The organism is Caballeronia sp. SL1002, from assembly GCF_057814995.1.
Genome location: NZ_JBYMUW010000003.1, coordinates 1 through 57,671 on the forward strand (window position 1 = coordinate 1; position 57,671 = coordinate 57,671).

Consider the following 57,671-nt stretch of genomic DNA (forward strand, 5'->3'; position numbering starts at 1 on the left):
ATGGAAGTGCTTAATCCGTCCAGTTCCCGGCGTGTGCCGTGGAACAAGGGCAAGCTCACTGGCCAGAAGCCGCCGCTGAAACTTCGAGAGATTTGGGCGATTCGGACGAGGCTGCAGATGTCCTCGAACGTTCGAGAGCTGGCGATGTTCAACTTAGCGATCGATAGCAAGCTCCGAGCGTGCGATTTGACGCGACTGCAAGTACAGGACATTTGCCTTGGAGGTCACGTGGTGTCTCGCGCAACGTGCATGCAGCAGAAGACGCAGCGGCCCGTTCAGTTCGAGGTAACCGAACAAACTCGGCAAAGCGTCGCAGCGTGGATCAAGGCGCGTGAGTTAAAGCCGGCCGACTACCTGTTTCCAACTCGATTGCACGCCTCACCCCATCTTTCGACTCGGCAATACGCGCGGATCGTTCACCGTTGGGTCGCGTCGATAGGCCTCGATGACGCTGCGTACGGGACACATACGATGCGCCGTACAAAAGCATCCCTCATTTATCGGCGCACGAAAAATTTGCGTGCAGTACAACTCCTGCTAGGTCACACGAAGCTTGAAAGCACCGTCCGATATCTTGGAATCGAGGTTGACGACGTGCTCGAAATGGCGGAGCAGACCGAAGTTTGAAATGGACCTGGCCGGCGAGCGGTCGCTTGCCGGCCATGAAGCGTCGTTCGCTCGTGCCATCGTCCGGACGTTTAGACGTCGGTTCCGCCTCTGCAAGCGGCCATTCGACTCGAAACAGGAGCGTTTCTCCATCGTCCCCGAACGTGCCGGGATTCCGGAAGGCGGATTTTGATTCGGCCGTCAGCGCCGAAATACGCGAGACTCGATCAACATCCAGGTCGTGCGGCTGCAGCAATCAAAATCGGGTGGCCAAGTCGAACACATTTTCATTGTCCAGCAAATCCAGCTCATCGCAATCGGTTTGGTGCTTGCATATTGCAACCGTAGGCTACGAGTTTCCTACGCGGTGCCTTAGGGCAAACCTGATACGCGGCCTTTTCCACGTCGGACGGTTGCTGGCTGACGGTTGCCGGCTATGGGAGCGTGCCGTTCTGCTTCGGAGTTGAGATGATAGAACGGGCGTTGACGTACCAAGCCAGCGAGCGTGGCATATCCATCCGTGCGGTTTTCCTTTCGACTGCACATGCCTGCCGGTGCCGGACTGCAGACACGGGGAGTGTCTCTACCCTTTCGCGCTTTGCTTGCGCCGCTTCGACATGCTCATCCCAAATCGCGTGCCAAACCAACGGGAAAACGCGCTTAACGATGAAAAACCCATCAGCGTCGCGACTTCAGATAGCGGCCGCTCGCTGCTATCAAGATATCGCGCCACGAATTCAACGCGCACCGCATCGACTATCGATAGGTAGCTATCGCCGTGATCAGCCAGATGACGTTGCACAGTCCTCGCGTCCACGCCTAGGTGCTCTGATACGCGAACGATCGAACACAGTCCTGAGGGTAGCAGTGCGACAACCAGCTTCCTGACTTTGTCGGACATCGTTGCGTTGGATTGGAGCAGCATCGAGTCAAGGTACCGGCGTACCTGCTGCGCCAAGACCGGATCATAAGTGGGAATCGTGGCGTCCAGGTCCGATGCGAGACACACAATGCCGTCGAAATCCTGGTTGAACGCTACAGTGCCAAACATGCGGGCGTGCGCGACAAGGTTAGCGGGACCACTATGCGTGAAGCAGACGGTGCGGGGCTTCCAAGCCGGTCCAAGTATCACGCCCAGCATCCGGTAGGTGACGCCCAGCACCAACTCCGTGGCCTGGCGAACCGCCCCCGGGACGCCGGCCATCATGTCCTCCCGGATGATGGCGAGCCCTTCCGTCTCTTCGACACGCATGACAAGCGCTTCGTTGTACAGCCTCAGGTAGTGGACCATGGCTTCGAGCGCCTTGCGCAGTGTCGGCTGCTCTCTTAGTGCAAAACCAAGCGGACCGAGGTTCGATAGCTGCCGGGTCTCAGCCATGCGCAGCCCGAAATCTTCAATTTCAGCGAGCCGAGCCGACTTCTCCAACAGCCGTGTGACCGCGTCAACCGGAATCATGGTGTCTGGCTCGAGTAACACGGCGCGGTGAATTCCGGCGTCCCGCAATTGCCGATAAGGCTCCAGGCCCACAGACCGAGCCGTTTCGACGTAATTGGTCAGCACTGCACTGCGTATCAAATAGGACATATCGATTTCTCCTATTGTCGCAGAATATAAAGTGAGTGTCGTTAAATGTCAAATCATCGGTTGGCGTTGGGCGATACTCATCTCCACTGACGCACGACGCTTTCATGTGGTTGCGCGACCTAAAGGATTTTAGGGGACGAACGATCGTAACGAGTCAAGCCGAGGCGCACCACCATTCTGTGATCAATTGCGAGCCGCCGGGAACTGGAACCCCGACTGGGGCGCGCTTTCGGAGCTAGACCCCGTTTGGGCAGAGAAATTCGTCGCCCTGGGTATGCACACCATCAAGTCTGGCGTGCTGGAACCCAAGGTACTGGAGTTTATCGCCATAGCGGTCGATGCCGCGTGCACGCACATGTATGCACCGGGAACGCGCCGACATATTCGCAAGGCGCTCGCACAGGGTGCCACTAAAGAAGAAATTACGCCCGTGCCGCAAGTCGTCAGCGTCTTGGGGATTCATGCCAGCAGTATCGGCGCACCGATACTGCTGGAAGACATGGCCGCGCTCAAGTAGGCCGTGTGCGCCATGGCAACGACCAATCCATGGCCGACATCGATCTCATGTGTTCAACCATCAACCAGGAAGGAAATATCATGAATTTACTCGACGGGCATCTCCTGCCAGAAAATCAGCAAAAGCTGGTCATCACCGTAGCTCCTTATGGTCCTCAGTGGCTGCTCAGCGACTTCCCGGAAGACCTTCCGCGGACCATGCAAGAACAGATCGACAAGGCTGCGGAATGCTATGAAGCCGGCGCCACCGTACTGCATCTGCACGTGCGTGAACTCGACGGCAAGGGTTCCAAGCGCCTGTCCAAGTTCAATGAGCTGATCGCCGGTGTACGCAAGGCCGTGCCCGACATGGTCATCCAGGTCGGCGGCTCGATTTCCTTTGCTCCGGAAAGCGAAGGGGAGGCCGCCAAATGGCTGAGTGATGACACCCGTCACATGCTGGCCGAACTTGACCCTAAGCCGGATCAAGTGACATTGGCCGTCAATTCCAACCAGTTCAACATTGTTGAGATCATGTCCTCGGCGGACATCGCAGGCACTTCGTTCGAACAACCTGCCGTATTCCATGCCTACCGGGAAATGACCTTTCCTGCAGGGCCGGAATGGGTGGAAGAGCATATCAAGCGGCTCTCCGCCAACGGTATTGGTATCCAATTCCAGATCGGCAATATGGCTTCGTTTATGACGGTTGAGCGCATGATGCGCCGCGGCGTTTGCAACGTTCCGTTAAACCTGACCTGGATTCCGATTGCCGGCGGCGCGGACACGCCGGACCTCTATCACATGGCCCAGTTCGTTCGCGCCGTTCCGGACGGCGCTCTGCTGACGTTCGAAAGCCTGATGCGCAACACTTTGCCGATTAATATGATGGCGATCGCACAAGGTTTGCATGTTCGTTGTGGCAACGAGGACAACCTTTGGGCGCAAGACGGCAAGACAAAATTCGGCTCGGTCGAGCAAATTAAACAGTTAGTTCGGGTATCGAAGGAATTCGGTCGGCCAGTCGCCAATGGCCGAGAAGCCAAAGAGCTTTTGAAGATCGGCACGTTCTACAAGAACGCCGATGAGACCCTCGCAGCAAATGGATTTGCACCGAATCGCAGAGCGGCCTAGCGCTGAGATGGATTGATGACCTGATAAATCGGTTCAAGCAGGCGAGATTCCTATCCGGACCTCGTCTGTTCATTCGTTTGCGCACCGACAATCTGTAGCTTGCAGCATCAGACATCAGGCGTTCAAGCCGAGGATGATCCTCGTCTTATTGTTTCGTCAGTTTTTTTCAAGTGAGACGTCAATCATGTTCAAGCAAAGCAAAGTCATTATTAGCTGTGCCGTGACTGGGGGTATTCATACACCCTCAATGTCCCCGCATCTACCTGTGACGCCTCAAGAAATCGCTGAAGCTTCTATCGCGGCAGCGGAAGCTGGCGCGGCTATCATTCACTTGCATGCACGAGATCCAAAAACGGGCAAGCCTGACCAGACACCCGAGGCGTTTGGAAAGTTTTTGCCGCAAATCAAGAAGCATTCGGATGCGGTGCTCAACCTGACAACGGGTGGCTCGCCCTACATGACTGTGCAGGAGCGGATGCTGCCTGCCAAGGTATTCAAGCCTGAAGTGGCCTCGATGAACCTTGGAACCATGAACTTCGGCTTGTTTCCGATGCTCAAGCGTTTCAAAGAATTCAGGCATGACTGGGAGCGCCCCTTCCTGGAAGGGACTAAAGAGCAAATATTCCGCAATACATTTGCTGATCTGCAAGCTGTTTTATCCGAGCTTTCAGTCAACGAGACTCGCTTCGAATTCGAGTGCTATGACACGGCTCATATCTATACGTTGGCGCACTTCGTTGAACAGGGACTGGTTAAGCCTCCGTTCTTCATTCAGACCGTCTTCGGAATTCTAGGTGGCATAGGCACGCACCCTGAAGATGTGATGCACTTGCAGCGTACTGCCAACCGACTTTTCGGCGATGACTTCCGATGGTCTGTATTAGGTGCTGGCGTTAGCCAAATGAAGATTTCCGCCATGGCGGCAAGCATGGGCGGCAACGTCCGGGTCGGACTGGAGGATAGCCTTTGGATCGGCAAGGGGCAGTTAGCTAAGTCCAACGCTGACCAGGTGCGAAAGGTTCGGTCAATTCTGGAAGGGTTGGGACTTGAAGTAGCATCGCCGGACGAAGCGCGCGAGATACTTAAACTCAAAGGCAAGGATAAAGTTTCCTTCTGAGAGTTTTTCACGAAGAAGACCTAATCGTTCGAGTACCCACCCAAAATCTACGGTTCATCCTCCATGAACTAGAGTGCCATACCGGGCAAATCTCTTACAGCATTGAACGAGGAGTAGGTAGCTCTCATGTCACGGCCCGCACTACGACGCCTTGTTAGCTAGCGGCCAAACGGAATGACACGTCCCTGCGCTGTCCGCCATCCCCGGATCCGCTTAGATTTGCGGGATGACATGGTGTGGAAGATATCGGGCCGGTGGCCGAAGAAGTTGCCCGATCGATAGCTCGATGCGAAGTTCGTGATGCCTCCTTTGTCTACGACTTGAAGCGCGCTCGAATCATCCGAAAGCACTAATTAAATCGATTCCCCTACGGGATGGTGAGACACACATGCAAGAGAATCTGGTAGCCGCGACGCCGTCGGCTTACTCCTATCCGCTTTTGATCAAGCAGTTACTGCTCAACGCACGCAGCCTCAATGGCGACCAGGAAATCACGTATCGAGGGGAATTGCGCTACCGCTTCCGCGATTTCGATCATCGTATTTGCCGGCTCGCGTCGGCATTGACGTCACTCCACGTCCAGCACGGATCGACCGTTGCGGTGATGGATTGGGATAGTCATCGCTATCTCGAAAGCTATTTCGCCATTCCGATGATGGGGGCGACGCTGTTCACGGTGAACGTCCGCTTGTCACCGCAACAACTTCTCTACACGTTGAACGACTCGCAGGCCGAGGTCGTTCTGGTTCACGCGGATTTCGTCGAAACCCTCACGCGGATCTGGGATGAACTGCGGTTCGTACGGCGAGTGGTGGTGCTGGCCGACGGTCAGCCCATGCCGAAGACCGACCTGCCGGTTGCCGGCGAGTATGAGGCATTGCTTGACCAGGCGTCGGCGGCGTTCGCGTTCGACGATTTCGACGAGAACACAAAGGCCGCGGTTTTCTATACGACGGGCACGACCGGTGATCCCAAAGGGGTCAGCTATAGCCATCGGAACATTGTCATGCATGCGATGGCGACGGCGATGAGTCTATGTTCACCTCGCGATGGTCAGAGGCTGCATCGTGAAGATGTCTACATGCCGATCACGCCGATGTTTCATGTACTCGCGTGGGGTATGCCATATATCGCCATCATGCTTGGACTCAAAACCGTTCTGCCTGGCCGCTATGAGCCGGAAATGCTGCTTCGGTTGCGTGAGGCGGAGAACGTAACGTTTTCTCACTGCGTACCGACGATTCTGCAGAAACTGCTGAACGCCATTCCGGACGGAGGGAGCATGATGTCGGGATGGAAACTCATCATCGGCGGATCGGCGCTGTCGCCTGCGCTTTGTGATGCGGCGATGGGGCGCGGCATCGACTTGTTCACGGGCTACGGCATGTCGGAGACCGGCCCGATCGTCGCGCTTGCGCAGTTGCTCCCAGGATTCGCATCGAGCAACCGCAACGACACCGCGGAGAATTATCAGAAGGAAGTGCAGATGCGATGCTCTACGGGGCGCCCTGTCCCGATGGTCGACTTTCGCGTCGTGGATGAGAACATGAACGACGTGCCGCGCGACGGCAAGAGTCCCGGAGAGATTGTTCTGCGTGGGCCATTCCTGATGCTCGGCTACAACAACGAACCCGAGGCGTCAGAGGAATTGTGGGCCGGCGGCTACCTCCATACGCACGACATCGCGGTGATGCATCCGGACGGCTTCGTTCAGATCGTGGACCGTGTGTAATCAACACGGGCGGGGAGTGGGTGTCGTCGATCCAAGTGGAGAGTTTGATCCGGCTGGTGTCATGCGTTGTCGAGCGCGCGGGGTCCGCGTGCCGGACAAAAAAGGAGCGAACGCCCGATGACGTTTGTTGTGGGCCGGGCAGGGGAAGGCTTCTGCCGTCCGTGAAAACCCAGATGACGCTTGTCAACATACCCCGCATTAGTCGCTACGGCAGCGTTGATTCGACCGTGCAGTTCGCCATGCTCGCGGCGTCATCCCAAAGCGCGACGTGAACCAGCGCGTGAACGAAGTTTGCCGTGTATAGCCGAGCAACGTAGCAACACGTCCGATCGGATAGCGCGTGTTCGCCATGTAGCGTAAGGCGAGGTTGTGGCGCACCTCATCGACCTGAGCCGAGAAACTCGTGCCCGCGAATTCGAGTTGCCGTTGCATGGACCGGGTACTCAGATGTAAATGTTGCGCAACCTGCTCAATGGTTGCCAGTTCGAGCGGCAGCAGCAGGTAGACGGCCCTGCGCACCTCCAATGCAATGGAATGCTCTTCAGCCGAGCTGAGCGGCTTAAGCAGACTTTCGGCATATCGCACCAGTTCGGGGTCGGCCGCCGGATTCGGGTAGTCCAGATCGACTGCCGAACACACGATGCCATTGAAATCGCTGCCGAACACCACAGGACAACCGAAGAACTGCCGGTAATACCGGAGATCATCGGGTGCCGGGTGGGTAAAGTTGGCAGCAACCGGATGCCAGCTCGCGCCCAGCAGTGCGCTGCAGGTACGGGCAAGCACGCCGACCGCAAGCTCCGTTGCCTGTCGCATGGGTACGGGCGAGTCCACGATGATTTCCTCGCGAATCACCACCTTGTCCCCGACACTTTCTATGTAGAGCCCCAGCGCTTCGTTAAGCAAGTGTCGATATTGAATGGCGGCTAGCAGCACTTCGCGCAACGTGCGCTTGTGCGCGAAAAGCAGGCCGATGACGCCGAAATCGAGTTCCTGCCGCACTTCGCCCAGTTGTAGTCCGAAGGTTGGGCATGCCGCCATCTGTGCTGTCGCTTCGAGCAGTTCGCAGGTCGCGTCTATCGGGATGCGCTGCTCCGGATTGGCCAGCATGGCGGCGTCCAGCCCCGCCTGTTGCAACAGTGCCTGTGGATTGACGCCAAGCTTCCTGGTCAACTGAAAATACCCGTTCAGAGTGACGGCCCGCACCATCGTGACCATTGCCCGTTCTCCATATCGGCCCAGTGCGGTGGCCTTGCGAGCCAAGTCCAGGCAAACCGGTGTTTACTCCTATTGGCGCCAGATGCGACATTTATGGCGTGAAAAGAGAGATTCTACTTCATGACCTCGCTATATTGGGGGTGTCCGTTAGGCAGTCGTGCATCACCCATAAGTACGTCAAAAGCCTTACGCAGAGGAGACAACCTTGCACACACCTTTTATCGAATCCGCCCAGGGGGCCGTTCCGGCCAGGCAGCCAGCCGTTCCCGCGTATGCGTGGGTGGTGTTCGCCCTGACCGTGGGTCTGCTGCTGTCCGACTACATGTCCCGGCAGGTTCTGAATGCCGTCTTTCCGTTGTTAAAGTCAGCATGGGGCCTGTCGGATACCCGGCTGGGTTCCCTGAGTAGCGTCGTCGCGCTGATGGTAGGACTGCTGACGTTTCCGCTGTCCGTGCTCGCGGACCGCTGGGGACGCATCAGAAGCATCGTCCTCATGGCAACCCTGTGGAGCGTGGCAACCCTGGGATGCGCCATCGCCCAAAGCTATAGCGAAATGCTCGTGGCGCGCGCGCTGGTTGGCTTCGGCGAAGCCGCCTATGGCAGTGTAGGGATCGCGGTCGTGCTGAGTATTTTTCCCTCGCGCCTTCGCAGCACGCTCGCCGGTATCTTCACGGCAGGTGCGGCGTTTGGCTCGGTGCTCGGATTGGCCCTTGGCGGAATCTTTTCAGCGCACTTTGGATGGCGATGGTCGTTCGCCGCCATGGGGTGCTTCGGCATTGTCCTGGTCATCACCTACAGAATTGTCGTAACCGGGAAACGACTGACCCCGTTACTGCCCCCGGGCTTACGCGACATGTCCGGAAAGCCCAACGTCCGGATGAGCTTTCACATGCTGCTGGTCGGGCTCTTCTCGTCCACGTCGGTACGGTGTGCCTATGTTGGCAGCGGTTTTCAATTGTTGGTTCCCGCCGCGCTGTGGGCCTGGATGCCCAGCTTTCTAAACCGCTATTACGCCATGGCTCCCGGCAAGGCCGCCTTGTGCGCCGCAGGATTTGTCCTGATCACCGGGCTCGGCATGGGTGTGTGCGGGATGGTGACGGATCGGGCCAGTGTGTCGAAGCCTACGAGAAAGTGGGCGACTGCGGTCATCTATTGCCTGGTTTCGTTCACGCTGCTGGCTATCGCATTCGGATTGCCCAACGGCCCGTTGCAGCTCACGCTGATCGGCGCAGGAATGTTTTTCGGCGCGGGCTCGTCCGGCCCCGCTGGCGCCATGGTGGCTAACCTGACGCCGCCTCCGATCCACGGCTCCGCATTTGCTACGTTGACGCTGGCGAACAATCTGCTCGGACTTGCGCCTGCCGCCATCATCACGGGCGCGATTGCAGACAGGATCGGGCTGCTCGGCGCGTTGCACATCATCCTCGCTGCACCACTGTTCGCTGCAGTCGTTTTCGTATTCGGCTGGCTCAACTACACCAAAGACTTGGGCAGGCTGACTACCCTGCGTGAACAAGCCCTGCAATGACTACTTAAGCGACTGCGAGAGCGGGCACTGACCGCGACACTGTAGAACGTTCGGATGGTTAATCATTATCTAAGGAGTCGAAGCATGGCAAAGGCTATACGCTTCTATCAAACTGGCGGACCCGAGGTCTTGCGTTACGAGGATGCCGAAGTCGGCGAACCAGGTCTGGGACAGGTCAGGATCCGCCACGCGGCCGTCGGCTTGAACTTCGCCGACATTTATTTTCGTACCGGGCTGTATCCGGCGCCGCTGCCCTCGGGTATTGGAACCGAAGCGGCCGGCACCGTGATCAGCGTAGGGCCGGGCGTCACCAGCGTCTCGGTAGGCAACCGCGTGACCTATACGGGCGCGTTCAACACGCTTGGCGCTTACTGCACGGAGCGCGTGATCGACGCAGCGCCGCTAGTCAAGCTGCCTGACGGCATCTCATGTGAGACCGCTGCCGCCATGACGATGCGAGGGCTCACCGCGTCCTACCTGATGCGTCGCATCTACGCCTTCAAAGAGGGCGATACCGTCCTGCTGCATGCGGCGGCCGGCGGCGTCGGCCTGATCGTGTCGCAATGGGCAAAGCTGCTCGGGCTGACGGTCATCGGTACTGTCTCGAGCGACGCCAAGGCGGAAGTCGCGCGGGCGCATGGCTGCGACCACACCATCGATTACAGCCGGGAAGAGGTGGCCAAGCGCGTGCGCGAGTTGACCAACGGCGTCGGCGTGAATGTCGTCTTCGACAGCGTCGGCAAGGACACGTTCGAGGCCTCGCTGGATTCTCTCAAGCGCCGGGGCCTGATGGTATGCGTGGGCACCGCTTCGGGCCCGATCCCGCCGTTCAACCCGCAACTGCTCGCGCATAAGGGATCGCTCTACGTGACCCGTCCGGCGCTTGCCGACTACATCGCGGACCCCGCCGAGAAAGCTGAACTCGCTGCCGAACTGTTCGGCCACGTGGAGGCCGGCCGCATCAAGATCGAGATCAATCAGAAGTACGCCCTCGAAGACGCCGTCCAGGCACATCGCGACCTGGAATCGCGCAAGACGACCGGCTCGTCAGTCTTCGTGGTGGAACAGTAAGACCAGGAATATCGACTTTATGCATATCGAACAACTCACTCATGCCTTAGGTGCAGAACTGACCGGTGTCAAACTGGCCGACGCCCTCCACGATGCGGGCCTATTTGCGGAGATCCGCGTAGCTCTGCTCCGATATCGCGTGGTATTCCTGCGCGACCAGGAAATGACCCGTGCCGAGCACGTCGCCTTTGCCCGTCGCTTCGGCGAGCTCGAAGGGCATCCTGTCGTGGGTAGCGATCCCGAGAATCCAGGGCTGGCGCGGATCTACCGCACGCCGGACCAGCCGAACGACCGCTACGAGAACGCGTGGCACTCGGATGCCACGTGGCGCGAAGCACCACCGTTTGGCGCGGTGCTTCGTTGCGTGGAATGCCCGCCGGTCGGCGGCGACACGATGTGGGCGAACATGGTGCTGGCGTACGAGAAGCTGCCCGAGCACATCAAGAGCGAGATTGCCGACCTGCGCGCGCGCCACAGCATCGAGGCGACCTTCGGGGCCATCATGCCCATCGAGAAGCGCCTTGCGCTCAAGGCGCAGTTTCCCGATGCGGAGCATCCAGTGGTCCGGACGCACGCAGAAACGGGCGAAAAGATCCTGTATGCGAATGTCTTTACCACGCACTTCACCAATTTCCATACGCCGGCGCGCGTGCGTTTTGGCCAGGACGCCAATCCCGGCGCGGCTGACTTGCTGCGCTACCTGGTCAGCCAAGCGGCGATTCCCGAATATCAGGTCCGCTGGCGCTGGAAACCCAACAGCGTGGCGATCTGGGACAACAGCGCCACCCAGCATTACGCAGTGATGGACTACCCCCCGAGCCATCGCAAGATGGAGCGCGCCGGCATCGTGGGCAGCACACCATTCTAAGCTGTCCCGCAGCACAAGGAGCACAAGTCAGCAACGCGCAACGGCGCCCACCCGCTCTCAGGCAGGCAGGCGGCAGGCGCAGGCCGCTTTGCTGGCCGGTCGGCTGCGCGCGCTACCGTTTAAGGTTTTTATGTCACGCCAGATACCCGTCGCAATGGTCGACGATCTTGCCCCCGGACAGCGCAAGCTGCTGTTTGTCGAGGGCCGCAGCCTCGTCCTGTTCAACATCGGCGGAGAGCTTGTCGCAATCGACAACTCCTGCCCGCACAACGGCGCTGCATTGTCGAACGGCCAGCTCGAAGGAAGCGTCTTAAGTTGTCCTGCACATGGACTGCGTTTCGACCTTCTGGCAGGCGAGCGGCCTGACGGCGGAAAGCTTTGCGTGCACAGCTTTCCCCTGCGTACATCAGGCGGCAAGGTGATGCTCGTGCTTGAAACGCCCTGAGCCGGTGCCTGCCGGGAACATTTGTTCCGCGGAGCACCCCGAAAACGAATGCCGCGCAGTAGCGTGATTGCGCCGCTGCCGCCGAACCCTACGTCCTTCTGGAGATGCCAAAAATGGGACTCATGATGCAGCAGCCTCTGCTGATTTCTTCGCTGGTTCGCCATGCAGAGCGCCATCACGGCGAGCAACTAGTGGTATCGCGTCGCGTCGAAGGCGACATCCATCGCTATACCTACCGCGATATGGCATCGCGCAGCCGCCGGATGGCAAAGGCCCTTTGCGCGCTGGGTATGGAGCCCGGAGTGCGAGTGGGCACCCTGGCCTGGAACGGATACCGCCATCTGGAGCTGTACTATGCCGTCTCCGGTTGCGGTGCTGTCCTGCACACACTCAACCCGCGTCTGCATCCCGATCAGTTGGTCTGGATCGCCGAGAACGCACAGGACAAGGTGCTTTGCTTCGACCTGAATTTTCTGCCGCTGATCGAAGCGGTTGCATCCCGCCTGCCGAGTGTCGGCGCCTTCGTGTTGATGTCCGACGGCGCGCACATGCCAGCACAGACCGGCATTCCCAACCTGCTCTGCTATGAAGACCTGATGGCGGCGCAGGACGATGCGTTCCATTGGCCCGAGTTTGACGAATGCACCGCGTCTTCACTTTGCTACACGAGCGGCACGACAGGGGATCCGAAGGGCGTTCTCTACAGTCACCGTTCGACCCTCTTGCACACCTACGCGTCGGCGCTGCCGGACGCCCTCAATCTGTCTGCGCGCGACACCATCCTTCCGGTGGTGCCCATGTTCCACGTCAACGCGTGGGGCTTGCCATACTCCGCGTGCATGGTCGGCGCAAAGCTTGTCTTGCCCGGTCCCGCCCTGGACGGCGCCTCCTTGTACGAACTGATCGAGGCGGAAGGCGTAACCCTCTCCGCGGGCGTCCCGACTGTCTGGCAGGGTCTGCTCGCGCACACGCAGCGCAACGGCCTGCGTTTCTCCCGCATGACCCGCACGATCGTTGGTGGCTCGGCCTGCCCGCCCGCCATGATGGAGACATTCGAGGAGCAGTATGGCGTGCAAGTCCTTCACGCGTGGGGCATGACCGAACTCAGCCCGCTGGGCACCGTCGGCGCGCTTAAGACTGGGCAACTCGACTGGACCCCGGCCCAGCAGCGCGCTGTGCGATCCAAGCAGGGCCGTGCGTTGTTCGGCATCGATATGAAGATCGTCGACGGACAAGGCAACGAACTGCCGTGGGACGGAGAGACCTCCGGAGACCTGCTGGTGCGTGGTTCATGGGTACTTTCGTCGTATGTCAATTGCGATGGCAACAGCCCGCTCGTCATGAGCGAAGGCAAGGACTGGTTCCCGACCGGCGACGTGGCCACTATCGATCCTGCCGGATTTATGAACATCACCGACCGCAGGAAGGACGTCATCAAGTCTGGGGGCGAGTGGATTGGTTCGATCGATCTCGAGAGCATCGCCGTGGGACACCCGGACGTCGCCATGGCCGCATGTATCGCAGCGCGGCACCGGAAATGGGATGAGCGGCCACTGCTCGTCGTGGTCCGTAAGCCGGGCACCGAACTCTCCCGCGAGCAGTTGCTCGGTTTCTACGAGGGAAAGATCGCAAAATGGTGGACGCCCGATGACGTGGTCTTCATCGACGCGCTTCCGATGGGTGCGACCGGGAAAATCCTGAAGCACCAATTGCGCGAGCGCTTCCGCGACTTCCTGATGCAGCCGGAAGAATGCCCGGCGCGTGGTTGACCCGCCCAATCTGCGCGACTGGATACTGGCCTGATTTCAACTAGGCGAACATGGCCGCCGGCATCCGGCTTCCTCCAGCAGAAAAGTAGGCAGACGTCAATTTTATCAACCGTAGCGAGGATTCCCATATTGCGTAGGTGCAGGTGGGGAAATTAAAATGAGGAAACCTATATGAAGCTCAGGCTTGCCGGTGTTGGTGCTCTAGTGGCGTTTGCAAGTTCGGCACACGCTCAATCGTCAGTGACCCTTTACGGAGTAATCGATACGGGTGTGCTCTGGCAGACCGCGAACGCGGGAGGGGCGGCCCCGTTCTTGCCGATTCGATCGAAAAATCCAAACCTGGGATCCATGGTCGCCCTCAAGGATGGCGGCATCTACTCGAGCATCCTGGGCTTTAAGGGCGTTGAAGACATCGGTGGCGGGTACAACATCAACTTCAAGCTTCAGGGGACATTTACCAGCAACAACGGCAAGTCCGGGCTGGCCGATGTGCCGGCCTCAGTGGGATCCTCGATCTTTACTCAGGTCTCGACAGTCGGCGCATCGGGGCCGTTCGGCAGGATCGACTTCGGTCGCCAGTTTGCACCGATGGCCTACGCAATGGCCGACACCGACGTGCGCAATGCGCAGTACTTCGGCAGCGTCCTGACCGCGTGGCTGACGATGAACACGATGTCAGGCTGGTCGGGTAGCACCACAAACGGCCAGATTGGTGCACTGTATGACGACAATGCGATCGTCTACAACTCGCCTTCGTTCTACGGCCTTTCGGCCGCGCTCGAGTATGCGCCTGGCGGTAGCCCCGGGCACTTTCAGGGCGGCACGCGCGAATCGGCCGTGCTCAAGTATTCGAACTTCGGCCTGAATGCCGCCGCCGTCTACTACAACGCACATGATGCCAACGCGTTTCCCTATACGAGTCCGGGCGCTGCCGTTGCGCCGACGGGCGTTGAGAACAACCGCTTCGTCTACTTTGGCGCCAAGTACACTTGGCGTGGCCTCTCGGTGTCCGGCTCGTTCAGTAACGGCCGCGTCCCCTCGAACGAGAACACGGGGGCAGGGGCGCCGTATGCCGTATCGGGCGACTTCGACATGTGGACGGGGGGCATCGGATACAGATTCAACCCGGTATTCGATATTTCGTCGGGCGTCTATTACGTGAAGGACAACAAGCACAGCAACAACCAGTCAACTTCCTATACTCTCGGCGCCAATTACAGGCTGTCCAAAACCACCACGACTTACGCTCAGATTGGCTACGTCTCGAACCGAGGGGTCATGAATCAGGAACTCGAATACGCGGCGCCCGTGCCCCCGGGACATAACGCCACCGCCGGAATGGTTGGCATCCGCCATTCGTTCTGATGCTGTTTCCCACGTTAGCGAAAGGATAAGCCAATGAAGAAAATCAAGGGACTCAGGATTGTTGTCGGCGCATTCGTCGTTACAGCTTCCTTGAACGTATGGGCCCAGAATGGCGCGGCATCCAGTGCGCCGGCCAGCATTTCAGGCGCGTCCGCGACGGTTGCCTCAAGCGCGGCGGCGCAAACGGGCAGACAGGCCAATCGGGCGTTGCGACGCAAGGTGTACGCTGCCATCTCCAAACACAAGGAGATCAGCGCGGGCAGCATCAGTGTCCTCGCTAAGGACGGGGCAGTGACGCTGTACGGCACGGTCACGGATGCGGCACAGATCGACAAGGTTGCGGAGATCACGAAAGTGGTTCCGGGAGTGACGTCCGTGACCAACGAGTTGGCCGTTGAAAAGCCTTTCGGGGGGCAGTGAGGGGTCACGCCAACGCCTGAACATTGGTATGGTGGCGCGCCGATAATCGCGCGCGTTCAATCCAGACCGAAGGCTCGCACGCGACTTAATCCGACCGGCAGCCCCATCGGTGGATGGAGGCTGCCGGCACGAGCCTACTGCGAACGTGTCTGTTGAATGATAAAGCCGATGCGACTGGATCGTGAGGGAACGGAAAATTGCCGTCGTCGTGACATGGACAGTAGGTATGTATTACCCAGTGCCAGGCGGTCGGCATGACGGCACGGAAGGCCGCTGTGCCGCTGATAGCGGCCGTCGCACTAACCGAGCAACGGATGACGGAAGGGGGTCGGGTTTCGACGGTGGTGACAAACAGGAAGCGGCCATCATCCGTCTTTGCACCACGCTGGACGCTTACGTTCGAAGGTCTGATCCACTTAGGCGTAGCTGTTCGGCATGCTCCCGGGACGGTGGAGACGCTCCATTCGGAATTAATCGTCGGCATCGCCGTCTGAATTCGCACGTGGATAATGACAGGCGTAAAACGGCCCAGGTTATGGTCAGCGATCTGACTATCGTCAGAGTCGAACGAGTGCTTGAGGGTGGGTGCCCGATCGAATGCTGACGCGCTGTCAATTGAAACATGCCTTCGACGGACCAGTGAATTCCGGTCAGAACCTACGGTCGGGTAAGCTATAGGGTACGTAACTTCCCAACCTCCGGAGATCCGTGCCGTGCAGCGCCTGAAGGACCCGAATGAGACCGCAGCCGTTTCTGAGCAGCCGATTCCCGGCAGCACCACGCTCAACCAGGAAGCGTACCGGCGGCTAGAGGAAATGATCGTGACGCTTGAGCTTGCGCCCGGCTCGCTGGTGTCCGAATCGATCCTGAGCCGGCAGCTTGGCATCGGCACGACGCCGATCCGCGAAGCGCTGCAGCGGCTCGCGCGGGAATATCTCGTCGAGATCATTCCGCGGCGCGGTGTCGTGGTGACGACCATCGACGTACGACGCCAGTTCGAAGTGCTCGAAACCCGACGTGAACTAGACCGGCTGCTAAGTTCCGCAGCCGCAAGTCGCTCAACAGCTGCGGAGCGGGAAGCTTTTGCGGGCAATCTCGCGATGACGCGCAAGGCAATCGCCGACCACGACACCCGCGAGTTCTTGCGCCTCGATGCCGAACTGAACCTGTTGCTAGCCAAGGCCGCGCGCAACAGCACGGCGGCAGCGCTCGCATCGACACTGCATACCGTGTCGCGTCGTTTCTGGTTTTATCACCACGATGAACGCAAGGCCCTTGCGGAGATCGGCCCGATCCACGCCGATCTCGTCGAAGCAATCGCATCGGGCGATCCTGCGCTGGCAGGCCAGTCTTCCAACGCGCTGATTGACCATCTCGTCGCGTTCGCTCAGGCCACGCTGCCGCATCCCCACCAGCCCGACTGAGGCGCTTCGGCTCGGATTCCATCTAAGGGTTATCTCGCAGTTGCCGCACGCAAACATCACCCTTACTATCGTCTCCGTACTGGCATGCCAGTGGCATGCCAGAATTTAAAGCGACCATTTTGGAGGGGACGATGGAGCAAGCAGCAACCAGTCAGTACATGATTTCGCCCTTGGGAGACGCGTTGGGCGCGGAAGTGACGGGCCTCGATCTCTCGACGCCTGTAAGCGGCGAAATCATCGCGGAACTCAAGCACGCGATCGGTCAATACGGCGTGCTGTGTTTTCGCAGCCAGTCGCTGAGCGAGGGGCAACAGATCGCGTTCTCGAAACAGTGGGGACCGCTGGAAGACTTTCCGGAGGAGGACAAGACGGTATCGGCGGCGACTGTCTATCACGTGGCAAACGTTTCTGCGGACGGTCAGAGCCTGCCGGAGACGGACTTCCGCGTGATCTTCCAGAAGGTCAACGCACGCTGGCATACCGACAGTTCTTATCGGTACGTCCCGGCCTATGTGTCGCTGCTGTACGGGATCGAGGTGATGCCAAAGGGCGCACCAGGTGGACGCACGGGATTCTCGAACATGATTACGGCGTACGCCGCGTTGCCCGATGCTCTGAAGGACCAGATCGAACCGCTGCACATGGTCCACACATATGAATTCGGTCGGCGCCTTTTCCCCGAACTACCGCCGGTGACGAAGCATGAGAAGGAGTCGGTGCCCCCGGTGAGCCAGCCGCTCGTGCGCGTGCATCCGGACCGTAACTATGAGCGCTCGCTGTACTTCACGGCGAATGCCGGCAACGAAGTCAGCGGACTGCCGCTCGAAGAAGGCCAGGCGTTGCACAGAACGCTAGTTGAACACATCGCGCAGCCGCAGTTCACTTACTTCCACGAATGGGAGAAGGGTGACCTGGTTGTCTGGGACAACCGCACGATGCTTCACAAGGCCGAAGCCTACGACATGAGCAAGTACCGCCGCGTGTTTCGTCGCACGACAGTCGCAGGCGATGGCCCCGTGCTCGGCCCGTATTCGCGGGCCTCGATCGGCAAGGTCAAGGCGCTGTAACGAGCCGCGCTAACGAGCCGCGACCTTCGCGACAGTTGCAAGGTCGCACTCGCCATTAATCACAAGGAGACAACGCATGGCCGGATCGAACCCTTCCGCGAACGCAATGACGCCCTATCAATTGCCGTTTCCGAAAGAAGCAGCGAAGGAGATCGTCGTGCCGTCGGCGATACCCGAAGACGAGCGCCTGTGGGTGCCGCAAGCCGAGAACGTTTGGTTTAGGCCGCTGTGCCTGAACGTATCGACCGGCTACTGGATGAACCTGCTGCGCGTGCGAAAGTCCGGCGTGCTGAGCCGCCACCGCCATCCGCAGGCGGTGCATGGCATGGTGCTCAAGGGCCGCTGGCGCTATCTGGAGCACGACTGGGAAGCGACCGAAGGCAGCTACGTATTCGAGCCGCCCGGTGAAACCCACACGCTCTACGTACCCGAAGACGTGGAAGAGATGATCACTTACTTTCAGGTCAACGGCGTGATGTTCTATTGCGATCCGTATGGCAACTACACCGGCTATGAGGACGTCTTTACGAAAGTCGACATGTGCCGCAAGCACTTCGCGAGCGTCGGACTCGGCGAGGAATACGTCGATCAGTTCATCCGGTAATTCAGTAGGCCGCGTTCCCCCAGCTTACAAGAGCATTGTAGGAGACACCATGCATGTGAAGTCACCGCGCCTGAAGCGTATTCAGGTGATCGCCATCGCAATGCTGACGATTGCGGGCATCGTCAATTATCTGGATCGAAGTACGCTGTCGATCGCAAATCATTCCGTGAGCCAGGAACTCGGCCTTTCCGCATCGCAGATGGGCTTGCTGCTTTCCGCCTTCTCATTCGCCTACGCGTTCTCGCAGTTGCCCATCGGTATGCTGCTCGATCGCTTCGGCGCTCGCGTGATGCTTGGCCTTGGCATGTTCGTCTGGTCCGCCGCGCAATTGTGCGGCGGCCTCGTGACGAGCCTTCCGCAGTTTCTCGTCGCGCGCGTCGCGCTCGGTCTCGGGGAATCGCCGAATTTTCCGGCCGGCGCGAAAGTCGTCAGCGAATGGTTCGGCGTACATGAGCGCGGACGGCCGACCGGCATCTTCATCACTTCGTCGACAATCGGACCGGCGCTTGCCCCGCCTGTATTAACCGTGCTCCTGTTGACGTTCGGCTGGCGCACGATGTTTATCATCATGGGCGCGTTTGGGATTGCAGTGTCGATCGGATGGTATCTCGTCTATCGAGACCGCCGGAAGGTCCCGCTCGAACGTAGCGAGATTGCTTTTCTCAGCGAGGGTGAAGGCGAGCAACGCGCCGAGCGCCGCATGACGATGCGCGAATGGCGCAACCTATTCAGCAAGTCGACGACGTGGGGCATGATCTTTGGCAACATGGGCGTGATCTACATGGTGTGGCTCTATCTCACATGGCTGCCCGCATACCTTGAGCACGAGCGGCATCTTTCGATTGCGAGCACCGGGTGGCTCGTCTCCATCCCGTACCTGTTCGGTACGATCGGCATGCTCTCGAGCGGCTTCGTCGCCGATGGCCTGATGGCGCGCGGCATGGCGCCGATGCGCAGCCGCAAGTGGCCAATCTGCGTCGGGCTCCTCGGCGCTGCGCTCTTCACCGTGCCTGCCGCATTCACCCCAAACCTGACACTCGCAATGATTTACCTTTGTGCCGCGATGTACTTCGTCAACATGGCGAGCGGCGCGTGCTGGGCGCTCGCGACAGTGGCCGCGCCACGGCACATGGTGGCGTCGCTTGCGAGCATTCAGAACTTCGGCGGATACTTCGGCGGATCGTTTGCTCCATTCGTGACGGGGATCGTCGTAGACCGGACTCACTCGTTTGTGAACGCGTTTCTCATCAGTGCGGCCGTCGCGTTCGGAGCGGCTCTCGTCTACATGTTCGTCGTGCGCAGCCGAATCGAGGATGGCGAAACCGCCGTCTCCGCTGTTCCTGTTTCCGACTTTTCCTGACCGATATGACTTTCCTGACTGATTTGTTCAAAGGCAAGACCGCCCTTGTCACCGGCGGCACCCAGGGTATCGGGGCGGCCATCGCGCAACGGCTCGCCTCGCTCGGCGCGCAGGTGATCGCGGGCGGCATCGCACCGACCGATGAGCAGCGGCAAACGCTTGGCGCGCGGGTGAAAGTTGTCGCGCTCGATGTCAGCGACGAAGCCAGCGTGGCGTCGTTCGTCGGCGAGGCGCAAGCAATAGACATCCTTGTCAACTGCGCCGGAATGATCCGGCGCGGCGAGGAGCTCGAGATCGAGATGTTCGAACGGGTGATCGCGGTGAACCTGGGCGGGACAATGCGGGTCTGCGCCGCCGCGCGCCAGAAGCTGGAGGCGGCGGGCGGCGTGATCGTCAATACCGCCTCGATGCTGGCCTACTTTGGCGGTGGCCTCGTGCCGGGCTACAGCGCGAGCAAAGGTGGCATTGCGCAACTGACGAAGTCGCTCGCGATCGCCTATGCAGCGCAGGGCATCCGCGTGAATGCAGTCGCGCCCGGCTGGATCGCGACGCCTCTCACGCAGGCGTTGGTGTCTGACGAGAGCCGCTCGCAGGCAATCCTGGAACGTACGCCGATGAAGCGCTGGGGCCGTCCCGAGGACGTCGCCGATGTCGTCGCTTTCCTGTGTTCCCCGGCAGCGGCCTTCATGACGGGGGCTATCGTACCGGTCGACGGCGGTTATCTGGTGGCCTAGCTGACAGCACGGGGATTCGCGATGTTCACGAAAAGCGGCGAGCCGCGATCGTCGACGCGATGCAACAATAACGACGGATCGCCACGTTCCGGCAGCGTTGGCTGGTTTCTGAACGACCACGCCGCCGCGAGCGCTCCGTAGCGCCGCTAATGGCATCGGTGCTTCAAGCCGCCGGATATCGGGATTTTTGATGACGCAGCTCGTTGCTCGTCAGCGCTCACAGCCAAATCGGGTCGACATGCGTCCGACGCAATCGGGTATTGTGCGGGCAACGAAGACTCGTTCGTCGTGACTGCCATTTAGACATTTATGCAGCGCTTCTACGTGGATCGTACTGCGGCTTAACGCGTTGGCCTCCACCGATCCCTACCGACCTCGGTTTCGTCGGAGGTCGAGCCGTGAGATGGTACTCGCAATGCGCGTGCGACCGATGGTCGTCCATTGCGATGTCGCGCGGGTTTCCCCGGGGCTGCTACCGGTTGACGGCGGCCTGCCGCTGCTCTAACTTCACGCGGTGATCACCCGCCAAGCCCGTTTCCATGTTACCGGTATCATGCAGCATGAAGAGAGATACAACCCGCGCTCGATACACCGCAGGAAACCACAGCGTCAGATAAAAGATGAGCCTGCCTCGCACGCACCGAGCAAGAAACGAAGCGTGGAGAAAGTCATCAGATTGGAGACGCCGATGGCGCTCGAAATCCGCTGAATGAACGCGAACAGCAACGAGATAACGCCCCGAAGGCATAATCCGTGCGATCCACGGCCTCGCGCCGAATCGGTGAAGGGCGAGATTTGATGGTACTTCGGTGACTTTCTGTTGCCAAGCGCCCCGCGGATGTCCTGAATCTTTCCGAAAGCAGTCGTCGCCGACGACTTACGCCGAAGGTCGCTTTTGGGTCGGCTACGGTAGTCCACTGCGCAGCCGCATTTCCGCGATCGGCGTTGGCGCTGCGAAATTCGGCAACCGGCTGAGGCCGTGTAAAAACGCGTGAGCCGGCAGTCTGTCGAGCAACCGTTGCGACCGCTCTTTCTCGGCTTCCTGTTGTCTTTGTCTATGATTGAACTGATTGCGCCACGCCAGCGAGCACAGACAGGCGTGAGATTACGCGCCAGCGCGCTTCATCGCTCTCAGTGTCTTTGCAAATCCGAGGATCTTCATGACGCGTTTGAGGTTGTATGCCAGCACATGCAAGCTCATTTCAGTCGAGACGTTTCCAAGCCTGCGCATCTGGAAGTGGGTTGAGCCCATCCAGTGCTTCAGCGTGCCAAACACGTGTTCGACCGTTCGTCGCCGTATTGTCATCGCGTCAAGCTGATGATCCAGTCTGCGTTGCATTCTGTCGAGTACCGCTTCGTGTTCCCATCGGCGAATGCGTCGATACGGCGCTGGCGTGCACTGCTTTTTGAGCGGACAGTGTGGGCAGGCACTGCTCCAGTAGGTCCTCAGTTTCAGCAGATTGGCACTCTCCAACGAGCTGTAGCGGTATATTGCGCGTTCCCCTGCCGGGCACAGATACTGGTCGTCCCTGGCGATGTAGATGAAGTCGGCCCGGTCGAAGCGGCCGTCAGCCTTTGCACCCGAGGTTTGCGATTTGGGTACCAGTGCCGCAATGCCCGCGTCGTCGCATGCCTTGATCTCTGGTGCGCTGAAATATCCACGGTCTGCCAGTGCCTTGATCTTCTTCTTGCCCATCGCGTCGCGCGCTGCTTTGGCCATTGGGCTCAACTGCGTCCGGTCGTTGCCGATATTCGTGACTTCGTGGGTAACGATGAGATGGTGCCGGGCGTCGACGGCGACCTGAACGTTATAGCCAACCACGCCCGTACCCTTGGCTTGAGAGATCATCGAGCGTGAGTCCGGGTCGGTCAGCGAGATCTGCTTTTCCGGCAGATCGTTTAGAAGCTCCGCTGCGCGTTTCAGATCGCGCATCTGTTCACGCAGCGTCTCGATCTTCTCCCGTAACCGTTCAGTCTTCGCTTCTACCTCGGCTGGTTCAGTACGATCGGCGGTCTCCAGCGCGTCCAGATAACGCTGGATGCTGTGCTCGATCTGTTCCTGACGCCGTGCAATCTTGTTGGGCGTGAAGTTGTTGTCGCGGCTGTTGATCGCCTTGAACTTGCTGCCGTCGATAGCTACGACCGCTTGTGTGAACAGCCTCAGGTCCCGGCATATCATCACGAAGCGGCGGCACACGTTGCGAATGCCTTCACCATTGCTCCGCCTGAACTCGGCAATCGTCTTGAAGTCTGGCGCAAGCCGGCCGGTCAGCCACATCAGTTCGACATTGCGTTGACACTCCCGCTCCAGACGACGGCTCGACTGCACACGATTGAGATAACCGTAGATATATATCTTGAGAAGCACGGCGGGGTGGTACGAAGGTCGCCCCGTGCTCGCGGGCATGGTGCCTTCGAATCCCAGGGATGCCAGTTCGAGTTCTTCGACGAATGCGTCGACAATCCGCACAGGGTTGTCTTCAGCGATGAAGTCGTCGAGACATTCTGGCAATAGTGTGGTCTGACTGCGTTGCGCACCTTCGACAAATCGCCCCATCTGCGCCTCTCGATTCAGCAGGTTGATTCAGTCTAGGTGATCACACGCGTTTTTACACGGCCTCGGCCAACTTCGGCCCTTCACAAGCGCTGTGGATCGGACACTTCGATGTCCGTTGTGCCATTCGTTAGTGCCATTCGCGTGAGCATCTTTTCGAGGGTCACTTGGCCACCGGCCGGCATGTGAATGGGGTAATTCGCGTTCAGAATGCCGCCGGACCTACTTACCAAAGATCTGTTCGCAATATTCCGCGAAAGCCGTGTAGAGGTTGACGGCCATGGTCGCGAGCCGACGAACGTCTGCCCGGACTCACTTATAACTGGCCTGTCGGCTATTCTTGGTCGAAGCAAGGGCGGCTTCTGCCCACTGCTGCGATATCCGGTCCCACAAAGCTCGGTTTGATCCTTTGACAAGTGGCCCAGGGCGTGCGGATTTGCGGATGCAAAGTTTGAGGTGGTGAATGGCCGGCTCTGCTTTTTGGGCCTTGTTTCCCACGAGAACAACAGTATGGACCTGCGGTAGAAGCTTAAGCAGGTTGCGCAGTTCCTTGACACCCGCGTCGACCTCGCCCGGTGCAATCTTGCGTTGTCCATTCCAGCCAGGAATGATGTTCCAGAGTACGACACGTTTTCGTTCGATGCGAGCTTCACGCATGAAACAGAATGTCGCCTCCGCCGTCGGATCGTTGTTATCGCGGGAGATGAAGCCGGAGCCTTTCCGCATGTGCGTCGGCGACGTCATGGGACCCGGCTTCTCGAGAAGGAACAGCAGTTCTGCTTCGATGCCGCCGTCAAGCGGGTCGAAGTCTGGAAACTCCCAGTTCGGGTGCTGGTTGCGCAATCGGACAACATACTGAGTTAGCGGGGCGATGTGCGGGTCGTTAAGTCTCGCTTTCCGAGCCTCAATCGCAGTGGGATCGCGCAACGTTCGCGGGTCCTCCGGTATTGCCGTCCCAACCGGTTGATGAACTTTTTCGCCGGTCACTTCTGCGATCTGTCGGCGATGTGGTGCTTGCATAGCATCGACTGTCTCCCCACCATTCGGAGGCAACGTGGCGTCGGCATAAAAATAGGCTGCTTCGCGAACTTGATCGTAGTCGTTGACATACCAGTAGGGCTCTCGGCTCACGTGCGGGTGGTTGTAGCCTTGGCGTTTTCCGCCTGTCAAGCGCTCCATAAAGGCTTCCATTCTGGCGACGAGAGAGTTGCCTGAAAGCGCAATCATGTAGCGGCCGCTCGCGGGCTTGATATAAAGCCTCTCTCCTTTGGGGCCTGTAAGGCTTATGTTTTTAACAGAGATCTTTTGCTGGTATGGCTCTATGAGTGGAGCGCCTAATGCAGCGTTTAATTCTTCTGCGAGTGCCCACACCTCTTCTTTAACCCTAGCTGTGTCCAACTCCAACCTCCAAATGGTGATCGCCGCGATGGCGACAACATTGGTACATGATATCAAGGGCGTTGTGTTCACACCCAGTCAGACGGGGCTCGATGAATGGCTGTTCCACCTCGGAACTTGTCATTGACTTTGCAATGGTGCGAGCGGCGGAAAGCCGGCTACGGAAGTTCGCCGCTAAACTCGGCTGTTGACGATCGACAAAAGCTCGGCGCACTATGCGCTCCTGTGCTTACAGTTTCCAAGATATCGAGCGATAGGCCGATGTCTGCTGCGCTGTTCCGCCGAGGGGTGAATAATGTCCGCAATTGAAGCGATTGACTGGGCAGTGTCGCATGTTAGTAACTGCCGTTGCACTGTCGTGTCAACGACATTCGGCGGGTTTCGAAAGGGTGGCTACGTTCGTGGTGCGTACCTAAAACGAACTGTCTTTGCGTTGGGACCAATCGCCGCAGTCGTAGTCGGCACCTCGGGGGCAATGGCAGCAGGGCCTCTTCCCCAAGGCGGTCACTTCTCCTTCGGTCAAGGCTCCATCAATACGCAACCCACTTTAATTGGCGTCACGCAAACGTCGGCGCGCGGCGTGATCGACTGGAGTAGCTTTTCCATCGGCAGCGGTAACAGTGTGGCGATTAACAATGGAACCGGCGCGACGCTCGGCCGTGTGTCTGGCTCCGGCGTTTCCTTGATCGACGGAAAACTCAGCGCGACCGGAAGTCTCTATCTAATTAATCCACAAGGGATTGTTATCGGATCCGGTGGCGTTGTGTCGACAGGCGGCCGTTTTGTTGCCTCCGCGCTGGCCGTTGATCCCGGACCGTTCATGGCGGGCGGGGATCTCACGCTCAAGGGAACCGGATCGGGTGTCATTCTGAATCTTGGAAAAATCAGTTCGAATGGCGGTGACGTTTTTCTAATCTCGCGCACCCGTGTCGAGAATCAAGGCAGCATCAACGCCCCAAAGGGCTCAGCGGAGCTTGCGGCAGGAAGTCAGGTGTTGCTCCACGATAGCGCGGGCGGCCAGCAGGTCTTTGTGCAGACCGGCAGCCACGGCAACATCTACAACACCGGCGCGATCAAGGCCGCACAGATCAGCGTTCAAGCGGCAGACGGAAACGTCTTCGCACTCGCCGGGCGCAACAGCGTATTGCACGCGACAGGCGCGGGCGCACGCGACGGCCACATCTGGCTCGTCGCAGATGGTGGCACTGTTCACGCGCACGGCAATATCGTCGCGACCAACGCTGACGGCAGCGGAGGCATATTCGACATGCACGGCGCGGCGTTTCATTTCGACAACGTCGCCATTGACGCAGCACAATGGAAACTCACGACCCGGGCCTATACCGCGGGACCGCTCGCGGTCGCGGTGCTAGCGAGAATCTTATCGGGCGGGACATCGGTGACAGTCAATACGACCGGAGCGAGTGGCGATATCAATGTCCTGTCCAATCTACGATGGACGGGCGGTGCGTCAGTGACGCTGAATGCTCGACGCATCGTGACCGTCGGTTCAGGCGCGACCATCGCAAACACGGGTACAGGCGACCTCACACTGCGAGCCGACTCGACCGGCACGGACAACCACAGAAGCGTCATCAATCGCGGCACTATTGACTGGTCACGCGGGACAGGTGTCGTTGCGGCGCTGTATGACTTCAATGGCGGTTTTACAGCGGGTACGGTCAAGCGCAATAGCGCGTGGGTCGCCGCACCGTTTAGCGGGTTGCTGTCGCAGGTGACGGCCTATCAACTGGTCAACTCACGCGCAGATCTCAAGAATATGTCGAACAACCTCGCCGGCATCTACGCTCTAGGTAAGGATTTGGATTTCTCCAGTTCGACGGATCCGTTCAGCGGTATTGGCGGTGCAGCGAATGGCATATTTACGGGGCAGTTCGACGGGATGGGCCATGCGATTCGAAGTCTGATTGTGCGAGCGGCAGATGAGAACACACAGGAAAGGGTCGGGCTGTTCGGTGAAATTGGCATGACGGGCGTGGTGCGCAACCTCGGAGTAGACGCAGACGTTAATGGCTCGGTGATTGGCTCCTCCGGCATAGTGGCGGGATTGAATCGTGGCCTTATCACGAACGTTCGCGTGTCCGGCTCGTCATCGGATACCTATGTAGTAGGTTATGAGGGCGGTGTCGTCTCTCAGAACGACGGCATTATTGAACGCACTTCAAGTAGCGCTGGTGTGGGCAGCCAAGACGAGTCGGGAGGCATCGCCGGTCTTAACACTGGATCGATCATCCAGTCTCTCTATACGGGTAATTTCGGCGGTGGATCACGCTCGTCCGGCGGCGGAATTGCTGATACGAATACCGGTACGATCACGCAATCCTATTCAACCGGTAGAACTGGCAGCGCGGCCATTGCCGGCGGCATCGTTTCTTCTAATAGCGGGACGATCAGCGAATCCTTTGCAACCACACTTTTGAATGTGAGTTCCTTGGGAGAGGTTAAAGGGGGCATCGCGGTCAGCAATGGCGGAACGATTTCCAACAATGTGTTTTGGGACGTCGAGGCTACAACGGCGAGTGAAGGAACATACGCTGGCGGCGGCCCATACCCTCTCGCGAACGGTCTAACTACTGCCCAGATGAGCAAGGCCTCAAGCTTCGGACCTACGTGGGATTTCGGACCCAATGGCGTTTGGGTAATGCCCGCAGGCGAAACTCATCCAATTCTGCGTTGGCAACTCGGGGCGCAATAAGACATTGAAACGCAAGTGAATTGCGGTCTCGGGAAAAGGCGTCCGAGTCGATTCTAATAACGTGTTCCGCCGAGGTGAGCAATGTTAGGGATTGAAACGTCGATTAGAGCAGCCGAAAAGACAAATCGGGACCATATCAGTTGCCTGAATCCGCGCGACGATGGAATCGGTCTTAAACATTACGCTTTCGTGCTGATCCAGATTGCTGCCACCAATGTCCTCGTTTCGAGCGCACTAGCCGCGGGGCCGCTCCCGCAAGGCGGACACTTTTCGTCGGGGCAGGGTTCGATAAGCTCGCAGTCAACGTCAGTTGGAATAAAGCAGACCTCAGCCCGGGGTGTAATCGACTGGCAGCGCTTCTCGATTGGAAATGGGAACACCGTCACGATTGACAACGGAAGCGGAGCAACTCTCAATCGCGTGACCGGAAGCGCGCAATCGATAATCGACGGAAAACTCAGCGCAACGGGCAGTCTCTACCTAATCAATCCGCAAGGTATCGTGCTCGGCACGACCGGTGTCGTATTGACGGGCGGGCGCTTTATTGCTTCCACGCTGCCAGTCGACCCCAGCGCGTTCATGACCGGCGGCGACTTAGTACTGAGCGGCACCGGCAACGGCGCTGTTCTCAACCTCGGCAAGATCAGTTCGAGCGGCGGCGATGTCTTTTTGATCTCTCGCATCCGTGTCGAGAATCGCGGCGATATCAATGCGCCGAAAGGCTCAGCAGAACTCGCTGCAGGAAGTGAGGTTTTGCTTCACGATAGCGAGACTGGCCAGCAGCTGTCCGTACAGACCGGCAGCCACGGCAACATCTACAACACCGGCGCGATCAAAGCCGCACAGATCAGCGTGCAAGCGGCGGATGGGAACGTCTTTGCTCTTGCTGGACGCAATAGCGTATTGCACGCGACAGGCACGACCGCACGCAACGGGCACATCTGGCTCGTCGCTGATGGTGGCACGGTTCACGCGCACGGCGACATCGTTGCGGCTAACGTGGACGGAAGCGGCGGCATATTCGACATGCATGGCGCGGCGTTTCACTTCGACAACGTCACCGTTGACGCTGCGCAATGGAACCTCGCGACGCCTGCCTATACCGCGGGGCCGCTCGCGGTCGCGGTGCTGGCGAGAATCTTGTCGGCTGGGACATCGGTGACGGTCGACACGACTGGAGCGAGTGGGGACATCAACGTCTTGTCTAATTTGCGGTGGACGGGCGGTGCGTCACTGACGCTGAATGCGCAACGCACGGTCTTCGTTGGTTCAGGCGCGACCATCGCAAACGTCGGGGCAGGCGATCTCACGCTGCGAGGCGACTCGACCGGCGCGGACATCCATGGCAGCGTCATCAATCGCGGTACTGTTGACTGGTCGCACGGGACCGGTGTGGTTGCAGCGCTATACGACTCGAATGGCACCTACAAGGCAGGTACGGTGAAGCGCAATGCTGCGTGGGTTGCAGCGCCGTTTAGCGGTCTGCTGTCGCAAGTCACAGCTTATCAACTCGTCAATTCACGCGCTGATCTCGAGAACCTATCGAACAATTTATTGGGCACCTACGCATTGGGGAAAGACATAGACCTGTCAGGTTCGGGTGATTTCGGCGGGATTGGTGGTGCAACAAATGCCGCTTTCTCAGGACAGTTCGACGGCATGGGCCGCGTGATACGTGGCATGACCGTCTACGACACTTACGACTCACAGACCTACGTTGCGCTTTTTAACTCGATCGGAACGAATGGTGTGGTGCGCAACCTCGGCGTAGAAGACGCGGATCTCTCTGTGGTGGGCAATCCTGAGGTAGCCATCCTCGCTGGCGAAAACAGGGGGCTCATCAGTAACTCGTACACCTCGGGCTCCGCAGGAAAGTCCTCTGTCGGGCGGGTGGGTGGGCTCGTCGTCCGAAATGATGGGGTCATCGAGCGCTCGTCGAGTAGCGCAGGGGTCGACGCCGACGACTATTCCGGTGGCCTCGTTGCACAAAACAACGGGTCGATCGTCCAATCCTTCGCAACCGGATTCGCAGGTGGCGGCGCTCGCTCGGCGCCTGCGGGTCTCGTAGGAGATAACAACGGGACGATTACTCAGTCTTATGCGACCGGCAGTGTTGTTGGCATTTTTGTGGGGGGCATAGCATCCCGGAACGACGGCACCATCAGCGAATCCTTTGCTGCGACGCGCCTTAGTGGGTTGCAGCTTCCAGAATTCTTAGGGGGAGTTGCCAACAGCAACAGTGGGACGATTGCGAACAATGTGTACTGGGATGTGCAGAAGGCTACGACGGCTAACGGTACTTTCAGCGGCACGCCGGTGCCGGCGGCAAACGGATTAACGACCGCGCAAATGAGCGCTGCGTCCAGTTTTGGTTCGACTTGGGACTTCAGCCCGTCGGGCGTCTGGGCGATGCCCACAGGTGGGACGCACCCGATTCTGCGATGGCAAGTTGGGGCGCAGTGAGGGTGCGGTCGAGTGGGCTCCGGGCGCCCCAGGCATTGCGGATTGAGTGCACAGAAAAAAGCGCAGCGAGTTGACGTTCCATCTCAACTTGTCGAACGGGTCGCGTAAGGAAGCTCACCGCGCGAGCGCAGCGCTCGACCAGCGTTTGAACTGTGGGCTTCGGCAAGCGGCCATGAGCGGTCATTCGACACGGAACCACGAATCGCGGACAATCGACGATACGCCCGCCACCACCTCGCATGGATTATGAAGCAGCGTGTTCGAATAAGGCTTGTTCAGAGGCAACAAGCCCAGTGTAATACGGCCGGCAAGCCTGCACGCGGAGCGAAGGGATATTCGGAAGGTGACTATCGGTCGCGTCAAAACGCTATCTACCGACAACACAAAGAGTTGTTCAAGCGATTAGAAGACGCGTGAGCACGAGGAGGCCACACTGGGCCGCGTTCTGTCGTCAACACAGCGGCTGACACGTCGCACGGCCGCGCGAAAGAATGTTGAGACAAGGTAGTTTATGGCGAAGCTTTCTGCGGTAGGCGCTCCTCAAACGCATTCGAAGCGGCGTCAACAATCTTCCGGTAGCACTCTTTCACGTCTTTATCCCGCGCACCGGGGTGGAATGTCCTAAAACACTCGATTCCATTCGACCGGAAGTGCCAAAGAGCCCTTGGCTCGACCTTCACAGTCTGACGCTCCGGGAGCACAGCTTTCAAGGCGCGATCGTACGTGTGGCCGCTACCGAAGATGATTAGATCTGGCTTAAGCAATTCGATTTCGAACTTGACGGTTGCTACCGAAAAATTAAACAAATGAGGGGAATGCCCGATTGAGGTCCTTGAGTAGCCGCGTTTCGGGCGGTGCCAGTCCATCTTCATTAGGTTGTTCCAGCAAACAGCTGATCGATCGCCTCCAGCGAACGCATCGGCAAACCGCTTCCACTGACGCAATAACTCACTAGAGCCGGTGCCGCGGGCGTGTTGATTCTCATAGCGAGCCTTAGCGATGTCGATCCTGTCTGGACGCTCGTAGAAGGCTCCCAGCTTGCCACACCAACCGTTAGTTTCCTTCCCAATGAACATGACTCGGACGGGCGCATCGAGGTAAGCCTGAGATACGCTCAGGAGAAACGGCGCCGATAACTCGTGAAAATGTTGAGTCAAGCCGGACTTGGCCGCCGCAAGCGCCCCGAAATAATAAGTATCCAAGATCGCTTGAACATCGTCTTTGGGCATGGTTCCACCGGATGGTATGCCTTGGCGGCGGCCTAGCTCTTCGCCTTTAGCTTTAGATTCGCCGGCAATTGTGGCATAAGTGGAGCAGATGTCGGCGGAATGCACGGGCGACCCCATGGCTTTCCGCGACGGGCTCTTCTGGGCCGGGCGGTGCGTTCGTCGTCAGCCCGGATCCGGCCAGTTTCTGCCGCTCGCCTTTGAACAAATGCGTCATTCGAACGGCCGGTCCACCTCCACAACCTGCCGGACACCCCTGTTATCAGCGCCAAGTGGACGATCGCGCGTCGATCGTGCCGGTGGCGGCGGTCCTTCGGTCGGCCGGCGAATCAATGGACGTGACGGTGAAACCCTTGCCATCGCGACGATGTCCGTCTTCAGAAATCCACTCTGAAGTGCCGCGATTCGACGGTGTAAATCGTCTGTTTCGAGCGCTGCAATTCGTAAGCCGACCTGAAAAAAGCGGCCCCAATCGAAAACATGTTTGGCGGTTCGTACGCGTCCTTCGCAGCCGCCCTGATCGAATAAGGTCATAAAGAGACCACAGTCTTCGAAAGGTCTCACGTCCCGGACCCATGCGTGCGAATAGGAAAAACGACCATCGCGGCAACTATGCCAAGCGCGCCCCCGAGCAGCGTCTCCCAGGCGCGTGCAGCAAGGAGCGCATATGAATGCACACCGCTTGCCGCGAGCGTCACGATCAACGTGAAAGCGAACGCCGCGCAGGCAACGTCGTAACGCTCCGGCAACGCCATCGAATAGATGACCATGGCGATTGCGGCCGCGGCCCAGATCAGCAGCGGTGCGTGTTCGGCGATCGGCAAACAGGCGAGCCCGAGCGGAACGCCAATCAGCGTGCCGATTATCCGGCGACGCACCCGGTCTACCGTGCCGGTCGCCGAACCAGCGACGACGTAGGTGCACGCAGTGATCGCCCAGGCGGATTCCTCAAGCCCTACCAGACCGTTCAGAACGACGATGACCAGCGCGCCGATCGCCGCCTGCACTCCCATGCATATCTCGGGCGAGTATTTGCCCGGAACGACTTGTGGCCCGGCCGCGAGCACGGCCGGCGTGACAGGCCGCTCGGCGGGTCCGCTGAGCATCCGCGGCACGACCGACGCCAGTGTCGCGATCAGTGTGGCGATCGCGATCGCCACCACGTCGTCCGGAGTCAAACGAGCGCCGTAGGCGAGCAACTCGCCGATATAAATCTGCGATCCGATGCCGGCACCCAGCACGCCGAATCGTTTGAGATAGCCGACTAGAAACGCGCCCGTCACCAAAACCATTTCCGGGCCTGCCCGACCGGTCGAGCGCAGCGGCTCGGACAGAACCACGAACAGAAGCGCACCTAAGCCCGCAGAAAAGCTCAGTAACGTGAGATCGCGGGCTGACTCGGCTCGTGTCGATTTTCCCTCGGACACGCTTGCCCACAGCGCGAAGCTTCCAGCAAGGTAGCTGAGCGGGATGCTACCCGGGACGTGATGAGCGATATCCTGCAACGCTCCCATTGCGGCCGCGCTGCCGTACGCCGTGACGAGCCGAAGCCCTTTGATGCGGCGGTGCGTACCCGGATCGATTCGGTCTAGCCAGCGGCCGAATGCCGCGAGCGAACGCGAGACCGGTCGTGATCCATCGCCTTGATCCGGGGAGCGCTGCGGGCTGTCGTTCATTGGCGGCTGTCCATGACCTCGTCGGGGAAATTTTGGTCGGCTATGAAATGCGCGTTGCGCGCCGTGAACAGGCTTACGACGCCGCAGGCAGCATGGCCGAGCTGATCGCAATGATTCGCTCAAGATCGCGCAGGCTTGCAGCATTCGTTTTGCGGAGGATGGTCTTTACCTGCGTGCGGACCGTGTCGAGGGAGACTTGTCGGTGTCGAGCAACGTCTTCGGCGGTCGCGCCGCCGCTAAAGCGCAAAGCGACTTCCGCTTCTGCTTTGGTCAGGCCGTAGAGTTCGCTCATCAGGCTCGGCGGCGGTAACCACGCGCGGTTCAATTGGCGAACCACCAGCATCGCCGCGCCAGGTGTTACGCCGAAGCGGTCGGTCGGACGGGAACACAAATGATTCACGGCAGGCGAGACGAGCACAGCCAACTGCGCGTTTTGCGCGGGTTCGTCGCGCGTGGTCCGCAATCTGAATGCACCGCCCGAGCCGCCAGCGGTGGCGTCGGCGACGAGTCTGACCAGCGTCGATTGATCCTCCGGATGGCGCGCTAGCACACGGATGTCACCGACGCCGGGGTATGGCCCCGAGCCGAGCATCGCGAGGCCGCATCGGCTGCCTTCCATCAATCTGCTCGCTGCGGCGTTCGCGTGCAGGATTCGCATCGCGCCGTCCACTAGCACGACCGCAATCGCGAGTGCGTCCAGCGCGCCGGAACCGAGGTGCGTCCGGTCGGCAACCGCGAGCCGCTTTTCCAACTGAAGCGCACGCTGCAAATGGGGCAACAGTGTCAGTAACCGGCGCTTGTCGGCGTCATCGAAGGGGCCGCTGCTCGCATCGCGCGAAAAGCCTATGGGCGCGAACGACTCCGCGCCCGGCAAGCCTCCGAGCAGGTAACGAAATCCGGCCGGCCGTGCGTAATCGGCGAAGTACTCGGATTTGTTCAGGGTGCTGTACGGCACGATTTCTTCGTCCAGGACCACATTGAGCCGGGGCAATCGCGCATCGCGAAAGTGTTGTTCGGCCGACTGGCGATACGGATCGATCCGGTGATAGTACGCGGCGTACGAGACGGCGAACTCGTCGTCCCCGCCGCCCAGGACCTGTCGGAGCCTGCCTGGGGCCTCCGGCAGCACCAGACCGACCCGCTGCGCGCCAAAAAGCGTGCATAAGCGTGGGGCAACATCGTCCCATGCCGCCCCATCGCCGGTCGCTGCGGCATAGATCAGATTGATGACATCAGACAGAGCCGACTCGGGCACAGAAGCCTCCGACTCCCGAAATGACGCAGTTTCATACCCAGTTAAGGGGATGGAATGGCAGTCGAAATTTTACACAATTCTCCCAGGCCGAATTGGCAGGAATGCTCGGCACGCACATTGACGGATCGCGTCGACCGGCCCTCCACGCCGCGATATCGACCGTGAAGTGGACAACTGACCTCGTTTGCCGGTTCACCTACGTCAGCAACAAAGTCCAGACGAATGTCGATGTGGGGTCAAATTCGACGCAACTCTTTCAATCCATCATATCCGAGGATCATTCCATGTCGGTCCGTCATTCGTGTCGTCTCAGCAATAGAAGCACTCCCTTATCCGCTCGCGCTGCAACCGCGCGTCGACCCGCACATACAGCGCGCACCGCGCTCGATGGCACGCCGCGCTTCGCGCGCCGTCGTCTCGTCCAATTGATCCACTTGGCCCTCGGCGCATCGGCGGGCGGCTTGATGCTTGGCGCGCACGCACAGACAAGCGGCAATCCGTGCGCGGGGCTTTCGGCAAATGTCTGCACCATCGGCGCCGCGGGATCTCCGGGCACACCCGGACCGAAGAGCGGTTTCGATAATAGCGGCAATCCGGGCACGGGCGCAGGCTCGGCAACTGCGCTATTGGCCACCTTCAGCGAGTTGTCGCCGACGGTATTTTGGAGCGTCGGAAGCGGAGGTAACGAGCCTTCCGCGATTGGCATGCTGAGTATCGGCGGTACGGGCGGGACCGGCAGCGATGCGAGCGGCGGCAGCAGCACGGTCGTGCCCTCACTCAATCTGAACGGCGGCGACGGCGGCACGGCGGGCGCTGGCGGCAGCGTGGGGCTCACTATTACATCAGGCGCGCAGGTGCAGGCGATGATGACCGGCCCGGCCAATCTCGGCGCCGCAGGACAGGCGCCCGCGATATCCGTCGTTTCGCAGGGCGGCGCGGGCGGCGGCGGGGGCGTGCCGAGCACGGGCGGCACACAAGGTACATCGCAGATCGGCGGCAGCGCGGGCGACGTGACGGTCGAGGACATGGCTAATCCGAACCAGGTCGTCCCGTTGACAGGTGCCACGGCCGCGGTCATGGGCTTTGGCTCCGGCATTTATGCGGCGTCCGTCGGCGGCAATGGCGGCACCGGCAATCCGCACGTGACCAGCTTCAGCAAGTTCGGCGTCGATGGCGCGGATTCGGACGCGCCGGGCGGGAACGTCACGGTCACGACGGGCACGTCGATCGTCGGATTTGCAAATGGGCGCGTCGGGGGGACCTATCCGAGCGATCAGGGCGCGGGCATCTGGGCGGTCAGCGCGGGCGGCGACGGTGGCGCGGGCGGCTCGACCGGAACGGCTCAGGCGGGCGGCCAGGGCGGCACGGGCGGCGCGGGCGCGCCAGGCGGAAATGTCGTCGTGACAGTTCAGTCGGGCAGCGTCGCGACGCAGGCCGGAACCGGCACGAACCCGATGACGCCCGCGGTCTGGGCGCAGTCGCTTGGCGGAATCGGCGGCGCTGGCGGTGCGGGGGGCGGCGTGGACAATGGCGGGATCGCTGGGCAGAGCGGCAACGCGGGTTCGGTTACGGTGACCAACGATGGCGCCTTATCGACGGCAGGCGCATCGCATTCGCCTGGCATTCTCGCGCAGTCCCTCGGCGGCGCGGGCGCGAACGGCGGCAAGGGCGGCGGCTTCGGCGCGTCTGGTGGAGAAGGCGCGTTCGGCGGCAACGGGGGCAACGTGCTCGTTGGAGGCAGCGGCAGCATCACCACCAGCACCACCGATTCACCCGGCGTGCTCGCCCAGAGCATCGGCGGGGGCGGAGGCAACGGCGGCGATTCCAACGGCTGGATGGCGGTCGGCGGCGCGGGCGCTTACGCCGGTTCAGGTGCAAGCGTGACGATCAATTCGAGCCAGACCATCACGACGAGCGGGCGGTCGTCGGCGGGGATTCAAGCGCAGAGCATCGGCGGAGGCGGTGGCAACGGCGGCGATGCGAAGAGCGGCCAAGGCGCGGAACTCAATCTGGTGATTGGCGGCAGCGGAGCCGCGGGCGGCAACGGATGGACCGTGCAGGCCTACAACAGCGGGAACATTGTCACGAGCGGACAGCATGCGTCGGGCATGGAACTGCAGTCGATCGGCGGCGGCGGCGGCAAGGGCGGCGCGGCCTTCAGCAACGACACCAACGGCGTATTCGGCGCGCAGGAATCGGTTGGCGGTGACGGCGCCGCAGGCGGCTCGGCGGCGTGGGTCGGCTTTGTCGACGGATCGACCCAGACCAACACGGGCACGATTCGCACGAGCGGATCAGACAGTTTCGGGATCGTGGCGCAGAGTATCGGGGGCGGGGGCGGGTTGGGCGCGGCATCGGTTGCGACATCCAAGACCTATGCGCCCGACGACACGCCGTCGCTCTCGCTAACAGCCGCGATCGGCGGCTCGGGCGGCTCGGGCGGCGACGGCAGTACCGCGCAGATTACGAACGCGGGCCTCATCGCGACGAGCGGCGCGGCGGGCATCGGCATGATCGCTCAAAGCATCGGCGGGGGCGGCGGTGCGGGCGGGGACTCGTCGGCCACGTCGAGCACGACCGGCAGCGAACTCAACATCGATTCATCGGTGGCGATCGGCGGCAAGGGTAAATCGGGCGGCGACGCCAACGCGGTCAACGCCGCCAACGCAGGCCTGATCGTCACGACGGGTGAATCGGCGGACGGCATCCTGGCCCAGTCGATCGGCGGTGGCGGCGGCAACGGCGGCAGCGGCGATGCACAGGCGAAGGCGAGCGGCGACGGCACGAACATCTCGGCGAGCATTCCAATCGGCGGCAATAGCGGTAAAGGCGGCAACGCGCTGGGCCTCGTGCAGGCGAGCAACAGCGGCGCGCTTCTCACACTCGGTGACGGCGCGTCGGGCATCATCGCGCAGGCCGTGGGCGGCGGCGGCGGACGCGCGGGCGGCGCGGCGGGCACGAGCAAGGGCGATTTCAGCGCGACCGTGAGCATCGGCGGCTCGGGCGGCGCCGGCGGCTCGGCGACCGTCGTGGATGCGTCGAACAATCCAACGACGTCGGTGCAGGCGAGCAACAGCGGCTCGATCGTCACGTTCGGGGCGGACGCCTCGGCGATTGTCGCGCAGAGCATCGGCGGCGGGGGCGGCATGGGCGGGAAAGCCGCGACGAGCCTCGGCAGCAAGAAGTCCACCGGCGACGGCGGCAACGGCAGCAGCGCCACCAATCCGACGCTCGACGCGCTCGCCAACGCCTTTAAGGACGGCGGCATCGGCAGCCAATACACGAGCGTCGCCGCGTTGAGCGCGCTCGCCGGTCAACTTCTCGATACGTCTGCCGCCACCGTGACCTCAGGCCGTCTCGGTTCGAGCCCGGAAGACGACGCCAGCGATCTCGGCAATCTCGGCGAAGACCAGGGCGACGCGGGCGACGACACCAACTCCACGTCGATCAAGACCAACATCGCGATCGGCGGCTCGGGTGGCACGGCGGGCAACGGTGGCATCGTGCAGGTCGGCAACACCGGCAGCATCGGCACGATCGGCGTTATGTCCGACGGCATTCTTGCGCAATCGATCGGCGGAGGCGGCGGCAAGGGCGGCGCGGCGACAAGCTCGGGCTCGCTCAACGTCGATCAGGACAGCGTCAGCGCACCGGTTGCGGTGGGCGGCTCGGGCGGCGCGGCGGGCAGCGGATCGAACGTGACGGTCACCAACGACACGAACGCCAGCATCATCACGATCGGCTCGATGGCGAACGGCATCGTGGCGCAGAGCATCGGCGGTGGCGGCGGGATGGGCGGCGTCGCGGGCGGGCGCAACGGCGCGCTGCAAGGGCTCAATGTCAGCAACAAGGGCATCAACATCGGCGGCGACCAAATCGGCAAGAGCGCGGATGCCGCGACAGTCCTGGGCGGCACGGTCACCGTCAACAATAACGCGGGCGCGAGCATTCTCACAGAAAGCCACGACGCGAGCGGGATCATCGCGCAAAGCATCGCCGGTGGCGGCGGCATCGTGAAGGCGGCCTCGACCGACGCCGAGGACAACGCGGGCGGCGGCGCCAATGCGGACCCGATCAAGAACAATGGCACGTTCGAGCTGAACGTCGTCTTCGGCGGTACTGGCGATGATGGCAGCAATGGCTCCGGCGGCGCGGCCAACGTCAACAACAGCGGCACGATCACGACAAAAGGGCGCAACTCATACGGCGTGCTCGCGCAAAGCGTGGGCGGGGGCGGCGGGATCGTGCTCGGCGGCGAAATTTCGGGCGGCCCGGGCGGTTTCATGAACACCGCTGCGATGCGCGGCAATGGCGGCGACGTGAGCGTGAACACGAACAGCGGCAGCAGCATCGACACCGGCGGGCAGGGCGCGGTCGGCATTTTCGCGCAAAGTGTGGGCGGCGGTGGCGGGATCGCGGGCGACACGGGCTTGTCGCAAGAGCATCTGAGTTATTACGCCGCCAACAACCATCCGGGCAGCGGCAACGGCGGTACGGTCGCGGTGACAGTCGGCGCCGGATCAAGCGTGCAGACGAGCGGCGCCAACGCACCGGCGATCATCGCGCAGAGCGTGGGCGGCGGAGGCGGCTACTTCACGGCGGGCGCGAGCGAATACGCGCAAGGCTTGTATGCGGGATCGTTTGGAGGCTCGGGCAATGGCGGGTCCGTCAACGTGAACGTGAGCGGCACGGTCAGCGCAACGGGCGCGGCGTCGCCCGGAATTTACGCGCAAAGCTCGCAGTCGGGCGGCGCGGCCCTGAATGGATCGCAGATTGTCGTCAACGTCAATCAGGGCGCGACGGTGTCCGGCGGGCAGGATTTCTACCACGGCGGCGACGGCACGGCGGCGGCTATTCAGGTCTTCGAAGGCCTGCTGAGCATCGATGGCACGACGCCGCTCAACGCGGTCAACAACAACGGCCTCATCACCTCGACGGCCGGTGTCAACGGCTCGGCGGTCTTCAGTTACAACGGCGAGACGCTTGTGCATAACGGCGCAACCGGCGTGATCGATGGCACCATCAATCTCGAGAACGACGGCGGCGAAGGACTGGTGGTGAACGATCCGGGCGGCACGCTGAATACGGGTTCGACGGTCGCGGCGGCGCTCACGCGCAACAACGGGACACTCGATGTCGGCGGCAGGAGCGCGCCCGGCGCGGTCACGCTTGTGACGGGTGATCTGCAGCAGGGCGCGACGGGCAACATCGTGATCGACGGCGATCATGTCGCGGGCACGAGCGATCGGCTCGTCGTGGCGGGAAACGCGACGCTCGCTGGCCAGCTTGTGATGCGCCCGGCGCGTCTTACGAACAGCACGCTCGACGTGATCGACGTGAAAGGCGCGCTCGATGCCTCGCAATTGCAGATGAGCAATCCCTACCTCGTCAAATACACGCTGGCGACCGGCAAGACGCCTGACGCGCCGCCCGGGAGCCAGTCGCTCTACGTCACGCCGCATGCGAGTTTCGTTGCGAACGCGGAGGGTTTGAGCGCGAACGCGCAAGCGGTCGCGACCCACCTGCAGGCCAATTTCGACGCAGGCGCGAACGCCGATGCGCTCGGGACAGCCTTCGCGCAGTTAGCGAACGGCGTTGCGAACCACGCGTCGTACAACGCAGCACTCAACCGGCTGGGCAACGAAACGCAACAAGCCGTAGGAACCGCGAGCCTTGCCGCGAGCCACGCGTTCGTCGAGCGTATGTACAGCTGCCCGTCGTTCGACGGCCCGGCCGACGCGATGATGCACGAGCGCGACTGCGTGTGGGGACGCGTCATCGATAACCACACGAGCGCGGACAGCGCAGGCACGATCGGCTATTCGGCGGATACGTATGCGATGCAGTTTGGCGGCCAGCACGCGATTGGCGATGGCTGGTTCGTCGGCGGCAGCGTCGGCTACGACACGTCGAACCTCGATGGCTCGGACGGCGTCGGCGACGTGAACGGACACGGCCCGCAAGTCGGCGTCGTGCTCAAGAAGGAGATCGGCAACTGGACGATTTCCGGAGGCGCGGATGCAGGCTACGGCTGGTACGACTCCACGCGAAACGTCTCGTTGCCCGGTTATGCCGCACAGGCGAAGGGCGACTTCAACAGCTATGAGGCCGGCTTGCACTCGCGCGTTGCATACACGATCCCGATGAACGACTGGTACATGAAGCCTTATCTGGACTTGCACGTCGTCCACTTCCATTCGGGCGGATTCACGGAGCAGGGCGCGGGTGCGCTCGACCTAGCGGTCGAGGGGTCGAGTGCCACGACGCTGTCCGCATCGCCGATGTTCGAGGTCGGCGGCCGCTGGACGTTCGCGAACGGCATGGTCTTGCGGCCGGACGTTGCGGCCGGCGCGATCTTCCACAACCGGAATCACTGGGATTCGAGCGCGCAGTTCGTCGGCAGCGCGCCGGGCGTGGCGCCGTTCACGGCGGAGTCGTCGGCGCCGTCGGCACTGGCGAAGGTCAAGCTGGACATGAACCTCAGCGTCTCCAAAAGCACGGAGATCAAGCTGGAGTATGGCGGCCAGTTTGGCAGCGGCTACAGCTCGAACGAAGGCATCTTACGCGTGAATCACCTGTTCTGATTCCGCTTCGTGAAGCGCGCATCGGCGGCGATCGGCTTGCCCGGTGCATTTTTCGCAACCTTTTTTGAAACACCACCATGAATATGAATTTCAAATTGACCGAGAGCGCTAGCTCGGCGCTTGCAAACGATCGGTGCGTCGCCATTCCCGAGATCGGCCTGGAGCTAAGTGTCCGCACGCCGCAAGATTTCGCGGGCAGCGGCCTCGAACTGATCGAGACGACAAACGCGCCGGGCTTCGGGCCGCCGCTGCACAAGCATCGCGAGGCCGAGATCTTTTACATCTTGCAGGGGCGCTATCTTTTCGAGGTCGATGGCAAGCGCTTCGAAGCGACGGCGGGCGACACCGTCGTGGCGAATGGCAACGTGCCGCATCGCTTCGTGAATATCGACAGCGATCCATCGAAGCAACTGGTGATGATCCTTCCTGGCTTCGACGCCCTTGCGTTCTTCTCTGAACTGGGTGCGGCAATGAAGGGCGGAAGGCTCGACGATGAGGCGAAGCAGGCGTTCAGCGCGCGCTGGGGCGTCGATTTTTTAGGCCCGCCTCTGGTTACTCCGTCAAGCGGAACGGCATGAACGCCGCGCCGCTACAGGTGCGCGATATCGGGAGCTTTCATATCGGCGGCCACCTGGTTTCGGTAACCGGCTTGGCGCCGAGATTGCGTGTCAGCACGACCCACGGCGCGGTTCATCCCATCGATCCCAATGGAGAGATGATCGCCGGGCAGATGTATGTGCAGTACGTCAAGCTCGCGGCGCCTCGCAGTCCGCATCCTCCTTTACTGTGGCACGGCGGAGGCATGAGCGGCGTCAACTGGGAAACGACACCCGACGGCCGCGCCGGATGGCAGATGTTTTTTCTTCGCGCGGGCTTCGACGTGTTCGTGTCCGACGCGGTCGAGCGAGGCCGGGCGTCGTGGGCTCCGTATCCCGACGTCTACGCGGACGCGCCGTATTTCCGCACGGGACGCGAAGCGTGGGAGGAAACATTCCGCTTCGGTCCGGCCGGTTCCTGGCATGCCGATCCTGCGCGACGTCGCCTTCATGAAGGACTTCGTTTTCCCGTCGAGCGGATGGAAGTTTTCATGAACCAGTTCGTTCCGCGCTGGGGCGGCAACGATGCGCTCACTCAGCACGCATACGACGCACTCGTTGGCAGCCTCGAAAGCAGCATCGTGCTGACTCACAGTCAAGGCGGCAATTTTGGGCTCAACGCCGCGCTGCACGCGCCGAATCGCATCAAGGCCGTAATCTCGCTCGAGCCGTCCGGCGCGCCGAATCCGGATAGTTGCGATCCAGCAATCTTAAGCGGTGTTCCACATCTTTTCGTTTGGGGCGACTACCTGGATAAGCATCCTTTCTGGGTCGAATCAGTGCCCAAGGTGCGACGTTGGTATCAGGCACTCGTCGCCGCCGGCGTGGATGCCCAATGGATCGATTTGCCTTCACGCGGGATTGCTGGAAACAGTCACGCTCTGATGGCTGATGCTAATAGCGATGTCATTGGCGAAATTGTGCGCGCCTGGATGTGCGAAAAAAATTTAGTCGCGTCGAGTTGACCCTGCGGTTCGACACCTACACACCGTCCATCGGATAAACAACCTCAAGACATAACGTCATGCAATTGAATTTCAACACCATCGACATACCCACGATCGGCGTCAACGTTCAGGTGCGCATCGCCCCGACAGCGACCGGAAACAGAGCGACACTCATCGAAACTTCCGATGCGCCCGGATACGGGCCGCCAATGCACCGGCACGAACGGGAAACCGAAATCTTCCATGTGCTGACCGGGCAATACCTGTTCGAGGTGAATGGGCAACGCACTATTGCAAGCGAGGGAGAAACCGTGGTGGGGCCTGCGGGCAGCACGCACTGTTTCACCAACATCGATAGAAAGACGTCGCGCATGCTGGTGCTGATCACGCCGGGACTCGATGCGGTCGCTTTCTTCATGGAACTTCGTAGCATGATGGCGAATCGTGAGCCTGGACCCGATGCTTTGCGAGATTTTGGCGCGAAGTGGGGGGTCGAGTTTCTTGGACCCCCGTTGAAGGCGTAAAGGGCTTGTCTGCGCGGACGATTTTGACCTATAAAGCTCGGAACGGCCGATCCGGCCGCCAGAGTTCGGGAGTCTTCCTGAAGCCTTGCAATGCCGCGAGACCCGGCCGCCGGCGCGTCACGCGCCGCTGGTTCAACCATTGACGCACTTGCTCTCCACGGGATGCGAACCATGCTCCACGAGTTGACCCGAACCGTCCTGGTGATCATCGCGGCGCTATTTCCGATCATCAATCCGCCAGCGGCGGCGTTCACGACGCTGAGCCTCGTGCCTCACGCCTCGGCCGAGGATCGCGCGGAAATGGCTCGCCGGGTTGCGATCAACAGTTTCGTGATCCTGCTGGCGTCGTTGTCGGTTGGCGCTTACCTTTTGTCTTTTCTCGGCATTTCCATCCCGGTGTTACGCGTGGCCGGCGGCGTGATTATCGCGATGGCGGGCTGGAATCTGCTTCAGTCACCCGTCGACGACAGCACCGACGCGAAGCCGGACGCCATCGCTTCGCGGCACGAATCGCTACGCGCGAAGTCGTTCTACCCGCTGACCTTGCCGGTCACCGTCGGGCCTGGCGCGATTTCAGTGGCGATTGCGCTTGGTACCGGATCGCCGCGCGAAGGCCTGCAGCCCGTCCACTTTATCGGTGTCGGTCTCGCGCTTGGCCTGATTTGCATCTGCATTTACCTGTGCCTGCGATTCGCCGGCCACATTCAGAAGCTGCTCGGACCGTCGGGCACGCAGGTCGCCATGCGGCTGTTCGCTTTCGCCATCTTTTGCATCGGGATGCAGATCTTATGGCTCGGCTTGTCGGAACTGATCGGTTCTCTGCATCCGCATTGAATGCGTTGATCAGGTTCATGGCGGTTGAAAAGGCGCGCCCGATATTGCACGAACTCAAGTTATTAGGTTCAAGTCGCTTCGATCTGGATCATGGGACGTTTGTCGGTGCCGGTGACTTTCCAATCGCAATTCGAAATGGTGAGGTTGGTGATATGGCGCCCCCACAATCCGTAGGCCGGACGCGGATTCGCACCCGGATCGGGATATCCGGTACCGATTTCACCAATGGAGTCGGCGGTCGGCGTTTCTCCCGTGTACGCATTGACGCCGAGGTTGATATTGCTGAGCACGACGTCAGTAATAGGTTTGTCTACCATGCCTGAGAACCAGGAACCATTAGGTCCGTTGTTTTCCCCGGAGATATGGTCGAACACAATGTGATGAATGGATCCTACAGGAGGCACCGCCTGACCTGGCATCAGGCGGAATCGATCACCTAAACCCAGAAACAGCGGACTGGTGGAATTGTTAATCGTACACTTCGAGACGAGGATGTTTGAGACAGTGCCGCCATCGGTACTTTCCCAAGAGACGCCGCCTTTTACGCGGAGCGGATTGGTGTTAATTCCCAACTCTGTGTAAAGCATGGTGCGATCCGTCGTCGGGCCGCCGAGGATGCAGTTATAAATGAGGAAATTATTGAACGACCCCTGAGTGTCTGTTCCAATTTTGAGTGCGTTTGTACTGCTATAGGACTGGCAGTTCTTCACAAGGACGTTTTGCATCAACCTTCCAGCGGAGCCCTTGAAGCATATTCCGTCGTCTTCGCTATTGAATACACAATCTCGCACGACGACCGACTGACAACCATCAATATCGATCCCGTCGTTATTGATGTTCGCGATATTGGAAACCGTGATTTTTTCAACCAGAAGATTGCTGCAGGCAAAGTAGAGGTGCATCCATGCTGGCGAGTTTAGCAACGTAACGCCAGTGACATGGATTTTGTCGCATTCGATTATCCGCATGACGAACGGGCGAAATGTCGTGCCAAACTCGTTGTTTTTGCGTGGATAGTCCTCACCTTGGCCATCTATTATGCCGCCGCCCGTGATCGCGATATTAGTAGCCCTTTCGGCGTAAATCAATGAATAAAATTGCTGATAATAGGTGTCCATTTCGGTTTGAGTAATGGGCACCAGTCTGGGGTAATCGCTTTGATTGGTGCTTCCCAATAGGCGTGCGCCGTCGTCAATAGAAAGCCGAACGTTATCTTTCAGAATAATCGTCCCAGAAAGATAATCGCCATGCGACAGGCTCACCGTCCCGCCGCCTTTACCGCTGACAGTGTCGATTGCAGCCTGTATGCATTTCGCGGTCTGGCTCGGTGTACTGGAGAGCGTATAACCGAACTGCTCGGGCGTAGCGTTAAGGCTTGGGCCAGTCCACGGCAACACCGTGCATTCGAGCGTATTTGCCATTGCCAGTAGATTGCTTTTCAGCGTGGGCACCCAATCCGGAACCGTTGTGCTGTAGTTGATTGGCGATGCGGGTGTCGTTTGTCCGAACACCTGTCCCGCACGCAAGACCGGAAGGAGCGCCAAGGCTAGACTGCTTTTAAGAACCGACCTTCGTGTGCGTATATCGGTTTCAGTGCGAGCAACGATCCTGCTAGCCGATGATTTGCGACTCATCTGTGTCTCCAATGAACATGTTAGTAGGCCTTCTTGCAGCGCTTGCATTCGAGTGGCTAGGCCAAGTCGATATCGTCTTGGCTAGCAGGGCACATACCGGCGGACGGCGTCGTCGCAACCGAAGGACTGGTGCTGTCGCCCCCACATCCCGACAGAAAGATCACCAATGCCAAAAGCCCGAAGCGAAAAAAACGTGTTCCCATGGCTAGTCTCCGATGTGTAGTCGCATGCCAACCGTGGTCTTACGAAGCGGTCTTTCAACGGTCGATTGGCGGGAAGGACGTGGTTGGAGTCCGTGTAAGCGGTCCTCGAACATCCTCGTCTTTGCTGAAACGCTCATGATCCTAATAATCCCGATTCCTAATGCACGAATAGGAATCCGAAGCAAGGAATTCGGGGAGGGTTTGCTGGCGCATTTGTGACTGATGCCTCCTTGCTCGAAACGTCTTGGATAATCCCAGGCACGGAGCACTTGTGATTCGGCCGCCGACGAGCGACCAAGCCCTCGTCCCGTTCTATTTACAAGCCGTATTCGCCGCCGTCGCGCGTGTCCGCGCCGAAGCGAGCCATGGTCATGGGCAAGCCGACCGTGCGCCGACGCATCAACATTTCTCAACTTTGCTGCAAACCCGCAGATGAGTACTGTTGATCACATCGTACGTCCGATGACCGAACCGATGCAACCTCTGAAAAGACAGAGTAAATGCTAAAAGTGTCGGCGGCAAAAGGCGATGTCGCGCCTTCTGCTCGATTAATTGGTCTCCGGCGCGCCGATTCAAAGCCAAGTTTTTAATTGTTAGCGGACGTCCGACAACACGCGCGCCTCCCTTGGGCTGGTCCGTTTCATTGGGCCGAGCACTTCGCGACAAACGGCCGGGGTAAGGCCTCTTCATTGGTGGCTTTCTCGCCAAGCAGACCGGTATTGAGTAGCGGCGAGGAAGCCCGGAAGCGAGCGCCTTTGATCGAAGCTCGGGATAGGAACTCGATAAACGGCGGCGCTCAGCGTGAACTTGCGCTCGCCCGTTTCGATGTCCGCTCGCCTGCTGAGCGATTGATTTAAGCGCATCGCAAAGCGGACGATTCCGGGCGCGGCGTAATCGAACGCGCCTCGTAGACAGAACCCAGAGAGCATCGCACCCCCTTAGGACCCCGTGAGTGAAAGGAGGCGTCACTCGTCGGCATTGTTGTCCATCGATTAAAGCCTGCCCGCCAGTCGAGACGGACGCGGCGGCCAACACAAGAGCAGGTCGGTATATGCCCCGCTTGACTTCCCTTGCCGCGCCGTCAAGATTCTTACCGGCACGAAAGAAGGCGCCGCACGAAGCGAAGCGCTGTTACGACAGCGGTCCAAGAACCAGGAGGAGGGAGATATGCCAGTCGCATTCCGCAGAACTCACTACGTCAGGTTGGTCAACGCGGCGATAGCCGCTGCACCGTTTGCCGCGTTGGCGCTCGCGGCCTGTCATGGCGGAGACGACTCGCCATCGGCTGCGCCGCTCAGTTGCTCGCAACTCGCAGGGATGAGCGTTCCTTCGAATGCGATCGGCTTGCCAACCACAGGGGCGACGGTCGTAAGCGCCGCGACCGTCCCGGCTTCGGGCGCGGGCGTGACGGCGACGCCCGAGTACTGCCTCGTGAGCGGATCGATTGCGCCAGTCGATCAGACTGCGCCAAAGATCAACTTCCGCCTCGCGATGCCGACGCAATGGAACAGCAAGGCGATGATGTTCGGCGGTGGCGGATACGACGGCACGGTCCCAGCCGTGACCGGCAACGTCCCGGCAGGCCCGACGGCCCAACCCGCGCCACTTGCGCGGGGCTATGCAGTCCTCGCCAGCGACTCCGGTCATCAGGCCGGTACGCTAGGCAGCCAGGACGGTTCGTTCGGCACGAACGACGAAGCCGTCTCCAACTTCTCCGGCGATGCCCTCAAGAAGACCCGTGACGCCGCGTTCTACCTGATCGGTAAGCGCTATGCGGTAGACAAGCCCAAGCGGGCCTACTTTGCGGGCGGATCGTCGGGCGGGCGCGAAGCGTTAGCCGTCGTTCAGCGCTGGCCGCAGGATTGGGACGGCTCGATCGTGCTGTATCCGGCATGGAACGCGGCAAGTCTCGATTTGCAGTTCGGCCGCATCACGCGCGCGCTTGCGTTGCCCGACGCCTATCTGGATCAGGCGAAGCGGAAGGTTCTGCTCGACACCGCCATGGGCGCGTGCGATCTTCTCGATGGCGTCGCCGATGGTCTCATCAGCGACGTGGCGGCCTGCAACGCAAGCTTCGACCCGGCAACCGCGACGCTCAACGGCACGCCGCTGCGATGCGCGAACGGCGCGGATACGGGCGACACGTGTCTGTCGGATCCGCAGATCGCCGCGCTGAAAGTCTATTCGACGCCAATCACGTTCAGCTATCCGCTCGCCAGCGGTGAGACGCAGTATCCGGGCTTCAACGTGTGGGGCGCGGATTTGGGCATCGTGAATGCGTCGTTGCTGCAGCCCACGGTCGTCTCGCTGGCGTTGAACAAGTTGCAGCCTGTCAATCCGATGCCGGCGACCGCGCCTTACTTCAGCGTTTTCTGGGACCAGTGGATTCGTTACTTCGTGGCACGCGACCCAAGCGTCAACTCGCTCGCAGTCGATCCGGAGAACCCGGGCGTGTACCAGGCAAGAATCAGTGCGCTGACGGCTGAACAGGATGTGAACAAGACGGACTTGTCCGCATTCAATGCAAAGGGCGGCAAGATTCTGATGGCCCACGGCATGGCGGATGCATTGGTGAGCACGCAATCGACGGAGCAGTATTACCGCCGTCTGCAACAGACGATGGGTGTTTCGACGGTTGCTAATTTCGTGCGTTATTACGAAATTCCGGGTTATGGGCACGCGGTCAGCAGCATCTTCAATGCGTCCTGGGATTCGCTGACGACGCTTGAGAATTGGGTCGAGAAGGGTGTGGCCCCGCCGCCGCAAACGGTCGCAGATACCGCGGGCGTGCCGGGTCGTACACGGCCGCTCTGCGAATACCCGACCTTTCCGCGCTTCAACGGTTCGGGCGATGTCAATCTCGCGTCTAGCTTTACTTGCGCTTCGCAGTAGCAGGACCGCGCGTTGAACCGCGCGGTGTCGGTGCCGCAGTCCGGCGTATCGGCTGCGGCATCGCTCCTGCGCGGCAATAACGTGTAGCCCTCAAGCAAACCAGTTCGCTTCTTCGAAAGCGAGCCGCGGCAAACGCGGATGCAGCGAAGCGGCGTCCCCTTGGCCGAGGCCGCAGATAAAATTCGAACCGATTTGCGTATCCGGAAAGAAAGCGCTGTCGACAGCGCCGTTATCGAAACCGGACATGGGGCCGCAGTCTAGTCCAAGCGTTCGCGCCGCCAGCATCAAATAAGCACCTTGAAGACTGCCATTGCGCATTGCAGTGTTCTGAGCAATATCAGCATCGGAAAAAAGCTTCTGCATCTTTTCGACGTGCGTCGGCGGCAGTAGCTTCGGCAATGCATCTGAAAAACTCAGATCGTGGCCAATAATGACGGTCAATGGAGCAGCCACAATCTTGGGGCGATTCGCTTCGGCGGCCATCGACGCGAGCCGCGCCTTGCCTTCCGATGTTCTCACCCAGACAAAACGCGCCGGGTTGCTGTTTGCGGACGTCGCGCCCCACTTGAGGATGTCATAGAGATCGCGGATGGTCTCGTCGGAAACGGCCGTCGGCAGCCAGCCGTTATAGGGTCGCGCGGTGCGGAACAGTTGATCGAGTACGGCAGGTTGAAGGGGCTGAGTCATCGATATTTTTTCGAGTAAGGCTGGCGACGGAATTGTCTGTGAGGCTCCGCGATCTGCTAAAAGCGGCCCGGAACCGCGCCGCAATCGATCAAACCGGCGTGGTCCATTTTCCGCCGCCGGATTGCAGCGGATAGCGCTTTGCCATCGGAGTAGCTGCCCTGCGGATCATGTCGCAGAAATATTCCGCCGCCGGCGTCGCGTAACTGATGGATTTTCAAAGTGATTCTTCTATCGAAAGTGGCGAGGGCCATGTTCGTCCGGGGGAACATCGAGCGCGTTTGGACCGGCTGCCTGCTCTATACGCAGATCGCGGTGTCGCATCCGGCGTGGGGCGGATTCATTACGAGGACGGGCATCCGGGGCGGCGCCAGCGGACGATTGACTGACGTTTATCTTCCGCGTGACCTCGAGACGGCGCGGGAACAGGGCATCGCCCAGTTCACCAGCGTTCGCGGCGCGAGGGATCTGTTGATCGGCGGGATCCGCCAGAGCGTCGAGACGGTTTTGTCGGGCGCGGCGCCTGCGGAGCACCCGCGCGAGGTCATGCAGCTTGCGTTGGCGGCGCTTCGAGTGTCACGCTCGGTTATCAAGCAGCTCGCTGAGAAGCAGTTGCCGGAAATCGAGCTGCCGGATGGTCTGAAGTCGCTGGATGCAAATTCCAAGGCTCACGCCGGGTGATGTCGCCGGCTTTCGTTGCCCGGCTCGCATAGCGACGCTTCTTAAGTTATTCGTGATGGCCGCGCCGTGCATCCGTGACGCCCGGTGTTCCAGTTCCGTATTAGTGATTGACGGGAGAAGACATGAACCAGCGAATCGATGTGCACGCGCATTTCCTGCCTGAGCAAAATTGCGGACGGCACGCGACAGGACTTCATGCGTAACAATGCGCTGTCGCTTTTTCCCAGGTTTTCCTAAGCCATCGAAGGATGAGGCCACGTAGACGAAGCTTATTGTCCGGTCAGTTCCTGATAAGTCGTTTCGGTGAACGTCGGAAACAGTTTTTCAGCGCCCGAAGGGGCCGGGTCGTTGAGGGCGCCTTTCACTTCGTCGAGGCTTTTGTGCTGCGCGACGAGGCGTGCGATCTCGGCCCTCCGCTGTCTTGCGGCCTCTAGGCGAGCCTGCAGATCGTCGCGTTTGAGCGGTTCGCCGTGGCCTGAAATGTACACGTCCGCATTCAAGGCGATGAGCGCCTCCATCGTCTTCATCCAGCCTAACGAGGAGCCGTGCTTTGCCAGATGTATGCCGGGGTAGGGACCGGAGCCGGGCGTCAGAATATCGCCCGCGAACACAATTTTCTTGGCGGGCAAGTACACGATGAGATCGCCATCCGTGTGGGCCGGCGCGATATTCAGCAAGTTCAGTTGCACGCCGTCTACAACGAGGTTCTCACTATCCATTACATTCTTCGTCGGCAAATAGTCTTTCAATTCTGGAGGCGTGGGCGTGTGGTTTTCGCTGGGGTTATCGAGCGCGGCCTGCATTTCGCCGCGCGTGTTGTCTTGCGCGATGATCTCCATCCCGCGAGGGTAGGCGGGCAGCGCATCGACGTGGTCCGGATCGCTGTGAGTCAGGATCATGGTATTCACCGGCAGCGGCGTGATCTTGCCGATGGCTTTAAGCACCTTGTTGGCGGATGGTTCAAACATCTGCGCATCGATGACGATCACCCGCTGTCGCCGACGATAAAGCCGCTATTCGACATCCCGCCGGTCACGTAGTAGACGCCGTCACGCACCGGTTCGACATGCAACGGTTTTACCTCAGCTAAGAGCGTCAGCAGTTTGCCAAGCACGAACGGCGACGGCCGGGGCATGAAGTAAGCGGCGCCTGCCAGCAGAACGGCAAGAATGACAATGACCGACACGACTTTACGAAGCATTTCATCGACTCCGGATCAAACGATTAGGAAAGGTTTTGCCAGCAGTATTCAGAGTGACCAAGGTCTCACGAAGCCCCACTCTAAAACAGTTTGCCTTGGTCGATAAAGTATCCTTATCTACGATAGATATTCAACACCTACCATCCACTTGTCGCGACGCGCACCGGCTACGTTGAACGTACAACAGGAGAATTGCGATGGCTGAAATGACGACAAGGCGCCTGGGCCGGGACGGACCTACTGTATCCGCGCTGGGACTGGGCTGCATGAGCTTTCGCAGGGGCGCGACGAGCATGAACGGGACGTGGTCAGCACCATTCATGCCGCGATGGATGCGGGGTTTTCGCTTCTCGACACCGGCGATTTCTACGGCAGCGGCCAGAGTGAAATGCTCGTCGGGCGGGCCATCCGCGACCGCCGGGACAAAGCGTTTCTGAGCGTCAAATCCGGGGCGCAAGTGGCGCCGGATGGGCGCATCATCGGCCTCGACGGTCGGCCGAACTCGGTGAAGAACTTCGCCGCCTATTCGCTCCAGCGACTGGGCGTGGATGTGCTCGATCTCTACCAACCTGGCCGCGCCGATCCCGATGTGCCCTATGAAGAGACGATCGGTGCGGTCGCCGACCTGATCCGCGAAGGAAAGGTGCGCTATCTCGGCGTGTCCGAGGTCGGAGCCGGGTTGCTCCGGCGCGCGCATGCCGTGCATCCGGTCACGGCACTTGAGATCGAATACTCGCTCGCCTGCCGCTTCATCGAGCCGGAAATTTTGCCGGTCGCGAGGGAACTTGGCATTGGCGTCGTCGCTTATCGCGTTTTCGCGGAGAGCATGCTGACAGGCACGCTGCCCAAGGGCGCGCCGCCGGAAGGGGCGAAGTTCCTCGCGCCACACATGCACGGCGAAAACTACGCCCGTAATCTGGATTCCGCCCGCGTGCTCGAAGTCATGGCCGCCTCAAAAGGCTTCACGCCCGCGCAGCTTGCATTCGCCTGGATCTTGTCGCGCGGGGAGGACATCGTGCCCCTCGCCGGTGTCAACCGGCCATCGCGCATTGCCGACAACATGGCCGCGCTCGATGTGACGTTGACCGCCGACGAACTCGCGACACTGGATAGTTCATTCGGACCGGGGGCGGTCGTCGGCGCGCGTTATCCCGAGTTCGTGATGAAGTGGGCCGCGCAGTGAGCCACGCGCGAATGATCCGTGAACTTGCAAGGGAATCGTTCTGTCTCATGTACCGAGGTTGTCGGCAATCGTGCCGGCAGCGCCTTTCACGCTGAAACGCTCGCGGACGAATTGCATTGCATCATCAAGCGTCTGCCAGTTCGCGCATCGCTGAAAGCGCGCGAAATCTGACGATCGCGGCGGACGTCCGGTTCTCTCCAGGAGTTATCGATGAAGATCATCTGCATAGAAGAACACACGGTGGACGCGGCAATCGCAAAAGCCAGCCAGCAAGGGCAAGCCGCCGAAGCGGCGTACATGGCGGACTGGGGCAGTCGTGTCGAAGACAAGCCGCCTTCGGCCGACAGTGCCCGCCCGTCGCTCGTACCGCCCAAAAAGTCTATGGAGCTTGCTCGTGACGTTGGGGCAGGCCGTATCGCGGATATGGATCAGCATGGCATCGACATGCAGATTCTGTCGTATAGCGCCTCGCCGCAGTTGGCGCCCGCCGCCGAAGCGCTTGACCTCACGCGCGCCGCCAACGACCGGCTGGCGGAAGCGATTCAGGCGAACCCGACGCGCTTCGGCGGCTTCGCCACGCTTCCGTGGCAGGATCCGGATGCCGCCGCGGCGGAACTGGAGCGAACGGTCAAGGAGTTGGGTTTCAAAGGCACGCTGCTCACCGGACGTCCCGGCAAGACTTTTCTCGACGATCCGCGCTACGAGCCCGTTCTCGCCAAGCTGAACGAACTGAAGGTGCCGGTGTATGTTCACCCGGGCTTTCCGCTGCCCGAAGTGCGCGAGCCTTACTATGGTGGGCTGGACAAGGAACTCAGCGCGCGCCTGTCGCTATTCGGCTGGGGCTGGCACAACGAAGCCGGCGTGCAGGTGATTCGCATGATGCTTTCCGGCCAGTTCGACACATTCCCGGATCTGCAGGTCATCAGCGGTCACTGGGGCGAGATGGTGCCGTTCTATCTTCAGCGCATGGACGATTCCATGTCGCAGGAAGTGACCCGTCTGTCTCGTTCGATCACGGACACCTACAAACAACACGTGTACGTGACGCCGAGCGGCATGCTCAACTTGCCGCATTTCGAGTTCATTCACAAAGTCCTGGGCGCGGATCGCATCATCTATGCGGTCGATTATCCGTATCTCACCAACACGGGCGCTCGCGCGTTCCTCGAAAACCTTCCAGTGAGTCAGGAAGACAGGGAGAAGATTGCACATGGGAATGCCGAGCGCCTGTTCAAGTTGTGAGTGCGCGTTGGTCCGGGAGGGGCGGCGGGACTTGTCGTGCTCCAGCCGGAACGACTTGACGACGGCCCGGGGCGCAAACGCAATTACAATTAGCCATACTGAATAACAATCCGCCTATTCGCCATCGAAATGTGCGTGACCAACCGGATGTGTCCACCATGAGCAACGATCAAAAACTATTCGTGCCATCCCAGTCGCTGGAACCGGGTCCGAGGTACGGGACTTTGAGCGGCTTTGAACCCGGCACCCGCGTCCTGGAGGCCGGTTTCAAGATCGCGCCGCCGTTCTGCGCGCTTCCAGTCGACGTCGTCTTCGAGAAGGATCTGGCAGTCACGCTGCGGGACGGCGTGACGATCTATGTCGATGTGTTTCGTCCGGTAGGAGCGGAGCGCGTGCCGGTCATCGTCGCGTGGAGTCCGTACGGAAAAGGACAGGGAACGTCCCCGAGCGTGATCGGGATATTCGGCATGGTCGGATTGGACAACGGGATCGTGTCGGGTCTGGAGAAGTTCGAAGGCCCCGACCCGGCTTACTGGTGCGCGCAGGGCTACGCGATCTGCAATCCGGATATCCGCGGCGTCGCCAATTGCGAAGGCGACAGCGTCGTGTGGGATCGCCAGGAGGGCCGCGACTGCCATGATCTGATCGAATGGTTGGCCGAGCAGGCGTGGTGCAGCGACAAGGTCGCGATGAGCGGCACCTCGTACCTTGCCGTCTCGCAGTGGTTCACCGCGGCGGAACAGCCCGCGCATCTGGCCGCGATCAATCCGTGGGAAGGCGTCAGCGATGTCTATCGCGATCTGGTCATGCGAGGCGGCATGCCCGACACCGGTTTCGCTCGGCAACTCCAGGACAATAGCTTCTGGGGCAACGGTCAAAAAGAGGACATTCTCGCCGAGGCCGAGCGCTACCCGCTCATGAACGAACTGTGGGAAAACAAGATTCCTCGATTCGATCGGATTACGGTGCCGGCCTACGTCGTGGCCAGCTATTCGAACACGCTGCACACCGCCGGGACGTTCCGCGCATGGCGCCGAATGGCGTCCGAGGAGAAGTGGCTGCGCATCCACAACTCGCAGGAATGGCCCGACTACTACGACGAGACGAACCGCGACGACTTGCGCCGTTTCTTCGATCATTTCCTGAAGGGCGAGGACAACGGATGGGAGCAGACGCCACGAGTACGCTACGCGGTGCATGACATGCAAGGCGGCGACAAGATCGCCGTCGCCGCCGACGAATTCCCGCCGAAGGGCGTCACCCCGACGAAGTACTTTCTGGACAGCCGCTCGCGCACGCTCGTCACGCTCGAACCGGCGCAGGCGGCTACGGTTTCTTACGAAGTCGAGTCCAACCCGGACCTGGTTTCATTCGCTACGCGGTTCGAGCGGGAGACCGTGCTGGTCGGTTATCCGAAAGCGCATCTCTGGGTCGAGGCGCGGGGCAGCGACGACATGGACCTGTTCGTTCTCGTCCAGAAGTTGGACGCTTACGGCACGCCGTTGCAGCAGTTCACCATCCCCAATCAAGGCGCGCTCGCGCACGACATCACCGAACGCGGCGCGTCGATTCTTCGCTACAAAGGATCAGACGGACGCCTGCGCGCTTCCATGCGATGCCTGGACACAACGCTGTCGACGGATCAAGTGCCCGCCCACGCTTTTGACCGGATCGAGAAGCTCTCTGCGGGCGAAATCGTAGCGCTTCAGATTGATTTGCTTCCGATCGGACTCGCGTTCTATCCGGGCGAACAGTTGCGCTTTGTCATCAGCGGCCGAAGTCTCCTCAACACGATGATGCCGGGGACGCGCGAGTATGCCCCTGCCAACAGCGGAACCCATGTCATACACACCGGCGGGGCTTATGCGTCTTATCTGCAGCTACCGGTGCTGGCTGAATAGCTGCGAGTGACCGGTTGAGGAATTTCACGCAAGCCGGAGCCACGCTGCGGCATTTCGCCAGCGCAATGCTTCCTCCACTGTCTCGCTCAAGCCGAGGGACGACACTCACGATGCCGGGTTGGCGTCCATGATCGCGAACCGATAGTCCGTGCCGATCATCACGCGGTCGTGTCCGACTGTCTCGATCAGCGCGCGGATCGCCGTTGCGCTATACAGCAGGTCGTCGTAATAGAACGCGCGGGCGGTCGCAACGGGCGCGACCTGAACCGCCTCGCGCAGTGTCTGCTGACGCTCCCACGCAAACTGCATGCGGGGCAGCAAGGCCTGGATCGACCCGCCGCCATGATTGAGCGCGATGCGTAAGTGCGGAAACTTCGCGAGAAGCCCGCCGGTGATGATCGATGCCGCGGCAAGCCCGATCTCCCCGGGAAACGCGACGATCTGCTCGAGCGACGCCGGACCCACGAGTCGTTCCATCCCCGCAGGACGCAACGGGTGGACGAAGATCGCCGCTCCGCAAGCCTCCGCGGCCTCGAAGAACGGCCAGAAACGTGGATCGCCAATCGGCTCGCCGTTCACATTGCTGCCCACTTCGATGCCCGCCAATCCCAACGTGCCGACCGCAAACTCGAGTTCCGCGATCGCGCGATCCATGTCCTGCAACGGTGCTGCGCCGAGCGCGCTGAACCGCTCCGGAGCGCGGGCGACCATATCCGCCCGCGTCGCGGTCATCCGCATCGATGGGGAAGGATCTACGCGGGCGAGAGAAAGCAGTTGCTCTGGATGTCGCTTGGAATCTTCCAAGACGATTGCGATGATCAAACCTCAACGAGATGCACATGAGCCGGAAGCGATCGAATCCCGACGCGGCAGCGCGCGCCCCGGACGCGTTTCCCGACGCTATCGCGCCTCAATTAGCGACCCTTGCCAAAGCACCGCCCGCCACCGGCGACTGGCGCTATGAAATCAAGTTCGACGGTTATCGATTGATGTGTCGGATCGAAAACGGGGCGACAAAGCTCATCACGAAGGGCGGGCATAACTGGGCTGATCGAATGCCCGTGCTTGCGCGGGAGCTGGCGACGTTGCCGGTCAACTCGGCATGGCTCGATGGCGAAGTCGTCGTGTTGACCGAGGGCGGTGTCCCGGATTTTAACGCCCTGCAAAACGCGTTTGACCGGCGCAGCACCGCGCAGTTGACCTATTTCGCCTTCGATCTGTTGTACCTGAACGGTCTGGATATGCGCGCAGTGCCGCTCCGGGAACGTCAGGACGCTCTGGCTGCGATTATCAATGAAATGCCTAGCGAACACGTGCGGCTCAGCGAGTCGTTCGCAGAAGACCCCGCCTCCCTATTGGCGTCTGCGTGCCGGATGCGTCTCGAAGGGATCATGGGCAAGCGCGCAGATGCGCCGTATCGTTCCGGCCGCTCGACGGACTGGCTCAAGCTCAAATGCTTGCTTAGACAAGAATTCGTCGTTGGGGGTTTTACCCGAACGGCGGGCGCTAAATCCGGGATTCGCTCGTTGATGATCGGGGTGCATGAGCGGGACGGATCGCTGCGCTTTGCCGGAACAGTCAAGGCGGAACTGCGTCCCCGCCAGATCGCAGAACTGCAAAAACAAACTGAGGCGCTGATCCAAGCACGTTCACCGTTCTACAACCCACCGGCAGCGGAGCGGGCGCGCGATTTCCTCTGGCTAAAGCCGGAACTGGTTGTCGAAGCCTCTTTCCTAGAACGGACGCCGAATGGTGAGGTGCGCCATCCGATCTTTCACGGCATGCGCACAGACAAGCCAGCCGAAGAAATAATCGAAGAGAAGGAAGTTGATGTCGACGCGTCGGCGCCAGAGCCGAGGAAATCGGCCACGGCGCGCCCGGCGTCGAAGCGGGCGGGACAGAATGTGATCGCCGGCCTGAAGGTCTCGAACGCAGAGCGCGTGATCGACGAAACTACGGGCCTGCGAAAAATCGATCTGGTGCGGTTCTACGACGAAATTGCTGAATTCGCTCTGCCGTATCTCGCGGACAGGCCGGTCTCGCTCGTCCGTGCGCCGTCTGGAATTCAAGGCGAGATTTTTTTTCAGAAGCACGAAGAGCGGATGGGCATCCCCGGCATAACGCGCCTCCCAGCGGACCTTCACCCCAATCACCCACCGCTGCTCGCCATCGACACGCGCGAGGCGATGATCGGGCTGGCGCAAATGAACGTTATCGAATTCCACAGTTGGAATGCTGTTCAACCCGACCTCGATCACCCCGATCGCTTTGTGCTGGATCTTGACCCCGATCCTAGCTTGCCGTGGCAGATGATGACCGACGCCGCGTTGCTCGCGAAAGTTCTGCTCGACGAGATCGGTCTCAAGAGCTTCGCTAAAACCAGCGGAGGGAAGGGGTATCACATCGTTGTTCCCGTCACTCGTCGGCAAAGTTGGGCCGAGGTAAAGGGGTTCTCGCAAGCTATAGCGCGGCATATGGCGGGCATCATGCCCGAGCGTTTTTCCGCGGTCCTCGGACCGAAGAACCGAATCAACAAGATCTTTATTGACTATCTGCGCAACGGCAAAAGCGCGAGCACTGCTTCGGTCTTCTCGGCGCGAGCCAGACCCGGCATGGGAGTGTCGATGCCGATAGCGTGGGACGAGCTTAAGGACGTCCGCGCAGCGGATCAGTGGACGATCGCGAACGCAGTGCAGCGTCAGCGATCGCTCGGTGCTGATCCGTGGGCGGGATAC

The 57,671-nt window shown here is 60.2% G+C and carries 41 protein-coding genes and 2 pseudogenes (1 of these 43 running past the window's edge); 30 read left to right on the forward strand and 13 right to left on the reverse strand.

The features are described from left to right. Complete coding sequence (locus AC3D25_RS17480; protein WP_488889739.1) at nucleotides 1–627, forward strand: tyrosine-type recombinase/integrase; 627 nt, start codon at nucleotides 1–3, stop codon at nucleotides 625–627. 562 nt (nucleotides 628–1,189) lie between these two features. On the opposite strand, the gene AC3D25_RS17485 is transcribed toward AC3D25_RS17480, so the two are convergent. Beyond that, a complete protein-coding gene (locus tag AC3D25_RS17485; RefSeq protein ID WP_488889740.1) occupies nucleotides 1,190–2,191 on the reverse strand; it encodes an AraC family transcriptional regulator in 1,002 nt (333 codons plus the stop codon). Nucleotides 2,192–2,378: 187 nt separating this feature from the next. On the opposite strand from AC3D25_RS17485, the gene AC3D25_RS17490 reads away from it, so the two are divergent. The 4 genes and pseudogenes from AC3D25_RS17490 to AC3D25_RS17505 all read left to right on the forward strand — a co-directional run. Further along, nucleotides 2,379–2,708, forward strand: coding sequence for a carboxymuconolactone decarboxylase family protein (locus AC3D25_RS17490; protein ID WP_488889741.1), 330 nt, complete (start codon nucleotides 2,379–2,381; stop codon nucleotides 2,706–2,708). 80 nt (nucleotides 2,709–2,788) lie between these two features. Continuing rightward, the gene (locus AC3D25_RS17495; RefSeq protein WP_488890451.1) at nucleotides 2,789–3,820 is read left to right on the forward strand and encodes a beta-keto acid cleavage family enzyme; all 1,032 of its coding nucleotides are present in this window, start codon (nucleotides 2,789–2,791) and stop codon (nucleotides 3,818–3,820) included. A gap of 184 nt (nucleotides 3,821–4,004) precedes the next feature. Next, the gene (kce, locus tag AC3D25_RS17500; protein ID WP_488889742.1) at nucleotides 4,005–4,937 is read left to right on the forward strand and encodes a 3,5-dioxohexanoate:acetyl-CoA acetone transferase; all 933 of its coding nucleotides are present in this window, start codon (nucleotides 4,005–4,007) and stop codon (nucleotides 4,935–4,937) included. Nucleotides 4,938–5,325: 388 nt separating this feature from the next. Next, a pseudogene (locus AC3D25_RS17505) lies at nucleotides 5,326–6,813 on the forward strand (long-chain-fatty-acid--CoA ligase); the annotation flags it as partial. Nucleotides 6,814–6,867: 54 nt separating this feature from the next. Here the strand turns inward: AC3D25_RS17505 and AC3D25_RS17510 are convergent. Next, entirely contained in the window at nucleotides 6,868–7,887 is a 1,020-nt protein-coding gene (locus tag AC3D25_RS17510) for an AraC family transcriptional regulator (protein WP_488889743.1), read from the reverse strand. Nucleotides 7,888–8,092: 205 nt separating this feature from the next. On the opposite strand from AC3D25_RS17510, the gene AC3D25_RS17515 reads away from it, so the two are divergent. The 12 genes from AC3D25_RS17515 (at nucleotide 8,093) to AC3D25_RS17570 (ending at nucleotide 20,542) form a co-directional block, all read left to right on the forward strand. Then, nucleotides 8,093–9,415 (forward strand): MFS transporter, encoded by a 1,323-nt coding sequence (locus AC3D25_RS17515; RefSeq protein ID WP_488889744.1) that lies wholly within the window; start codon nucleotides 8,093–8,095, stop codon nucleotides 9,413–9,415. Nucleotides 9,416–9,499: 84 nt separating this feature from the next. Further along, entirely contained in the window at nucleotides 9,500–10,486 is a 987-nt protein-coding gene (locus tag AC3D25_RS17520; protein ID WP_488889745.1) for a quinone oxidoreductase family protein, read from the forward strand. A gap of 19 nt (nucleotides 10,487–10,505) precedes the next feature. Beyond that, nucleotides 10,506–11,354, forward strand: coding sequence for a TauD/TfdA dioxygenase family protein (locus tag AC3D25_RS17525; protein ID WP_488889746.1), 849 nt, complete (start codon nucleotides 10,506–10,508; stop codon nucleotides 11,352–11,354). 154 nt (nucleotides 11,355–11,508) lie between these two features. Next, a complete protein-coding gene (locus AC3D25_RS17530) occupies nucleotides 11,509–11,799 on the forward strand; it encodes a Rieske (2Fe-2S) protein (protein WP_488889747.1) in 291 nt (96 codons plus the stop codon). A gap of 113 nt (nucleotides 11,800–11,912) precedes the next feature. After that, nucleotides 11,913–13,568: a 3-(methylthio)propionyl-CoA ligase gene (locus tag AC3D25_RS17535; protein ID WP_488889748.1), complete on the forward strand. Its 1,656-nt coding sequence runs from the start codon at nucleotides 11,913–11,915 to the stop codon at nucleotides 13,566–13,568. 171 nt (nucleotides 13,569–13,739) lie between these two features. Further along, nucleotides 13,740–14,933, forward strand: coding sequence for a porin (locus AC3D25_RS17540; RefSeq protein WP_488889749.1), 1,194 nt, complete (start codon nucleotides 13,740–13,742; stop codon nucleotides 14,931–14,933). A gap of 33 nt (nucleotides 14,934–14,966) precedes the next feature. After that, entirely contained in the window at nucleotides 14,967–15,353 is a 387-nt protein-coding gene (locus AC3D25_RS17545; RefSeq protein ID WP_488889750.1) for a BON domain-containing protein, read from the forward strand. A 713-nt stretch (nucleotides 15,354–16,066) separates the two neighbouring features. Next, nucleotides 16,067–16,777 (forward strand): GntR family transcriptional regulator, encoded by a 711-nt coding sequence (locus tag AC3D25_RS17550; protein ID WP_488886694.1) that lies wholly within the window; start codon nucleotides 16,067–16,069, stop codon nucleotides 16,775–16,777. Nucleotides 16,778–16,908: 131 nt separating this feature from the next. Continuing rightward, nucleotides 16,909–17,844, forward strand: a complete 936-nt coding sequence (locus AC3D25_RS17555; protein ID WP_488886695.1) for a TauD/TfdA dioxygenase family protein — start codon at nucleotides 16,909–16,911, stop codon at nucleotides 17,842–17,844. A gap of 76 nt (nucleotides 17,845–17,920) precedes the next feature. Continuing rightward, complete coding sequence (locus AC3D25_RS17560; protein WP_488889751.1) at nucleotides 17,921–18,448, forward strand: 2,4'-dihydroxyacetophenone dioxygenase family protein; 528 nt, start codon at nucleotides 17,921–17,923, stop codon at nucleotides 18,446–18,448. A gap of 49 nt (nucleotides 18,449–18,497) precedes the next feature. Next, the gene (locus AC3D25_RS17565) at nucleotides 18,498–19,808 is read left to right on the forward strand and encodes an MFS transporter (RefSeq protein ID WP_488889752.1); all 1,311 of its coding nucleotides are present in this window, start codon (nucleotides 18,498–18,500) and stop codon (nucleotides 19,806–19,808) included. Between the two features lie 5 nt (nucleotides 19,809–19,813). Next, nucleotides 19,814–20,542, forward strand: coding sequence for an SDR family NAD(P)-dependent oxidoreductase (locus AC3D25_RS17570; protein ID WP_488889753.1), 729 nt, complete (start codon nucleotides 19,814–19,816; stop codon nucleotides 20,540–20,542). Nucleotides 20,543–21,101: 559 nt separating this feature from the next. On the opposite strand, the pseudogene AC3D25_RS17575 reads toward AC3D25_RS17570, so the two are convergent. The 3 genes and pseudogenes from AC3D25_RS17575 to AC3D25_RS17585 form a co-directional block, all read right to left on the reverse strand. Next, nucleotides 21,102–21,350 (reverse strand): annotated as a pseudogene (locus AC3D25_RS17575) (MFS transporter); the annotation flags it as partial. Between the two features lie 297 nt (nucleotides 21,351–21,647). Further along, complete coding sequence (locus AC3D25_RS17580) at nucleotides 21,648–23,099, reverse strand: IS1182 family transposase (RefSeq protein ID WP_488889754.1); 1,452 nt, start codon at nucleotides 23,097–23,099, stop codon at nucleotides 21,648–21,650. Nucleotides 23,100–23,408: 309 nt separating this feature from the next. Then, nucleotides 23,409–24,566, reverse strand: coding sequence for a uracil-DNA glycosylase (locus tag AC3D25_RS17585; RefSeq protein WP_488889755.1), 1,158 nt, complete (start codon nucleotides 24,564–24,566; stop codon nucleotides 23,409–23,411). A gap of 223 nt (nucleotides 24,567–24,789) precedes the next feature. On the opposite strand from AC3D25_RS17585, the gene AC3D25_RS17590 reads away from it, so the two are divergent. Both AC3D25_RS17590 and AC3D25_RS17595 read left to right on the forward strand, forming a co-directional pair. Beyond that, the gene (locus AC3D25_RS17590; RefSeq protein WP_488889756.1) at nucleotides 24,790–27,210 is read left to right on the forward strand and encodes a filamentous hemagglutinin N-terminal domain-containing protein; all 2,421 of its coding nucleotides are present in this window, start codon (nucleotides 24,790–24,792) and stop codon (nucleotides 27,208–27,210) included. Nucleotides 27,211–27,291: 81 nt separating this feature from the next. After that, entirely contained in the window at nucleotides 27,292–29,673 is a 2,382-nt protein-coding gene (locus AC3D25_RS17595; RefSeq protein WP_488889757.1) for a two-partner secretion domain-containing protein, read from the forward strand. 509 nt (nucleotides 29,674–30,182) lie between these two features. On the opposite strand, the gene AC3D25_RS17600 is transcribed toward AC3D25_RS17595, so the two are convergent. The 3 genes from AC3D25_RS17600 to AC3D25_RS17610 all read right to left on the reverse strand — a co-directional run bounded on the left by AC3D25_RS17600 (nucleotide 30,183) and on the right by AC3D25_RS17610 (nucleotide 33,830). After that, a complete protein-coding gene (locus AC3D25_RS17600) occupies nucleotides 30,183–31,007 on the reverse strand; it encodes a hypothetical protein (RefSeq protein WP_488889758.1) in 825 nt (274 codons plus the stop codon). A 452-nt stretch (nucleotides 31,008–31,459) separates the two neighbouring features. Beyond that, complete coding sequence (locus AC3D25_RS17605; protein WP_488889759.1) at nucleotides 31,460–32,575, reverse strand: FUSC family protein; 1,116 nt, start codon at nucleotides 32,573–32,575, stop codon at nucleotides 31,460–31,462. A 73-nt stretch (nucleotides 32,576–32,648) separates the two neighbouring features. Further along, nucleotides 32,649–33,830, reverse strand: a complete 1,182-nt coding sequence (locus tag AC3D25_RS17610; RefSeq protein ID WP_488889760.1) for a helix-turn-helix transcriptional regulator — start codon at nucleotides 33,828–33,830, stop codon at nucleotides 32,649–32,651. A gap of 425 nt (nucleotides 33,831–34,255) precedes the next feature. Here AC3D25_RS17610 and AC3D25_RS17615 point away from each other — a divergent pair, with 425 nt between their 5' ends. From AC3D25_RS17615 to AC3D25_RS17635, 5 genes are all read left to right on the forward strand, one after another. After that, on the forward strand, nucleotides 34,256–40,414 hold the full coding sequence (locus AC3D25_RS17615; protein ID WP_488889761.1) for a hypothetical protein: 6,159 nt from the start codon (nucleotides 34,256–34,258) through the stop codon (nucleotides 40,412–40,414). Between the two features lie 77 nt (nucleotides 40,415–40,491). Further along, nucleotides 40,492–40,992 carry a cupin domain-containing protein gene (locus tag AC3D25_RS17620; protein ID WP_488889762.1) on the forward strand — a complete coding sequence of 167 codons (501 nt, stop codon included), beginning with the start codon at nucleotides 40,492–40,494 and terminating at the stop codon, nucleotides 40,990–40,992. Next, the gene (locus AC3D25_RS17625; RefSeq protein ID WP_488889763.1) at nucleotides 40,989–41,975 is read left to right on the forward strand and encodes an alpha/beta hydrolase; all 987 of its coding nucleotides are present in this window, start codon (nucleotides 40,989–40,991) and stop codon (nucleotides 41,973–41,975) included. The genes AC3D25_RS17620 and AC3D25_RS17625 overlap by 4 nt, the downstream gene beginning before the upstream one ends. A 59-nt stretch (nucleotides 41,976–42,034) precedes the next feature. Further along, nucleotides 42,035–42,481: a cupin domain-containing protein gene (locus AC3D25_RS17630; RefSeq protein WP_488889764.1), complete on the forward strand. Its 447-nt coding sequence runs from the start codon at nucleotides 42,035–42,037 to the stop codon at nucleotides 42,479–42,481. A 171-nt stretch (nucleotides 42,482–42,652) separates the two neighbouring features. After that, complete coding sequence (locus tag AC3D25_RS17635) at nucleotides 42,653–43,315, forward strand: MarC family protein (RefSeq protein ID WP_488889765.1); 663 nt, start codon at nucleotides 42,653–42,655, stop codon at nucleotides 43,313–43,315. 68 nt (nucleotides 43,316–43,383) lie between these two features. Here AC3D25_RS17635 and AC3D25_RS17640 read toward each other — a convergent pair whose 3' ends face one another. Beyond that, nucleotides 43,384–44,859, reverse strand: a complete 1,476-nt coding sequence (locus AC3D25_RS17640) for a glycoside hydrolase family 28 protein (RefSeq protein ID WP_488889766.1) — start codon at nucleotides 44,857–44,859, stop codon at nucleotides 43,384–43,386. A 1,460-nt stretch (nucleotides 44,860–46,319) separates the two neighbouring features. On the opposite strand from AC3D25_RS17640, the gene AC3D25_RS17645 reads away from it, so the two are divergent. Next, complete coding sequence (locus AC3D25_RS17645) at nucleotides 46,320–48,044, forward strand: tannase/feruloyl esterase family alpha/beta hydrolase (protein WP_488889767.1); 1,725 nt, start codon at nucleotides 46,320–46,322, stop codon at nucleotides 48,042–48,044. 90 nt (nucleotides 48,045–48,134) lie between these two features. Here the strand turns inward: AC3D25_RS17645 and AC3D25_RS17650 are convergent, their stop codons facing one another. Next, nucleotides 48,135–48,731, reverse strand: a complete 597-nt coding sequence (locus AC3D25_RS17650; RefSeq protein ID WP_488889768.1) for a malonic semialdehyde reductase — start codon at nucleotides 48,729–48,731, stop codon at nucleotides 48,135–48,137. Nucleotides 48,732–48,950: 219 nt separating this feature from the next. Between AC3D25_RS17650 and AC3D25_RS17655 the strand changes: the two genes are divergently transcribed. Then, a complete protein-coding gene (locus AC3D25_RS17655) occupies nucleotides 48,951–49,409 on the forward strand; it encodes an RNA-binding protein (protein ID WP_488889769.1) in 459 nt (152 codons plus the stop codon). A 269-nt stretch (nucleotides 49,410–49,678) separates the two neighbouring features. Here the strand turns inward: AC3D25_RS17655 and AC3D25_RS17660 are convergent, their stop codons facing one another. Together AC3D25_RS17660 and AC3D25_RS17665 are read right to left on the reverse strand one after the other, a co-directional pair. Next, nucleotides 49,679–50,398, reverse strand: coding sequence for an MBL fold metallo-hydrolase (locus AC3D25_RS17660; protein WP_488889770.1), 720 nt, complete (start codon nucleotides 50,396–50,398; stop codon nucleotides 49,679–49,681). After that, on the reverse strand, nucleotides 50,395–50,610 hold the full coding sequence (locus tag AC3D25_RS17665) for a hypothetical protein (RefSeq protein ID WP_488889771.1): 216 nt from the start codon (nucleotides 50,608–50,610) through the stop codon (nucleotides 50,395–50,397). The genes AC3D25_RS17660 and AC3D25_RS17665 overlap by 4 nt, the downstream gene beginning before the upstream one ends. Before the next feature lie 304 nt (nucleotides 50,611–50,914). On the opposite strand from AC3D25_RS17665, the gene AC3D25_RS17670 reads away from it, so the two are divergent. The 3 genes from AC3D25_RS17670 (at nucleotide 50,915) to AC3D25_RS17680 (ending at nucleotide 54,936) form a co-directional block, all read left to right on the forward strand. Beyond that, on the forward strand, nucleotides 50,915–51,793 hold the full coding sequence (locus AC3D25_RS17670) for an aldo/keto reductase (RefSeq protein ID WP_488889772.1): 879 nt from the start codon (nucleotides 50,915–50,917) through the stop codon (nucleotides 51,791–51,793). A 210-nt stretch (nucleotides 51,794–52,003) separates the two neighbouring features. Further along, complete coding sequence (locus AC3D25_RS17675) at nucleotides 52,004–53,035, forward strand: amidohydrolase family protein (RefSeq protein ID WP_488889773.1); 1,032 nt, start codon at nucleotides 52,004–52,006, stop codon at nucleotides 53,033–53,035. Between the two features lie 158 nt (nucleotides 53,036–53,193). Further along, nucleotides 53,194–54,936 (forward strand): CocE/NonD family hydrolase, encoded by a 1,743-nt coding sequence (locus tag AC3D25_RS17680; protein ID WP_488889774.1) that lies wholly within the window; start codon nucleotides 53,194–53,196, stop codon nucleotides 54,934–54,936. Between the two features lie 105 nt (nucleotides 54,937–55,041). Here the strand turns inward: AC3D25_RS17680 and AC3D25_RS17685 are convergent, their stop codons facing one another. Further along, a complete protein-coding gene (locus AC3D25_RS17685) occupies nucleotides 55,042–55,674 on the reverse strand; it encodes an amidohydrolase family protein (RefSeq protein WP_488890452.1) in 633 nt (210 codons plus the stop codon). 101 nt (nucleotides 55,675–55,775) lie between these two features. Between AC3D25_RS17685 and ligD the strand changes: the two genes are divergently transcribed. Beyond that, nucleotides 55,776–57,671 carry the 5' portion of a DNA ligase D gene (gene ligD / locus AC3D25_RS17690; protein ID WP_488889775.1) on the forward strand. The gene runs 57 nt beyond the window's last position, so 1,896 of the gene's 1,953 nt are visible here — the first part of the coding sequence; its start codon is at nucleotides 55,776–55,778; its stop codon lies beyond the right edge, outside the window.

Bases quoted from the DNA above. Each gene is read 5' to 3' on its own strand.
- AC3D25_RS17635 (WP_488889765.1), top strand. From the start codon at position 42,653: ATGCTCCACGAGTTGACCCGAACCGTCCTGGTGATCATCGCGGCGCTA.
- AC3D25_RS17495 (WP_488890451.1), top strand. From the start codon at position 2,789: ATGAATTTACTCGACGGGCATCTCCTGCCAGAAAATCAGCAAAAGCTG.
- AC3D25_RS17535 (WP_488889748.1), top strand. From the start codon at position 11,913: ATGGGACTCATGATGCAGCAGCCTCTGCTGATTTCTTCGCTGGTTCGC.
- AC3D25_RS17665 (WP_488889771.1), bottom strand. From the start codon at position 50,610: ATGCTTCGTAAAGTCGTGTCGGTCATTGTCATTCTTGCCGTTCTGCTG.
- AC3D25_RS17525 (WP_488889746.1), top strand. From the start codon at position 10,506: ATGCATATCGAACAACTCACTCATGCCTTAGGTGCAGAACTGACCGGT.
- AC3D25_RS17645 (WP_488889767.1), top strand. From the start codon at position 46,320: ATGCCAGTCGCATTCCGCAGAACTCACTACGTCAGGTTGGTCAACGCG.
- AC3D25_RS17685 (WP_488890452.1), bottom strand. From the start codon at position 55,674: ATGCGGATGACCGCGACGCGGGCGGATATGGTCGCCCGCGCTCCGGAG.
- AC3D25_RS17580 (WP_488889754.1), bottom strand. From the start codon at position 23,099: ATGGGGCGATTTGTCGAAGGTGCGCAACGCAGTCAGACCACACTATTG.
- AC3D25_RS17605 (WP_488889759.1), bottom strand. From the start codon at position 32,575: ATGAACGACAGCCCGCAGCGCTCCCCGGATCAAGGCGATGGATCACGA.
- AC3D25_RS17510 (WP_488889743.1), bottom strand. From the start codon at position 7,887: ATGGTCACGATGGTGCGGGCCGTCACTCTGAACGGGTATTTTCAGTTG.
- AC3D25_RS17570 (WP_488889753.1), top strand. From the start codon at position 19,814: ATGACTTTCCTGACTGATTTGTTCAAAGGCAAGACCGCCCTTGTCACC.
- AC3D25_RS17545 (WP_488889750.1), top strand. From the start codon at position 14,967: ATGAAGAAAATCAAGGGACTCAGGATTGTTGTCGGCGCATTCGTCGTT.
- AC3D25_RS17530 (WP_488889747.1), top strand. From the start codon at position 11,509: ATGGTCGACGATCTTGCCCCCGGACAGCGCAAGCTGCTGTTTGTCGAG.
- AC3D25_RS17630 (WP_488889764.1), top strand. From the start codon at position 42,035: ATGCAATTGAATTTCAACACCATCGACATACCCACGATCGGCGTCAAC.
- AC3D25_RS17565 (WP_488889752.1), top strand. From the start codon at position 18,498: ATGCATGTGAAGTCACCGCGCCTGAAGCGTATTCAGGTGATCGCCATC.
- AC3D25_RS17560 (WP_488889751.1), top strand. From the start codon at position 17,921: ATGGCCGGATCGAACCCTTCCGCGAACGCAATGACGCCCTATCAATTG.
- AC3D25_RS17625 (WP_488889763.1), top strand. From the start codon at position 40,989: ATGAACGCCGCGCCGCTACAGGTGCGCGATATCGGGAGCTTTCATATC.
- AC3D25_RS17650 (WP_488889768.1), bottom strand. From the start codon at position 48,731: ATGACTCAGCCCCTTCAACCTGCCGTACTCGATCAACTGTTCCGCACC.
- AC3D25_RS17485 (WP_488889740.1), bottom strand. From the start codon at position 2,191: ATGTCCTATTTGATACGCAGTGCAGTGCTGACCAATTACGTCGAAACG.
- AC3D25_RS17680 (WP_488889774.1), top strand. From the start codon at position 53,194: ATGAGCAACGATCAAAAACTATTCGTGCCATCCCAGTCGCTGGAACCG.
- AC3D25_RS17590 (WP_488889756.1), top strand. From the start codon at position 24,790: ATGTCCGCAATTGAAGCGATTGACTGGGCAGTGTCGCATGTTAGTAAC.
- AC3D25_RS17540 (WP_488889749.1), top strand. From the start codon at position 13,740: ATGAAGCTCAGGCTTGCCGGTGTTGGTGCTCTAGTGGCGTTTGCAAGT.
- kce (WP_488889742.1), top strand. From the start codon at position 4,005: ATGTTCAAGCAAAGCAAAGTCATTATTAGCTGTGCCGTGACTGGGGGT.
- AC3D25_RS17520 (WP_488889745.1), top strand. From the start codon at position 9,500: ATGGCAAAGGCTATACGCTTCTATCAAACTGGCGGACCCGAGGTCTTG.
- AC3D25_RS17595 (WP_488889757.1), top strand. From the start codon at position 27,292: ATGTTAGGGATTGAAACGTCGATTAGAGCAGCCGAAAAGACAAATCGG.
- AC3D25_RS17675 (WP_488889773.1), top strand. From the start codon at position 52,004: ATGAAGATCATCTGCATAGAAGAACACACGGTGGACGCGGCAATCGCA.
- AC3D25_RS17620 (WP_488889762.1), top strand. From the start codon at position 40,492: ATGAATATGAATTTCAAATTGACCGAGAGCGCTAGCTCGGCGCTTGCA.
- AC3D25_RS17480 (WP_488889739.1), top strand. From the start codon at position 1: ATGGAAGTGCTTAATCCGTCCAGTTCCCGGCGTGTGCCGTGGAACAAG.
- AC3D25_RS17555 (WP_488886695.1), top strand. From the start codon at position 16,909: ATGGAGCAAGCAGCAACCAGTCAGTACATGATTTCGCCCTTGGGAGAC.